Raw genomic sequence first — 56,423 nt, 5'->3', positions numbered from 1 at the left:
GCGTGCACCGGGTGATCTGCGAGGAGAAGCACATGGGCTCCCGCGCGGTGGTCCTGGTCTGCAAGGACGCGTCGGTGGCCGCCAAGCGCTTCGTCGACGACGGCAGCACCGGCGTGATCTACACGCGTACCGGTCGGGCGTTCTTCGACCCGGAGCGCACCGAGCTGCTGCTGGCCAAGGTGCGCGACGCGGCGACCGCGGCCGGGCTGTGGGCCGAGCTGGACACCGACTGGCTGCTGCTCGACTGCGAGCTGCTGCCCTGGTCCGCCAAGGCGCAGACGCTGATCCACCAGTACGCCGCCGTCGGCGCGTCCGGCCGGGCCGTGCTGCCCGCCGCCCTGGACGTGCTGTCCGCCGCCGCGGCGCGCGGACTCGACACGGCCGCCCAGCACGAGCGGCTGACCGGGTCGCTGCGCGACGTGCGGGCCTTCACCGACGCCTACCGCCGCTACGTCGCGCCCACCGACGGGATCACCGGCATCACGCTGGCCCCGTTCGCGGTGCTCGCCGCCGAGGGCGCGTCGTTCGCCGAGGCCGACCACGGCTGGCACCTGTCCATCGCGGACCGGCTGGTCGAGGCCGACCCGGCGACGTTCACCCCGACCCGCCGCCTGGTCCTGGACCTGCCGCCCCGGTCGGTGCCGACCGACCGGGCCGACGCCACCGACGCGACCGACGCGCTCGCCGCCGAGCCGGGCGGCGCGTCTGGGACGGCCGGCGCGGACGCGGTCTTCGCGGATGCGGTGGCGCGGGCGACGCAGTGGTGGCTGGAGCTGACCGGCTCCGGCGGCGAGGGCATGGTCGTCAAGCCGTACGCGGGCCTGTCGGTGCGCGGGGCCAAGGGCCTCGTCCAGCCCGGCGTGAAGTGCCGCGGCCGGGAGTACCTGCGGATCATCTACGGCCCGTCGTACACCGAGCCCGCGCAGCTGGCCAAGCTCCGGCAGCGCAAGCTCGGCCGCAAACGGGCCCTCGCCCTGCGCGAGCACGGCCTCGGCCTGGCCGCCCTGGACACGATCGGCCGCGACGGCCCGCTCTGGCGTGTGCACGAACTCGTCTTCGCCATCCTCGCCAGCGAGTCCGAACCCACCGACCCCCGCCTGTAAGAACAAAGGAAGGGCACCTTCTTAACGCTATTCGTAGAGGAAGGTGCCCTTCTTAACGGCGGCCCGGCGGTGACCGCCGTTTCCGGGAAAAGTCCGGTCAGCCCCCCACCCCGGCCGCAAACAGCGACCTCCGAGCCGCCGACCGCTGCCGCCCTCGCCGCCGCCGCCCTCGCGGGCCGCAGTTTCGGGGAAACTGCGGTCACCGCCCGGTGCGAAGGCGCAGTTTCCCCGAAACTGCGGCCGGTCGCGGCGGGGCGGCGCAGGGTCAGGTGGTGAGGGGGAGGCAGGCGGTGGTGGTTTCGCGGACGCCTGGGGCGAAGGCGGGGCCGAACAGGGCCGTGTGCAGGAGATACATGGAGAGCTGGTGCAGCGGGACGCGGTCGGTCCAGCCGTCGGTGGGGGGCCAGGTCTCGGCGTACGCGGCGAGGATCCGGTCCAGGAACGGCGCGCCGCCCCAGAGCCGCAGGTAGGCCAGGTCGGTCTCGCGGTGGCCGCCGTGTGCCGCGGGGTCGACCACCCGGCACCGGCCGTCCGCGCCCCACAGCAGGTTGCCCGTCCACAGGTCGCCGTGGACGCGGGCCGGGGGCTCGTCGCCGCCGACGCGGGACAGCCCGGCCAGCACCCGTTCGACGCGGGCGGTGTCGGCCGGCTCCAGCGCCCCGCGGTCCACCGACAGCCGCAGGTACGGGGCCAGCCGCCGCTCGCCGTACCACTCGTGCCAGGGGCCGGGGTGCGGGGAGTTGTCCATCGGCGCGGAGCCGTGGAACCCCGGCCAGGGTGCGCCGAACGCGACCGCCCCGGCGCGGTGCAGCCCGGCCAGTGCCCGGCCGAACTCCTCGGCCGCCGCCGCCGTCGGCTGCCCGTGCTCGATCCAGGCCATGCCGAGCAGGTCCGGGGTGTCGACCAGGACCTCGGGCACCGCGACCGTGCCGGTCTCGGCGAGCCAGCGCAGGCCGTTCGCCTCGGCGGCGAAGAAACCCTCCGGCGCCCGGCCGCCCGTCTCGGGCCACGACTTGGTGAAGATCGACTCGCCGTCGTCGAAGGTCAGCCGGCTGGTGTGGCAGATCGAGCCGCCATCGACGGGCGTCTCCCGGATCCGCTGATGGTGCAGGAACGTCGGGAGCAGGTGCGGATGCGCGCGCAGGTAGGCCAGGTCCACGGGTCCCATTCTGAGCCGTCGCTCGACGGGCGTCCCGCGGGTGTGCCTTCTGTCGCCCCGGCGCGTCGCGACGGCGACTATCGGCGCGTTTTCCGGGAATTCGCTGTCAAAGCGCGGGCCACGGCCCGAGGCTGCCCGGTGCCACGGCCTGGTCGAGCGCCTCGTTGAGCAGATGCGCCAAGGTGTACGCCGGGTCGGCCAGCAGTGCCCGGCGCACCGCCGCGCCGGCCAGCACGCCGTTGCCCGACCGCCACGCGGACCAGGCCAGCAGGCTGGCGACCGGTGCCAGCAGGTCGGGCTCGCCCCGCCGGGTGAGGTCCAGCCAGAGGGCCAGCTGCCAGGGCTCGGTGTCGGTTCGCTGCCAGGCGTGGTCGCGGCAGCGCAGGTCGAGCAGCAGCACAGTGAGCCAGGCGGCCTCGTCGTCGTCGAGCCGCCCGCCGGCCTCGGCGATCCGCAGCGCGTCCTCGACCGCGGCCGTCCCGGCCCGCACCAGCCGGTCGTCGGCAGTGTCCGCACCCGGACCGGGTTCTCCCGCTAGGGAGGGCTTGCCGGTGCCACCGTCACCCGGGCCGCCTCCGGTTCTGGCGGAACCGCCGCCGTCGTCGTCCATGCCGTCACCTGGGCTGGCTCCGTCCCCGTCCCCGTCCCCGTCCCCGTCCCCGTCCCCGGCTCCGTCCCCGTCCCCGGCTCCGTCTCCGGGTCCGGGTCCGGGTCGGGGTCCGGCGGAACCGCCGCCGTCGTTCGCGCCGTCGGCCAGGAGTGCGGCCAGCCGTAGCTCCGCGCGGTCCACGGCCTGCGTCATCGCGATCGCGGCGAGCCCGCCGACGGGGCGGACCAGCCGTTCCACCGCGGACCGGTCGGGCTGCGCGACCAGGCCCTCATAGGTGGCGATCGCGGCGGAGGCCGTCGTGCTCAGGTCGAACGGCGCGCCGCCGGGCGGGGTGCAGTCGTCGCACTGCAGGCAGCGGTATCGGTCGCCGGCGTGCAGCAGCACCTCGCGCACGTGGTAGCCCCGGGCGTCCAGGCCGTTCGCCACGTCCCGGGTCACGTCGGCGGCCGAGGCGTCCGGGCCGTACCCGATGAGCACCACCGACGTCACCGCGCCTCGCCCTCGGCCCGCAGCGGTGAGCAGCCGGCTGAGCCGCCGCACCGTCTCGGTGCGGGGTTGCCCGAGATCGGCGCGGGCGGCCACGCCGATCCGCCGGTCCGCCAGTCCCAGCACGACGACGCTGTCCGCCGGGTGGAAGCCGAGCAGGTAGGGCACGTAGCCGAGCAGGTCCGCGCGCTCGGTGAGGACGTAGGTCGGGGTGTCGGTCGTCATGTGCGGGAGCCTTCCCGCCGGGCCGCGACGGCGACAGCGATGATCGCTAGCCTGTGGATGACACGCCGGTTCGTCCACAGGGCGGGGAGCGCACAGATGATCTCGTACGCGGCGATGGTGCTGGCCGGGGGCGCTGCCCGCCGGATGGGCGGGCTCGCCAAACCGCTGCTGCCGGTCGGTGGGGTGCCGATGCTGCGGCGCGTCCTGTCGGCCGTCGCCGACGCGCGTCCGCTGGTGGTCGTCGGGGGGCCCGAGCTGGCGGCCGAGCTGCCGACGGGAGCCCTGCTGACCCGCGAGGACCCGCCCGGCGGCGGCCCGGTCGCGGCCATCGCCGCGGGGGCGGCGGCGCTGCCGGAGACCGGTGACTCCGGCCGGGTGCTGGTCGTCGCCGCGGACCTCCCCTTCCTGACCCGCGAGGCGGTGGCGGCGCTGCTCGCCGTGGACGCGGACGTGGTGATGTTCACCGACCCGGACGGCCGCCGGCAGCACCTGTGCGCCGCGTGGCGGCTCGGCGCGCTGCGCGCCGCGCTGCCCGCGTCCGCGCACGGCGCCCCGATGCGGGCGCTGCTGGCCGACGCCGACGTGGTGGAGTTGCCGTGGGCGGGCGCGGGCCCGGCGCCGTGGTATGACTGCGACACCCCCGACGAACTGAAGGCGGCACAAGCGGCGGATGCCGCGGCCGGCTCTTGACGACGAGCGCAGCGAGGAGCGGCCATGAGCGTCGACCTGCATGACTTCACCGAGGCGGCCTGTGCCGAGCTGGGCGTGCCCCGTGGGGACGTGGACGTGACGATGGTGCTGGACCTGGCCCGTGAGGTGGCGCACAACACGGTGCGACCGGGCGCGCCGGTCAGCGCGTACCTGCTCGGGCTGGCGGTGGGGCGCGGCGGCGACCCGCAGGAACTGGCTGCCCGCCTGACCGGCCTGGCCCACCGCCTCGCCGCGCCTGACCAGGACTGACGACTCTCCACAGGCGACGGCCCGCGACCGTCGCCGGCGGCGGCTGCCGGGTCGGCTGTCGCCGCGCAAGGGCGCGGAAGGTCGAAAGCCCGACTACGCGAATCTCCTTCCGATCGGTAGTGTCTCGGTGACAGAGAACCCAGGTTTGTCCGTCGGCGTGCCGGGACAAGCCAGGTTCGACGAGGAGGCGCACCTGATGTCGGAACTGTCGAACCCGGGCCTGGCGGAGGCCGGGCTGCTCGACGAACCCACCACCGATGACCTGCATGCCAAGGTCGCCGAGGCGTGGCGGGAGTTTGCCCGCGCACTGGCCGGGGCCCTGCCCACGCTGCCGGTCGGCGCGGAACTGGAACTGGCGCTGGACCCGACCGCGTCGGGCACCGGCTCCGCCGTGTACGGCGTGAGCGTGGAGTGCCAGGAGGGCGGGTCGCTGCTGGCGCGGGCGGTCAGCAACGCGAACCTGCCGGACGGGTTCCGGCTGGAGCGGCCCGCGATCGCGGCGATGGTCGCGCTGGGCTGGTCGCCGCCGGGCGTGCTGGCCGGCTCGCGGGAGAACTTCGGCATGACGGGCGTGCCCGACGTGCTGGCGAACGCGATCACGCGTGCGCTGCGCGACGTGTACGGCGCGCCGCACCCGGCCTTCCTCGTCTACGAGGCGCACGACGCCGAGGAGGAGCCGGTCGCCGTCGAGCCGCTGGGCACGGCGCGGCACGAGTCGACGGTGGACGCGTTCCTGCCCTCGATCGACTCGCTGGACGCCAGCGGCCTGGAGCTGGCCGACCGGGTGCGCATCGTGGTCGCCGCGATGCTCAAGTCCGACCCGGACGAGCTGCAGGTGGACGGCGACGGCGACATCGGCATCCGTGCCGGGTCGGCCATGGTGTTCGTACGCGTCCGCGAGAACCCGCCGCTGATCGACGTGTTCTCGCCGGTGCTGACCGACATCGAGCCCAGCGAGAAGCTGTTCGCGAAGTTGTCCGAGCTGACCAACCGCATGCCGATCGGCCGCCTGTACATCACCTCCGGCACGGTGTGGGCCTCGGTCCCCGTCTTCGGCCGCGACTTCCAGGCCAGCCATCTGGCGCTGGCGATCCAGGTGATGACCGGGCTGGCCGACGAGCTGGACGACCGCCTGCACGGCGAGTTCGGCGGCAAGCGCTTCTTCGGCGAGGGTGACAAGCCCGCGGGCAGTGCCGCGGAGGCTCGCATCGGCCAGTACCTCTGACCGGTCTTAAGTGACGATCCCGCCCGGACCGAGCAGGTCCGGGCGGGATCGTCTTTTGCGGCGTGTGCCAGGTCAGAGGTTGACCCGCGCGAGCACCACGGCACCCGACAGGCTGGTGGCCATGGCTTCGGCGTCCGCGACGACCCAGAGGGTGTCGCCGACGACCAGGCTGCGCCGGGGGTAGCCGACGGGGTGCACCTCGCCGGTCTTCTCCAGCGAGCCGGAGTTCACCCGGAACAGCAGCGCGCCGGTCCGGTTCTGCTTGTCGTAGGCCGCGTACGGCACCACCAGCAGCCCGGTCGCCGGCCAGTACAGGAACGCGTGCGGGTCGTACTCGGCCTCGCTGTAGCCGTTCGGGACCTTCTCCTGGTCGAGCCGCTTCGGGTCCGCGCTGCCGACGTCGAACAGCGACACCTGCAGCCCGGACACCCGACCCTGCTCGCTGGCGTCCTGGCCCACCCCGACCAGGCGGCCGTCCGCGACCGGGTGCAGGTAGCTGCTGTACCCGGGGATCTTCAGCTCACCGGCGAGCACCGGCCGGGCCGGGTCGCGCAGGTCGATCGCGTAGAGCGGGTCGGTCTGCCGGAAGGTGACCACGTAGCCGGTCGGGCCGAGGAAGCGCACCGCGTAGATCCGCTCCCCCTTGCCCAGCCCGCCGAGCTTGCCTAGCGGCTGGAGCTGCCCGCCGTGCAGGCGCAGCGTGTAGACGGTGGACTCGCTGCGCTCCTGGGTCGACCAGGGCTGGCCGCTGGTGGTGGCCACGCGCAGGACGCCGTCGTGCTCGCTGAGCGAGTACTGGTTGAGCAGCCAGCCGGGCACGCTGCCGGAGGCGGCGAAGAACGGCTGCGGACCGGAGACGTCGAACACGTACAGCTCGGTGCGGTCCTTGGCCTTCTCGCCCTTCCAGCCCTCGTCGTGGGCGAGGTAGAGGTGGTCGCCGGTCCCGTAGACGGTGCGGGCGTCGGCGAGCACCGCCGCCGGCCGGCCCTCGCCGAGCGTGGCGCGGGACAGGTCGAAACTGAGCACGGTCACCAGCGAGGTCCCGCTGAACTCGGCGGGCCGGCTGACCTGGCCGCAGTCGAGGCGGCCGCCGGTCCCGTCGGCGGTGTACGCGGGCAGCCACCGGTCCAGCGGCGCACCGTCGATGACCTTGCGGTTGGCGGCGACGCGGTCCGCGTCGGTCCCCTTCTCCAGCCAGGTGAAGTCGATCATCGGGTGGGAGGTGACCACCACCCGGGCTGTGCCGTCGGCCAGCCGGGCGTCGGTCAGCTCGGCGCCGATCTCGTAGTCGCCGGTGACCCGCGGAGCGCCGGTCAGGTCGACCAGGCGGAGCCGGGTGGCCGAGGGTCCGCCGTATCCCATCCTGGTGTCGGCGATGCCGCCGACCCCGGCCATCGCGGACACGGAGGTGAGCACCAGAGCGCGGTCGCCCTGCAGGAAGAGCTGGTGGGAGCCGTAGCCGACGTGCAGCGAGCCGGTCGCCTGCCGGGTCGTCGTGTCGATGACCCGTAGCGTCTCGCCGAGCACCGTCACGATGCGCCGTCCGTCGGTCTTGACGATGTCCGGCTCGTCGACGCCCGCCTCGTGGGTGTTGGTGCCGGAGTAGGGCTGCGTGGCGCTCTTGCCCGCGTCACTCGCCTGAGGGCCGCCCTCGGCCCGCGAGCTGAGCTGCCGGCGGAGATCCCAGCCGTTGCCGGGCAGGCCCCAGGGGGTCACCACGCGCTTGGCCGCCTCGCGCACCGACTCCAGCAGGTCGTCGCAGGAGTCGTACGACACCAGGCGCAGCTGCGGGGCCGGTCCGGAATAGGTGTTCGGCGCAGGACGGTCCGCGACCGCACCGCCGCCCGCCGTGCAGCCGGCCAGGGACAATGTGGTGAGCAGGCAGAGCACGCTTCGTCTCATGCCCGTGTTCGACGCGGGGACCGCGCCTCCGGCTCCCACCGGCCCCGTCCGGTCCGGCCGAGCGCGGTCAGTCGACCAGGCGGGACAGGACGATCATGCTCCGGGTGCTGGTGATGAAGGGCTCCGCCCGCAACCGCTCCAGCGCCTGCTCCAGGTGGGAGATGTCGGCCGCGCGCAGGTGCACGAGCGCGTCGGCCTCGCCGGAGACGGTGTACGCCCCGACCACCTCGGGGTGGCGGCGGGTGGCCTGCGTGATCTGCGCGGGCGTGGTGCGCCCGGTGCAGAACAGCTCGACGAAGGCCTCCGTGCCGCCACCCACCGCCGCGGGATCCACCACGGCGGTGAAGCCCTTGATCACCCCACCGGAGCGCAGCCGGTCCACCCGGCGTTTGACAGCCGGTGCCGACAGCGATACCACCATGCCGATCTCGGCGTAGGTGGTGCGCGCGTCGCTCAGGAGCGCGGCGATTATTCGCTGGTCAACGTCGTCCAACTGCACTACCCGAGGGTAGCGAGGTCGCTGATCAAGACGTTCGACAGGATGGGGCCGTCCTTCTCGACCTTGCGCAGGTACCACTTCTGCTGCGGCGAGCGCTGCTGGTTGAACTGCCAGTTGCCGCGCGGGCTGATCACCTGACCGACGGTCGACAGCAGCGTGTTGACCTTCTGCGCGCTGATCGTGCCGTCACCGGCCAGCGTCAGCGCCTGGTCGAGGATCGCCGCGGCGTCGTACGCGGCGACCGCGAACGCCGTGGGGGAGCGCTGGAACTTGGCCTGGAACAACGACGAGAACGTGTGGTTGGCCAGGTTGTTGAGGTCGGCCGAGTAGTGCATCGCGGTGAACAGGCCGCGGGCGTCGTCGCCCAGGTCGTCGAGTGCGGGGCCTTCGGCGATCGAGCCGGGTGCGTAGAGCTCGACGTCCCTGCCCGGCTTGAGCCCGGCGTTCTCGAGCGCCGCCATGAACTTGGTGATGTGCGTGCTGGGCAGGTTGCAGAAGATCGCCTTCGGGTTCCTGTCGGCGATCTGGGCGGCGTACTGCGCGTAGTCGGAGGTGGTCGGCTTGATGCCGGACTTCACCGTGATCGGGTCCTGGGCGCCGCTGCCGTAGACGCCGGTGAAGCCGAGCATCAGCTCGGCGCCCGCGGTGCCGGGGACGGTGATCAGGCTGACCCGGCCGTCGCCGTTGCTCAGACGCCGCCGCAGGTAGTGCGCGATGGCGAGGGCCGGCTCGTCGGTGAGGTACGAGGTGCGCCAGATGAAGGGCGCACTGGGCATCTCGGCGGGCGAGGCGTGCGCGGCCAGCAGCGGCACCTTCGCCTCCTCGACCCGGTCGCGCACGAAGGGCAGCAGATCCGGGTTGGCCACGCCGACGACGGCGAGCACCTGGGCCTTGTACAGGCTCTCCAGCGCCGCGGCGCCGGACTTGGTGGTCTCGCCCTCGTCCTCCACCTCGATGCGCACGGTGCGGCCGCCGAGCTTGCCGTCGTGCAGGTCGACGTAAAGCTTGAAACCCAGCTCGAGGTCGGCGCCGACCTCCTTGTTCGCTCCGGTGGCGGGGACGAGGAGACCGATGCTGACGCCGCTGCGCTCGCCGGGCGTGTCCGCGGTCGAGCAGCCCGCGAGGCCGCCGGTCACGCCCGCAACGCCGATGCCGGTCAGCAGACCGAGCAGCCTGCGACGGTCAAGGCCGTCCAATGTGTCCTCCAGAGTGACATTCGGCCGGACGCGCGTACCGGTGGCACGGCCGTGGGGGTGTCGCCAAACGTGTGGGCACCGGTCTTAATGACCCACTGTGGCTTCCTACCGTGTCCCGGCACTCCCGTCAATGATCAACATGGGCCTGTGTCTCGGGATCTAGGATGGGTGGGTTCGACGCTGAGGAGGTCGCGGTGAGTCAGCAGCATCCCGAGGAGAAGAGTGTCGTGGTCGTCGGTCCGGACGGACGACCCATCGGCACGGTCGAGGTCAACCCCGACGGCGCCGTCGGGCGGGAGGATGATCCGAGCCACCTGATCGAGCAACCGGCCAAGGTCATGCGCATCGGCAGCATGATCAAACAGTTGCTGGAGGAGGTGCGGGCGGCGCCTCTCGACGAGGCCGGCCGCCAGCGCCTGGTGGAGATCCACCGACGCTCGATCGTCGAGCTGGAGGACGGCCTCTCCCCCGAGCTGCGTGACGAGCTGGAGCGGATCTCCGTCGACTTCACCGAGGGCGCCACGCCGTCGGAGTCGGAGCTGCGCATCGCGCACGCGCAGCTGGTCGGCTGGCTGGAGGGCCTCTTCCACGGCATCCAGGCGGCGCTGGTGGCCCAGCAGATGGCCGCCCGCATGCAGCTGGAGCAGATGCGCAACATGCCCGCCCTGCCGCCCGGCACCCACGTCGAACCCGGCAAGTCCACCTCGACCGGCCAATACCTCTGACCCCACCCGCCACACCCCGCCCCGGCCCACCCCTCGCCGCAACTCTTAAAGAGTCGCGGCATCACGGGCCGACGAAGGGCGCGACTCTTTAAGAGTTGCGCCAGAGGCCGGGCCGGAGGCCGGGCCAGAGGCCGGGGCGGGGCGGTCGGGCGCGGGGTGGGTCAGGCGGTGCGTTTGAGGAGGTCGTCGAGGTAGACGGCTACGCCGTCGCGGTCGTTGGAGAGGGTGACCTCGTCGGCCAGGGCGAGGATCTCGGGGTGGGCGTTGGCGACGGCCACCCGGTGACCGGCCCACTCGAACATCGGGATGTCGTTGGGCATGTCGCCGAAGACCAGCACGTCGGCAGGGTCGATGCCGAGCTCGGCGGCGACCACGGCCAGCCCGGTGGCCTTGTCGACGCCGGGCGGGGTCACCTCCACCCAGCCCAAGCCCGAGTGCGTGAACGCGGCCACCTCGGGGGACACCAGACCCCGGGCGGTACGCAGCAGCGTGTCCGAATCCGTGTCGTCGGTCTTCACGAACGCCTTGATCACGTCGTAGCAGAGCGATTCCTCGCGGGGCCGGAACTTCAGGTCATCCGGGTACGGCCAGTCGTCGACGTCGTCGCCCCACAGCGGCGCCCGCTGCGCGTCGAGCACCTCGACCAGCAGCTTCACCCGGCCCAGCCGGTTCTCCAGGGCCTCGACCAGGCCGGCGACGACCGGGCCGGGCAGCCGCGCGTCGCGCAGCACCCGCGGCGCGGACGGGTCCCGCAGGTCCAGCACCCGCCCGCCGCCGCCGAGCACCAGCAGGTCGGCGTGCGGCAGGTCGATCCGGCTCAGCTCCTCCAGCCGGGGCCCGCGGCCGGTGGCGCCCACGATGGGCACCCCGGCCGCGCGCACCCGGTCGAAGACGGCATGGGTGAAGCCGCTGACGGTCTCGTCCGACCGGACGACGGTGCCGTCCAGGTCGGTGGCGACGAGCTTGGGCAGCCGGACGGGCCGCAGCCCGTCGCTGCGCGGTGCGGCCCGGTCGGCCGTGTCCCGTGCCGGCACCTCGACGTGCCCCGAACCCCCGTGGTCGGGCACGCCGTTCAGGACCCTGCCTTGACGGGCTCCAGCACGTCGCGGCCGCCCACGAACGGCTGCAGCGCCTTGGGCACCCGCACCGAGCCGTCGGGCTGCTGGTGCTGCTCCAGGAGCGCCACGAGCATGCGGGTGGTGGCCAGCGTGCCGTTCAGCGTCGCCGCGGTCTGGGTCCGGCCGTCGGCGTCGCGGAAGCGGGTGTTCAGCCGCCGGGCCTGGAACGTGGTGCAGTTCGAGGTCGAGGTGACCTCCATGTACCGGTTCTGGGTGGGCAGCCAGGCCTCGCAGTCGAACTTGCGGGCCGCCGACGAGCCGAGGTCGCCCGCGGCCACGTCGATCACCCGGTACGCCAGCTCCAGCTTGCCGAGCATCTCCTCCTCCCACGCCAGCAGGCGCAGGTGCTCCTCGGCCGCCTCGGCCGGGTCGCAGTACGAGAACATCTCGACCTTGTCGAACTGGTGCACCCGGATGATGCCGCGGGTGTCCTTGCCGTACGAGCCGGCCTCCCGGCGGAAGCAGCTCGACCAGCCCGCGTAGCGCTGCGGACCGGCGGCCAGGTTCAGGATCTCGTCCTTGTGGTACGCCGCCAGCGGCACCTCGCTCGTGCCGACCAGGTACAGGTCGTCGGCGGGCAGGTGGTAGACCTCGGCGGCGTGCGAGCCGAGGAAACCGGTGCCCTCCATCGACTCCGGCTTGACCAGCACCGGCGGGATCATCGGGGTGAACCCGGCCTCCACCGACTGCCACAGGCCCATCTGGAGCAGGCCGAGCTGCAGCAGCGCGCCCACCCCGGTCATGTAGTAGAAGCGCGCGCCCGACACCTTCGCGCCGCGCTCGGTGTCGATCGCGCCGAGCAGCTCGCCGATGGCCAGGTGGTCGCGCGGGTCGTCGAACACCGGGCGCTCGCCGACCTCGCGCAGCACGACGTAGTCGTCCTCGCCGCCGCCGGGCGCGCCGTCCTGCACCACGTTCGCGATCGCGAACTGGGCTGCCCGCAGCACGTGCTCAGCCTCGTTGACCGCGGCCTCGGCCGCCCTCACCTCGGCGGCGAGGTCCTTGGTCCGGGCCAGCAGCGAGGTCTTCTCGTCCCCGGTAGCCTTCGGCATCAGCTTGCCGAGCTGCTTCTGCTCGCCGCGCAGCGCCTCGAAGGACGCCACCGCGGACCGCCTCGCCTCGTCGGCGCGCAGCAGGTCGTCGACGCTGTCGACGGAGTCGCCGCGCAGGCGCTGGCTGGCTCGTACGGCTTCAGGGTCCTCGCGGAGCAGACGCAGATCAATCACGTCGAAAAGCGTACCGGCCCGCGTTCGGAGCTTCGCGTCAGTATTGCCGTAAGAACGGCGCGGCGGTGGTGACCGTCAATTCGATGTCTTCCGACTCGTAGTCGTCGGGCTCCTCGACGGCAGCGTGCCGGCCCGCCGACGGCTCGGGCTCACCGCGATGCGCGGACAGCATGGCCAGCCCCAGCAGGGTCACCGCCACCAGCGCCGCCCACATGCCGCGTCCGGGGCTGGAGCTGAAGCGCGCCAGCAGTTCGGAGTTCATGAACCCGCCGAACACGCGCGGCAGCTCGTCGGTCGAACTCAGCACACTCGCCGTGGCGGCGAGCACCACGACCAGCACGGCGGCGGTGCCGAGCGCCGCCATCCGAGCGACCGCCCGCGCCGCGACCGGGCCGAGCAGCGCCACCGCGGTCGCCGCGCCCAGCAGCATCAGCCCGCTGAGGTACGGCGTGCCGCCGGTCGTCGTCCACACCGAGCTGGTCACCTGCGGGATGCTGGCGAAGTACTCGTCGCCGGACCGGGTGGTGTCGATGATCTGCCACTCGCCCACCAGCGACGCGATCGCCGCCGCACCGCCGAGCACGACCAGGCCCGTCGTCAACCGGGAGTCCGTCGACATCGCACGCCAGCTGGGACGACGCCGTTCCGCCGGGGCCGTGGCCGGGCCGAACTCCATCACATCGAGTTCCTCGGACATGGGCGAATCATGCCACGCAGAGATGAAAAAGCAGGCCCCTCCACGAGGGAGGAGCCTGCTACTGACCCGAGACCGCCGGCCGGGTCACTGACCGAGCAGGCCGCCCAGCAGGCCGCCCTGCTGCTGCTGGCCGCCGCCGGTGCCGCCCGCGATGCCCGCCGGGGGCTCCTCGGAGGGCTGCACCACGACGAAGCCCTGGCCCTGGAAGCTCATCGTGAAGGCCTCGCCGGTGCTGCGGCCCAGCAGGGTGCCGATGCCCAGCTGCTCGGCGCGGTGGTAGCCGGTCTGCAGGTTCGCCGACCAGCAGATCGCCGCCTGGGGGTCGGCGTAGGTGGGCGCGTCCACGGTCAGCACGACCGGGGTGCCCTTGGTGGTGATGGCGATCCGGCCCTGGCCCGAGAAGACGCAGTTGAACAGGCCGGCCGCGGAGAACATGCCCATGCCCTGGACCATCTTGATGTCGTAGTTCAGCGTCGACTCGAAGGCCAGCACGTTGGTGCCGTTGACGCTGAGGGCGTCGCCGGGACCCAGGTCGATCAGGTGCACGTCCGCGGCCCGGTCGGCCAGGAACACGTCACCCCGGCCGGTCAGCTTCATCAGCGGCACACCCTCACCGGTGATCTTGCTCTTGAGCCACTTGGCGGCGCCACCGGAACCGAGCGCCTGGAACTGCACCTGGCCCTGGTAGGCAACCATCGCGCCGGTACGCGCCATGACCTCGCCGTTAAGCTCGATCTTCAGCATCTTCGAGTTCTGCAGCGTCAGACCAGGAGTCGTGGACTCCTTCTCCAGGTTCTCGGCAGCGAAGAGTGCGCTCTGCATGTCGTCATCCTCCATAGAACGGGGGCGGAGAAACGCACCGAGCGTAGTTGACCTGCACAAGAAAGAACGTCGTGTTAGTGACTCAGTGGCAAAGGTCAGGGTGAAGATCCGGGAAACCACGGGGGTATGCCGGCCGTCAGCCCCAACCCAGGTCGTGCAGGCGGTGGTCGTCGATGCCGAAGTGGTGCGCGATCTCGTGCACCACGGTGACCGCGACCTCCTCGACGACGTCGTCGTCGGTGTCGCAGATGCGCAGGATCGGGTTCCGGTAGATGGTGATCCGGTCGGGCAGCACCCCGGCGTAGTCCCAGCCGCGGTCGGTGAGCGCGTGGCCCTCGTACAGGCCGAGCAGCTCGGGCTCACCGGCCGGTGACTCGTCCTCCACCAGGATGACGACGTTGCGCATCAGGTTGAGCAGCTCCTGCGGGACCTCGTCGAGGGCGTCGGCGACCAGCTCCTCGAAGCGTTCCCGGCTCATCTCGACGGGCATGGGTCAGGACAGCTCGCCCCGGCGCAGCCGGCCCAGCCAGGCGGCGGCGTCGGTGTAGTCCGGGTCGGACAGCCCCGCCGGCGGTGGCACCGGTCGCTCCGGCGCACCGCCCGGCAGGCCCGCCCGGGGGTACGAGCCGAGGAAGCGCACCCCGGCGCAGATGCGCCGCAGGCCCTGCAGCGCCTCGCCGACCCGCGCCTCGGCGACGTGGCCGGTGCAGTCGAGGAAGAAGACGTACCGGCCGAGCCGCTCGCCGGTGGGGCGGGACTCGATCCGGGTCAGGTTCACCCCGCGTACGGCCAGCTCGGTGAGGACGGCGAGCAGCGCCCCGACCCGGTCGTGGGAGATCCAGACGGCCAGCGAGGTGAGGTCGTTGCCGGTCGGCTCCGGCGGCGTGCCCGGCCGCGACAGCAGCACGAAGCGCGTCGCGGCGTCCGGGTGATCGGCGATCTTGTCGGCGAGCCGGCGCAGGCCGAACCGCTGGATGGCGATCGGCGCGCAGATCGCGGCGTCGAAGTCACCCGCGGCCACCCCCGCCGCGGCGGCCCCGTTCGACAGCACGTCGACCACCGTCGCGTCCGGCGCGTACGTCCGCAGCCAGCCGCGGCACTGGGTGGACGCCTGCGGATGCGCCGCGATCGACCGCACGTCGGCCAGCGCGGTGGCGGATCGGGCGGCGAGCACGAACTCCACCGGGATGACCACCTCGCGAGTGATCACCAGCGGGTCGCCGTCGACCAGCTCGTCCAGGGTCACGCCGACGGCGCCGCCGATCGAGTTCTCCCACGGGACCAGCGCCGCGTCGGCGTCGCCGGCCCGCACGGCCTCCAGGGCCTCGGGCACGCTGCGGGCGGGCGTGCGGATGCCCCGCTCGGCCGCCGGGATGGTGAGCAGTGCCTGCTCGGCGAAGGTGCTTTCCGGGCCGAGATAGACGAAGCGGGTGGGCGGAACTCCAGGCATGCGCCCAGCCTACTGGTGGCCGCTCAACAGCCCGCCGCGATGCGGATGCCGGGTGGGGCGAAGTTGCGCACCTCGACGGTGCAGATGTCGGTGCCCGCGGTGACCATGTCCAGCGCGGCGGGCGCGCCCTTGGTGATGACCTGCAGCGGCTCGCGGCCGGGTGCGGTGAGCACGGTGTACTGCCACGTTCCGGCGCAGACCGGCGGCTTCGTGACGGTGACCGTGCCCGAACTCGGCAGGATCGAGGACTTGCGGCGCACGGCGGCGATGATCTGGTCGCCGGTGGGGCGGCCCTGGCAGTCGGTGACGGTCAGCTCGGGGAACGGGCCGGGGCTGCTCGGCGGGGCCGACGGCGGCAGGCTGAAGCTGGGCGGCAGCGTCACCGCACTGGGTGACACCGACGGCTGCGGCACGGTGCCGCCGGGCTTGGGCTGCAGCTCGGGTGGCACCCCGCAACCGCTGAGCAGAGCCGCGCCGACCAGGCACGCGGTGGCGAGCGGGAGGGCCGGGTTGGACGGACGGGTTGGACGCAGGGGCATGGGCAACGAGACTAGCGCGCGTGCGCCCTACCCGTGGTCATACCGCGGCGAAGAAGCTGAGCGACCCGACGACCTGACCGCCCTGCCACAGCGGCGTGGCGACGGCGTCGAGGGTGCGGCTGGGCGCGCCCTGGGGCGCGCGCACCCGCAGCAGGCCGCGCGCGGGCCGCTTGGAGGTGAGCGCGAGCAGTGGGGGGATCTGCTCGCGCTCTGCTTCACCCAGCTCGTTGCCGGCGGCGGTGAAGTCGATCAGGCACAGCACATCGAGCACGTCCTGCCCGGCCAGCTCGCTGGGGCGCTCCACGGACAGCAGCCGGACCCAGGGCGTCGAGGCGGCGACGATGGCACCACTCGCGTCGATGACCAAACAGGACTCCTCGGCCGAGGAGACCGGGACCGACCAGCTGCGCAGGGGGTCGACGGCGGTCGGCTCCAACGGGGAGAGGGAGAGCTCGATGTGGGTCATCGCTGCTCACGTTACCCGCGCGCAGTGCCCTTGTCACCGGGGGTCGCACCCTCCGGATGCCAGGTGTATCCGCTGCCCGCGCCGTATGGCTGATTGACCCAGATCGCGGGGTTGCGGGCCACCTGGGACAGCTTCTCGGCGGTGGTGCCGGTGATCCGCCGCCCGGTGGAGTCGAGCACCTTGTCCAGCTCGCGGTACGAGGTGACGATGCATTCCTTGGGCAGGCCGTTGACGCTGATCGGTCCACTGCCGACGAATGCGAGCACCGCGAACACCTTGATGTCCTGGCCGATCGCGGCGGAGATGGCCTTGGAGGCGCGCTTGGCGTCGCGCCGGGCCTGCGAGATGTACGGCGGCCGGCGGCCGCTGATCTGCACCACGTCGCCGGCGATGAGCACCCGGCTGCGCCCGTGCTGCGCGAGGGAGACGCTGAAGATGCCGCCCGGCCCGATCGCGAGGAAACCGGCGTTGGACGGCTGCTGAGGCTTGGCCGTGCCGGCCTGCTGTGCCTGGCTGCTGGTGAGCAGCGCGTGCGGCCACTCGATGACGTGCCAGTCGCGGCCGAGGCGGTGCACAGCCCGGTCCTCGGCGGCGGACATGCGCCGGACTGCGCGGTCGGCGCGGCGGCGGCGGGCCCAGTCCACCGGGGAGGCGGGCGGCGGGGCGGTGTCTGGTCCTGACGGCACCGGCAGGCTCGGGGAGCGTCCGAAGGTCGGGCGCATGAAGGGCGCACGATCGGGGTAGACGGTCATGGTGTGCCTCCGGGTGGAACGACACGCATTGAGTTAGGTGTCCCTTACCGTACGTGTTCGTTCATCGATGTGTCAGGGGGCAAATCGGGCACTCAGCAAGAATGAATGGGTGAATGTCCGATTCAGCTTCATTCCCTGGGGCTCATCCGGCAGGTCTGCCATCACGCGAAAACGAGATTCTCACGTGCCCGGCGACCGTGCGGTGAGCACATCATGGGACACGGCGGCGCCCGTGCCGCCGGAGCAGCACGGGCGTCCCAAAACGTACGTGAAAGAGCAGGTCAGCGCAGGGTGAGCTGCCGACCGAGCAGCCCCTGCTTGGCGCGGCGCTGGTCCGGCGTCAGCGGTTCGTCGGCAGCCTTCGCCGCTTCGTAACGCGCCGCGACCGCGGCCAGCGACTCCTCCCACGAGCCGGCCTCCGGGGCCGACGGCAGGTCCCACACCGGCACGAGCAGGCCGTGCGCCCGGAACATGCCGGCGAACTTGGTCTCCTCCGTGAGCTTCAGCTCGCCCGCCGCGCTCAGCCGGGCCAGCGCGTTCAGCGCCACGTCCTCGCTGTCGGGCAGCACCCAGCGCACGTGCGACTTCTCCGGCACCCGGCACCAGTACGCGGCCGGCGCGGCCGCCATCCGCACGGTCGGGTAGACCGAGGCGTTGGCGGCGTCCAGCGACGCCGACACCTCGGCGTCACGCTCCTGGTCCGCGTCGAGCCAGAAGTCGAAGCCGTCGTGCACCGTGATCTCCAGCGGTGCGTCGACCAGCACGTCGCCCAGGCGCGGACCCTCGCCGGGCAGCGGGGGCACGTTCACCGGCGCGCCGGGCTCGCCCTCGAGCGCGCACAGCAGCGCCACGGCCAGGTCGCGGTTCACGTCGCCGGAGCGCTCGTGCCGCTGCAGCCCGAGCAGGATCCGGCCGTCCGTCTTGGTCAGCGCCGGCCAGGCCATCGGCAGGATGGTGGCCAGGGTGACCTGGCGGTCGCCGTACTTCTCGGCGTACTCCGGGGCCAGCGTGAGCGGCGCGGTCGCCGCGGGCACCAGCTCGCGCAGCGCCACCAGCTCGGTCTCGGCGGCCAGCCCGGCGAACGGGCGGGCCACGAAGACGTCGCGCACCTTCGGCGGCTTCGCCTGCTTCTTGTCCAGGCGGTTCTTCTTACTCACAACTGCTCCTCGCTGCGCTCGTCACAGCCGTGTCCGAGGCCCATGGCCTGCTCGCGGCTGTTTCTCAGCTCCGCTCGTCGCAGCCCCGCCGAGGCGCGGGAGACGCTCCTCGACAGTGGCCGGCGCGGGTCACCGGGTCAGCTTAGTTCCGCCCAGACGCTCTGCCCGAGACCGTCCCGCTCGACACCCCACCGGTCGGCGAGCGCATCGACGATGGTGAGGCCGCGGCCGTCCGGGTCCTCGGCGCCCGCGGTGCGCGGGCGGGGCAGCTGCTGCGCGCCGCCGTCGGTGACGCGGACCTCGATGACCTGCCGGGATTCGACGGTACGCAGCCGCCAGGCGAGCCGGACCACCCCGCCCGGGAGCGGCTCGGCGTGGCGCACCGCGTTGCCGACCAGCTCGGCGGCGACGGAGACGACATCGGCGAGCAGGTTCGGCGTGACCGCTCCGGCGAGCGCGGCGGCGAGGCGGTGTCGCGCCTGCTGTGCGCCGCGGGCGTGATGGGGCACCACCACGCACCAGGCTCGCTCAGCGACAGCCATCGACACGATCATGCCTCCCCGGATGCGTGCGCATCCCTCTTCACGTCACCTCGCGGCAGCCGTACCTCTGCGACCGTACCTCCCCCATCCCGGGGACGTAAGGACACCCATCCGTTTTGTCGTTCAATAGTCTTTCGGACGAGATAAAGACCCAGACCGGCACCACCGTACCGCCGTCCGTCGCCGCTGTCCGCCTGCCAGAACCGCTCGAACACCTGGTGGACCTGTTCGTGGGCGATTCCTATCCCCCGATCGAGTACCTGGAAGTACACCGTGCGCCGGTCGTTGCCGGCGGTCAGCACCACGGTCTGCTCCCGGGCCGAGTACTTGTCGGCGTTGGTGGCCAGCTCGGTGAGCACGTTCGGGATGGTGGCCCGGTCCCCGTAGGCCAGCGGGAGCCGCTCCGGCAGCTCCAGCCGGAACCGGCGGCGCAGATCGGCGGGCAGGTTCGCCGCCGCGTGGCGAAGCGCTTCGACGAGATCGAAGGGGCCCGGTGACAGCGTGCCGACCGCCGTGTCGGTGCTCGCCGCCAGCAGCCGGTCGACCAGCCGGGCCAGCTCGTCGCTGCGCTGGCCGATCACCCGGGCCGCCTCCCGGCGCGCCTTGTCGTCGAGCTGGCTCCAGTGGTCGCGCAGCGTGTCCGCGTACCCCTTGATGACGGTGACCGGGGTGCGCAGCTCGTGGCTGGTGACGGCGATGAACAGCTCACGGTCGGCCAGATCGTCACCGGCGCTCTGCACGGGCAGCCCGGCCCGCTCGGTGTAGAGCCGGCCCACGGTCGCCCCGAGCAGGGCCATCACCGCGAGCTGGTCGGGATCGGCCGGGCGGTCGTCGGGCATGAACGCGCCCAGCATCGCGGGCGTACGCCCGTCGAGGTCGATCCGGTGCAGCAGAATCCAGCGGCTGCCCAGCGATGTCATCTGATCGGAGGCCTCGTCGTCGACGGCGCCCAGCTCCACCCGGTAGGTCGTCGGCCCGGGACGCAGCACCGCGGTCACCACCTCGGGCTGGACCGGCCGGCCCAGCGCCCAGTCGGCGGTGCCGGTCGCGGCGATGACCCGACCGGCCCCGCCGGAGTTGTGCAGTTCGGACAGGGCCATGCCCGGCACGCCCAGCGCGTACTGGCCGAGGTGCAGCAGGCGGTCGAGGGCCGGCAGGCCGCCGCGGGCGGTGACCGGGTCGTTGAAGAGCGCGGCGATGCCCAGCGTCAGCTCGCGGTAGGCCACCTCCACATGCAGGATCCTGCCTGCCCGAGCAGCGCCGCGCCAGGGCTGTGACCTATCGGTGATGATTCAACGACCGAGGTGGGCCAGCACCTCAGCCGGACGGTCCGTGATGATGCCGTCGACACCCAGCTTGAGCAGCAGATCCACGTCATCCGTGGCGTTCACGGTCCACACGTAGACCTGCTGGCCGCCGGCCTTCAGCCGCCGCACCAGATCCGGCCGACGGCGCACCAGCTCCAGACCCGGCCCGGCGATGCGGGTGCCGAACGGCAGCCGGCGCATGCGCAGCCCCGGCGGCAGCAGGTCCATCAGCTGCACGGTGGGCAGCGACGGCAGCAGCTCCCGCGAGCGGCGCACCGCCAGCGGCGAGAACGACATGACCGTCACCCGCACCGGCGTGGACGAGGACGCGCTGGTCAGGCCGTGCCGGTTCAGCACCGCCCGCAGCCGGTACTCCACCGCCTTGCCGTACCGGTTGGGGTGCTTGGTCTCGATCAGCATGCGGACCGGCCGACCGGCCTGGCGTGCAGTGTCGAGCAGCTCCTCCAGCGTCAGCACCCCGGCCGACTGCCCGCTCGGGTGCCACGACCCGAAGTCGAAGGCCCGCAGCTGCGCCAGCGTGTACGCGGCGACCGGCCCGCGCCCGTCACTGACCCGGTCCAGGCGCCGGTCGTGCACGCACACCAGGTGGCCGTCACGGGTCAGCCGCACGTCGCACTCGATGCCGTCGGCGCCCTCGCGCAGCGCACGCGCGTACGCCCCGAGTGTGTGCTCGGGCAGCGCGGCCGACGACCCGCGATGGGCGAAGACCAGCGGGGACGGGTCGGGGGTGTGGCTCATGCCTCCTCCTCGCTTCGCTCGTCGTCCCTATGAGCAGAACCGAGGCACATGATTCGCGCGCTGCGCTCCCTCATCCGGGGGACTCGCTCGCTCACGACTAGATGATCTGCGGCGGCAGGCCCTCGTCGGCGACGACCGGGCGGCCGGCGGCGGCCCAGCCCATCATGCCGCCGTCGACGTTGGTGACGTTGTCCCAGCCCTGCTGGCGCAGGTACGACACGACCTGGCCGGAGCGGCCGCCGACCCGGCAGAGCACGAAGACCTCGCGGTCGGTCGGCACCTCGGCCATCCGGGCCGGGATCTGCATCATGGGCAGGTGGACAGCCGCGGGGGCGTGGCCGGCGGCCCACTCGTCGTCCTCGCGGACGTCGAGCAGGAAGGCGTCGGCGGGCACCTCGGCGACGGTGGCGGTGGGGATCTGCGCAGCGAACACGCCTGCAAGTGTAGAGGTCAGATCGAGTTGACCCATTCCGGATGCTGCTGCACCCAGGTGGCCAGGTCGGCGTCGCGCATGGCCCGGAACAGTTCCTCCGCCCCGTCCTGCAGCAGCACGTAGGACACCCCGTTGATGCTCTGCGGGTAGGACGGCACCCTGATGCCGGTCAGCGAGTCCGGCCGGATGTTGCGCAGTGCCACGATCAGGTCGGTCAGCGTGGCCTCGCCGGTGTCGAGGGTGAGCGAGTGCCCCATGCCGCGGATGAACTGGTCCAGCTTGAGCGGGTTGCGGGTGACCCCGCTGTCCAGCGCCTTGCTCAGGATCGCCTTCACCAGCTGCTGCTGGTGGCGCTGCCGGTCGAAGTCGCCGCCCGGCAGGCCGTATCGCTGCCGGGAGTAGTCCAGCGCCTCGGCCCCGTTCATCTGGCGGCAGCCGACGGTGAACAGCCGCTTGGTGTGGATGGAGCGCACCTCGGTGTCCACGCACATGTTCACGCCGCCGAGGCTGTCGATGACCTGGGTGAACCCGCCGAAGTCGACGACCGCGGCGCCGTCGAAGCGCATCCCGGTGAGCGCGGTCAGCGTGGCCGACAGCAACTGCACGCCGCCGCTGCCGCCCCCGCCGAACTCGAACGCCGCGTTGATGCGCTGCCGTGCCCCGCCGAACGAGGTGCCGCCGAACTCGGGGATCTCCACCCGCAGGTCGCGCGGGATCGAGATGACGTACGCGTGGTTCAGCTCGCGGTCCACCTGGACGACCAGGATGGTGTCCGAGCGCTGTCCCGCGCCGGGGTTGGCCGCGCGCAGGTCGGAACCGATGAGCAGGTAGTTGAGCGGGCCGGTGAGGCGGCGCCAGCCCACGTTCGAGTCGCCGATGTCGCGGGCGCTCGGGTCGAGCAGCACATCCCGGCTCACGCTCGACTCGTAGCGGTGCACCAGCGCCTGCCCGGCCACCAGGCCGCCTCCGGCGAGCAGCACCAGGCCGACCAGGATCGCGGCCAGCGCCTGCGGCCAGCGCCGGGAGCGGCGGCGCGGCTGGTCGGGCGGGGCCGCGCGGAGCATACGGGTGGCGCGATGGGTGTGCCTGCGCGTGCGCGCGACATCGGGCCAGCCGAGGCCGGACCTGGGTGAGGCGTGTCCGGGTGGTGCCGCCGCCGGGGAGGGCCAGCCGAGGCCGGTCGCCCGGACCCCGTCCCGCCCCTCGCCGCCGGTACGCCACGCGGAGCTGGCCATGCTGCCGCCTCCCCGGAGTGAGACATCCTCAGTCTCAGCGTATGGACCGCTCACTCGGGGAGGCGTTGAATCAGAAATTACTTCTCGTTGTTGACGACCTCTGGGTGGATAAGGGAGAAGTTGCCCAGCTTGTCATTCTTTGCGGCGCGGAACATGGCCTTGGTCGTCTCGTCGAGGCCCTCACCCTGGTACTGGCCGCCGACGATGACGCTCTTGTAGGTGCCGGAGTTGGTCTTGAGCAGCACGAGGTCGGCGCCGGCCATGTCCTTCATGGTGAACAGGAAGTCCGTGACGCCCATCCCCTTGGGCAGGCTGAGCAGCATGGACTTGCCGACCGCGGAGATCAGCTGGTTGACCTTGCCGAAGTCGGTGAGCACGCCGGCGGAGCCGGCCTTCTTCGCCATCGCCTTGATCAGCTGCTGCTGGTGGCGCTGACGGCCGTAGTCGCCCGACCCGTCGGGCAGGTAGCGCTGGCGCGCGTAGTCGAGGGCCTCCCAGCCCTCCATCTCCCGGCAGCCCTTCTTGTGCAGGTAGCGCGGGTTGCCGCTGCGCCGGGCGTAGTTGTCCGCCTCGTGCTCGTCGGCGATGCCGCCGATGTACTTCGCCTTGCCCTTGACCAGGAAGTGGTGGATCGACTTGGTCGGCGCCTCCACGCACATGGGGATCGTGCCGAGCGCGTCGATGAACGTCTTGAAGCCGCCGAAGTCGATGACCGCCGCCGCCTGGAACTTCATGCCGCCGGTCAGCTTGCTGATCGCGGAGGCCGCGGACTTCAGCCCGCCCCGCCAGTCGCCCTTGCTGCCCAGGCCGTTCGTGAACGCGCCGTTGATGCGCTGCTGGGAACCGGGGATGTTCACGTCGCGCGGCACCGACATCAGGTATGCCTGGTCGTGGTTCGCCGAGACGTGCAGGATCAGGATCGTGTCCGAGCGGGCGTTCGTCGCGTCCTGGCCGGCGCGTGTGTCGATGCCCAGCAGCAGGATGTTGAACGCGCCCTCGAACTCCTTGCCCGCCGGCCCGGCGGGTTCGGCCGAGGCCTCCGGGTCGACCAGCTCGTCGCTGCCGGTCACCTGGATGTTGCCTTCGATGTTGCCGACGACCGTCTTGACCCCGAGCAGCGCCGCTCCGGAGATCATCATCAGCAGTGCGCCGAAGGTGATCGCGAGCTTCGCCGACAGCGGGGCGCCGCGTTTCTTCTTGCGCTTCTTCGTCTTGGTCGCGGGCGGGCCCGCGCCGTCGCCCCGGCGGGGGCGCTGACGCGGGACCTGGCCCCGCTGCTCGTCTCTGTCCAGCGTCGATGTCGCCACGTGACTCCCCAGGTCCGGTGCGTTGCGGTGGTCGCCGTTACGTGGCGCGGTCACTTCTCCCTGTTCACGAACTCCGGGTTGAGCAGGGTGAACTGCCCGAGGGTGTCGTTCTTGGCGGCCCGGAACATCTGCATCGTGCTGGAGCTGATCGCCTCGCCGCCGCTGCCCGAGCTGTTGTACCAGCCCGCGTTCGTCTTCAGCAGCACGAGATCGGCGCCGGCCAGATCCTTGAGGGAGAACATGAAGTCGATCAGCGGCACGCCGTGCGTGTCCAGGATCATGGACTCGCCGACGGCCTTCATCAGGGAGTTAATCTTGCCGAGGTCGGTGAGCACGCCGCTGGAGCCGGCCTTCTTCGCCATCGCCTTGATCAGCTGCTGCTGGTGGCGCTGGCGGCCGTAGTCGCCGTCGTCGAGCGACTTGCGGATGCGCGAGTAGTCCAGGGCCTCCCAGCCCGGCTTCTCCCGGCAGCCCTTCTTGTGCACGTACGCCTTGAGCCCGCGGTTGGCCGCGGTGTGCTCGTTGACGTACGTGACCTTGCCGTTGACGTAGTAGTAGTGCAGCGACTGAGAGTCCTCCTCGACGCAGACGTTCACCGTGCCCAGGGCGTCGATGATCTTTCTGAAGCCGCCGAAGTCGATGACGGCCGCGCCGTCGAAGGTGATGCCGGTCAGCTTGGTGACCGTCTTCGCGGTCAGGCCCAGGCCGCCGGCCCAGCCGCCGCCGTTCTGCGCGCCGAAGTAGAAGGCTGCATTGATCTTGTCGTTGCCGCCGTTGTACTTGGTCTTGGGGTTGGCCGGGATGTCGACCTGGGTGTCCCGCGGGATCGACATCAGGTACGCCTGGTCGTGCGTGGCCGGGATGTGCAGCAGCAGGACGGTGTCGGCGCGGGCGTTGTTCTTCTCCTGGGTAGCGCGCACGTCGATGCCGAGCAGCAGCATGTCGATCGGGCCCTTGAGGTCGTTGCCCTCCGGGCCGGTGTCGGTCTTGCCGGCGTCGCCCAGCACGTCGACCACCGCGACGTTGTCCTTGAGATTGCCCTCGAACGACTTGACGCCGACGATCGCGCCGCCGGCCACCATCATCAGCAGGGCGCCGAAGGTCAGCGTCAGCTTCGCCCACAGGGGGGCGGCGCGCTTGGACTTCTTCTTGCCCTTGTTCAGGGAGTGCCCGGTCTTGCGGCCGGAAGGTTCGTCGTAGGCGTCGGCAGGCTGTCGGCGGCTCCGCTGGCTGGGCACGGTGTTCTTCGCGCCGCCTCGCCGCTGCTTGTTCGCCACGCGCTGCTCCCGGGGGTCTGGTTAGCCGTAGACCGAGCCACTGTAATAGCTCGGTCTACGGCACCGCGAGAACGCATGGACCAAATCGGATGGGTTTAGACCGATTTGCGATAAATTTTCATTGCTAATTATTGACAGACGGCGACGGCGGCGGGCTGACGTTGGTCTCGTACCACTGCTTCATGGCGTCCTTGCCGACCGCCTCGTAAAGCGCGACCGCCTTCTCCTTGTCCGAGACGACCACGCTCTCCCCGCCGACCATCTGGCTGCCCTTGTGCGGGTTGGTCAGGAAGATCAGGTCGTCGCTGCGGATGCCGCGGAACTGGATCGCCATGTCGATCAGCCCGAAGTCCTGGTCGACCGTGACCGCGCTGGTCACCGCGCCCAGGAAGTCGTTCAGCTTGCCGGGGCTGGTCAGGATGCCGGCGCTGACGGCCTTGTCCAGCAGAGCCTTGAGCAGCTGCTGCTGGTGGCGCATGCGGGCGAAGTCGCCGTCCGGGAACTGCTTGCGCTGGCGGGCGTAGTCCAGCGCCTCCGCGCCGTTGAGGTGCATGGTGCCCTTGGTGAAGGTGCGCTTGGGCGAGTGGATCGAGGTGATGGTCTTCTCGATCTTCATGTCGACCCCGCCGATCGCGTCGACCACCTCGGTGAAGCCGCCGAAGTCGATCAGCATCACGTGGTCCATGCGCACCGAGGTGTAGCACTCGACCGTCTTCACCAGCAGCGGCATGCCGCCGAAGGCGTACGCGGCGTTCAGCTTCGCCTTGCGGGTGCCGCAGTCGGTCGCGGCGGCGTCCTTCGGGATGTAGACGTGCAGGTCCCGGGGGAGCGAGATGAGGTAGGCGCGGTCCTGGGAGGACGGGATGTGCATGATGATCATGGTGTCGGTGCGCCACTGCCCGCCTTGGTCGGTGGGCGCGTCCGGATCCCGCGAGTCGCTGCCCACCAGCAGGATGTTCTGGCTGCCGTTGACCGTCTTGGGCGGCCGGCCGCCGGTGAGCGCGCTGAACGGGTTGGTACGGGCCAGGTCGCCCTCGATGTTCTTGGCGTAGAGCCACGCACCGCCCAGGCCGAGACCGCCGCACAAGGCCAGCGCGATGACCGCCACCAGCGCGATCCGGCCCCACTTGGGCTGGACCTTCTTCTTCGAGGAGCCGTAGGTGCTCCCGGCGCCGGACACCGGCACCCGCGCCGAGCCGCCGTTGCCGCGCCCGCGCGACGAGGACGACGACAGCCGGGCCGAGCCCGAAGTCACGGACGGCACCGAAGCCCGCCCGCTCGTGGCGCGTGCGGCCGACCCGCGGTCGGCCGGCTTGTCGCCCGAGGCAGAACTGCCGGACGCCGGACTGCCCGACGCCGAGCCGCTGGACGCCGAACCGCCGGAGGCGGTGCTGCGGTAGGTGCCCGCGGACGGCGTGCCCTTGTCGGATTTGCCGACCGACGGGTACGGGCCGGTGGGGAGGTCGGCGAAGCCGCCCGGAGGTGGCGTCACCGAGGCACGGCCGACCGATGCCCGGCCGGTCGGGCGCTGCGTCGGCTTGGCAGGAGGAGTCGAGGACGCATCCTCGGCACCGGCGTCCCCAGCCTGGGGGGTGGCCTCGGGTTCGTCAGGCGTCTGCTGGGACATGAGAACCAGCCTACGAGGCGTCTGCGACAACCCCCGGGTACGCGATGATCGTGGCGCGGCAGGTCACAGCGCGGTTGCACCACAATCCGCCTTGATCACGACAGTGTCGTGTACCTGCCACGGTGGTGCAGCAGCGGCGGCGCGGCCTCACCGAGCGTGATCTCGACCAGGCTCGCCTCGACCAGCAGCCCCCAGCCGAACGGCCGCGAACCGTCGAGGCGGCAGCCCGCCCAGGTCGTCGTGCCCGCCGGGATCGGCCCGAACGGCGTCTGCGTCCAGGACTCCTGCTTGAACAGCCCGCCCGGGGCGGGCATCAACCCCGCGAACCGGTCGGCGAGCTGCCGGTGCGGCTCGCCGAGCGGCGTCACCGCGAACACGCCCGCCCGCTCGATCGCCGGCCACAGCTCCGACTCGTCGTCGACGATGCCCAGCAGCCGTCCCGGGTCGCCGTCGGCCACCAGCGTCGACGACACCGTCAGCCCGGCCGGTCCCGGCGCGGTCCACAGGCACACCGTCATGCCGAAACGACCCCGCAGCCGGCGCACGTTGCTGCGCGCCGACTCCGGGGTCGCGAACGGATCAGTGTCATGGATCATGACGCAGGATCAGGTCCAGGCAAGGAGCATGGCCTCGGGATCGGTGAGGAAGGCGCCGATGTCCCGGAGGAACTTCGAGCCCAGCTCGCCGTCGATGATGCGGTGGTCGAACGACAGCCCCAGCGTGGTGACCTGGCGCAGCTTGACCTTGCCCTTGTGCGCCCACGGGGTCTCCCGCACCGCGCCGAAGGCCAGGATCGCGGCCTCGCCCGGGGGCAGGATCGGGGTGCCGGTGTCCACGCCGAACACGCCCACGTTGGTGATCGTGAACGTGCCGCCGGACATCGCCGACGGCGGCGTCTTGCCCGACTTCGCCGTCGCCACCAGGTCGGTCATCGCGTCGGCCAGCTCCCGCAGGGACAGGCGCCCCGCGTCGGCGATGTTCGGCACGATGAGGCCGCGCTCGGTGGCCGCGGCGATGCCCAGGTTCACGTAGTCCTTGACCACGATCTCCTGCGCCGCCTCGTCCCACGACGAGTTGACCATCGGGTGGCGCTTCGCCGCCAGCAGCACGGCCTTGGCGACCAGCAGCAGCGGCGAGACGCGCACGTCACGCCATTCCCGGTCGGCCCGCAGCCGGTCCAGCGCCTTCATCGACCGCGTCATGTCGACCGTCAGGAACTCGGTGACGTGCGGAGCCGTGAAGGCCGAGGCGACCATATTGGCCGCGGTGAGCTTGCGTACCCCCTTGATGGGGACACGGGTCTCGCGCTCGCCCGGGACCATGACCACCTGCGCACGCGGCGCGGCGGCGGCCGGGGCCGCCAGCGCGGCCTGGACGTCGTCCCGGGTGATCGAGCCCTGCGGGCCGGTGCCCGCCAGCGTGGACAGGTCCACGCCCAGGGTCCGGGCCAGCATCCGGACCGGCGGCTTGGCGAGCACGCCGTGCCCGTTCGCCCCCGCCGCGGGAGCGGCGGTGGCCGGAGCCGCCGGGGCGATTACCTTGGCCGCCGGAGCGGGTGCGGCCGGCGCAGCCGCCACCGGAGCCGCGGCCACGGGGGCCGGGGCGGCCGGAGCCGCGGGCGCGTCCTTGCGGGCGCGGCGCTTGGCGGCGGTGACCCGCGGGCCGTAGCCGACCAGCACCGCGGTGCGGCCGGACGCCGTGGTCTCGCCGATCAGTCCGCCGGTGGGCTCCGCGGCGGCCTTCTCGGCCTGGGCTGCGGCGCCCTGGGACATGTCGTCGGCGACCGCGGCCGACGGGCCGCCGGTGTCGATCGAGATGATCGGGGAGCCGACCTCGACCACGGTGCCCTCGGGCACGTAGATCTTGACGACGGTGCCGGCCCACTTCGCCGGGATCTCGACCGCCGCCTTGGCGGTCTCCACCTCGACGATGGGCTGGTTCAGCTCGATGACGTCGCCCTCGGCGACCAGCCACTTGAGGATCTCGCCCTCGGTGAGACCCTCACCGAGGTCGGGCAGGGGGAACTGATTGATAGCCATAGGTCAGCCCCCTCAGAACCCGAAGGAACGGTCGACGGCCTCGAGCACACGGTCCAGGTCGGGCAGGAACTCCTCCTCCACCCGGGAGGCCGGGTAGGGGATGTCGTAGCCGGTCACCCGCAGCACCGGGGCCTCCAGGGAGTAGAAGCACTCCTCGGTGATCCGGGCCGCGACCTCGGCGCCCAGGCCGATGTTGCCCGGAGCCTCGTGCACGACCACGGCGCGGCCGGTCTTGCGGACCGACTCGAACACCGGGGCCATGTCCAGCGGGGACAGCGAGCGCAGGTCGATGACCTCCAGGTTGCGGCCGTCCTCGGCCGCCGCGGTCGCGGCGTCCAGGCAGGTGCGCACCATCGGGCCGTACGCCAGCAGCGTCGCGTCGCCGCCGGAGCGCAGCACCCGCGAGCTGTGCAGCGGGTACGCCGAGGACAGCGGCGCGGCCGTGTCGACCTCGCCCTTCTCCCAGTAGCGCCGCTTGGGCTCGAAGAAGATGATCGGGTCGTCGCTGGCGATGGCCTGCTGGATCATCCAGTACGCGTCGGACGGGTTGCTGCACGCCACGACCTTGAGACCGGCCGTGTGCGAGAAGTACGCCTCGGGCGACTCCGAGTGGTGCTCGACCGCGCCGATGCCGCCGCCGAACGGGATCCGGATGACCATGGGCAGGCTGACCTTGCCCCGGGACCGGTAGTGGAACTTGGCCACCTGGCACACGATCTGGTCGTACGCCGGGTACACGAAGCCGTCGAACTGGATCTCGACGACCGGGCGGTAGCCGCGCAGCGCCAGGCCGATCGCGGTGCCGACGATGCCGGCCTCCGCCAGTGGGGTGTCGATGACACGCTCGTCGCCGAAGTCCTTCTGCAGGCCGTCGGTGATGCGGAAGACACCGCCGAGCTTGCCGACGTCCTCGCCCATGATGAGGACCTTGCTGTCGTCCTCCATCGCGCGGCGCAGGCCCAGGTTGAGCGACTTGCCGAGGGTAAGCGTCTCCATGATCAGTGGCTCCCCTCGAACGAGGCGTGGTAGGTCTCGAACTCGGCGCGCTGCTTGTCGATCAGCGGCGAGCCGTTGGGGTAGACGTGGTCGAACATCGTCACCGGGTCCGGGTCGGGCATCGACAGCACCCGCTCGCGCAGCGCCACCGCCTCGACCTTCGCCTGCTCGTCGACCGCGGCGAAGAACGCCTCGTCGGCGATGCCCTGCTTCTCCAGCAGCTTGCGCATCCGCACGATCGGGTCCTTGGCCTGCCACGCCTCGACCTCGCTGGCCACGCGGTAGCGGGTCGGGTCGTCGGAGGTGGTGTGCGCGCCCATGCGGTACGTGTACGCCTCGACCAGGGTCGGGCCCTGGCCGTGGCGGGCGTTGTCCAGCGCGGCGCGGGTCACCGCGTACGTGGCCAGCACGTCGTTGCCGTCGACCCGGATGCCGGGGAAGCCGAAGCCGGCCGCGCGCTGGTACAGCGGGATGCGGGTCTGGCGCTCCAGCGGCTCGGAGATCGCGTACTGGTTGTTCTGGCAGAAGAACACGATCGGCGCGTTGTACACGCTGCCGAAGATGAACGCCTCGTTGACGTCGCCCTGGCTGGTCGCGCCGTCGCCGAAGTAGGCGATGACGGCCTCGCTGGTCTCGTCGTCGTCGCCGACCTTGCCGTCCTTGACGATGCCCATGGCGTAGCCGGTCGCGTGCAGCGTCTGCGCGCCGATGACGATCGTGTACATGTTGAACCGGTGCGCCACCGGGTCCCAGCCGCCCTGGTCCACGCCCCGGAACAGGCCCAGCGGCATGATCGGGTCGATGTTGCGGCAGTACAGGACGCCGTGCTCCCGGTACGTCGGGAAGGCCATGTCCTGCTTGCGCAGCGCCCGGCCGGAGCCGACCTGCGCCGCCTCCTGGCCCAGCAGGCTGGCCCAGATGCCGAGCTCGCCCTGACGCTGCAGCGCGGTCGCCTCGGCGTCGAGCTTGCGTACCGTGACCAGGTCGCGGTAAAGACCGCGCAGCTCGTCATCGGTGAAGTCGACGGAGTAGTCGGGGTGTGAGACTCGCTCGCCCTCAGGGGTGAGTAGCTGTACGAACTCCGGCTCGGGGGGTCCCGAGCGCTTGCCGCCGCGGCGGGAGGCCGCGCGCTCGACTTTGGTCATCCGTGTTCTCCCTGTCAGTGGTGCGTCGGCGACGGGGTGTGTCTGCCGCGCATCGGTGGCGCCACGTCGTGTCCCTCGTGGGGCGAAGACGCCTGGCTGCGGCAGTAGTGAGTCCGGAGTACGCGGTGACCACGGCCACTCTGCCGCCTGGCCCCCATACTGCCGTATCCGTGGCGGCAGTCACAGGCCGGGCAGGTGATATTGGCAACGGACAGCGGAAAAACCTGGGCCTACGAATACCCCAAATCCCCGGATCATGGAAGTGCTTGGGGCATTCTGGGCGAATTCCCCCCGTGCCCTAGGAGCACTCCGATGCCCGACGACAATTTCCTGGAAGATCTCTTCGGCTCGCCGCCTCCGCTGCCACCGCCCCCCGCGGTGCCGGAGGCGTTCCGCGCCCCGTCGCGTACGTCCCCGCGCCGCGCCCCGGCCCGCAGGCACGGCCTGCTGGTCGCGCTGCTGGTCGGGATCACCGCCGTACCGAGCTGGATCGTGCTGCGGGCCGGCGTCGAAGGGGTCGACCCCGACTTCGGCGCCCGCCTGGCCGGGCCGGTGCAGCCGTTCGTGGTCCCCGGCGACCACCTCGCCCACGGCTCGTTCCGGCTGCCCGACCGCCCGCTCCGCCCAGCCCCGCAGCACGACCCGGGGCTGGCCCAGCCCGGCGTCCCGGGTAGCCCGGACGGCGATGACGACGACGACCGACCCGACGACGTCGCCGTCCCCGTCCTCGAACGCCGCCGGCAGCCCGTGACCCTGCCCATCCGCCCGATCTGGCGTCCCGGCACCGGCACGCCGGCCCCGTCTCGCCCGGCCCCGCCCGCGAGCGGCCCGTCCACACCCGGCGAGCCGTCCGCCCCGGGCAGCCCGCCCTTTCCCGGCGAACCGTCCTTCCCGGGCGGGCCCTCTTTCCCGGGCGGGCCGTCCTTCCCGGGCGGGCCGTCCTTCCCGGGCGGGCCGTCCTTCCCGGGCAGGCCGTGGGATCCGGACGGGCCGGGACGGCCGGGTGGACACGGCTGGCCTGGCTGGCCGGGGCGTCCCGGCGGCCATCACGGGCCTCGTCCAGGCGACGACCCGTGCGAGCGGCCCGGGACCGGCGGGCGTCCGGGTTCGGTACACGCCTTTCCCGCGCGCCCGGCACGGCCGGTAGTCCGTCGTCCTGCCACCCCCGACCTCGGGCCGACGGCCCGGCAGGCTCGGCCGAACTGGCGGCCCGACCCGGATCCGGGCCTGTCCCCCCGGCGAGGTCCGCTCAGGTCGCGGGCTTCGGCGGACACGGGCTCGGCGGTCCGCCGGAACCCACTGACGTCGAGGGCTGCCGCCGACTCGGCGTCGACGGCTCGGCGGGTGCTGGGTAACACGGCCAAGCCGAACGAGCACACGGTGAAAGCCCAGGCCGACCGAGGGCTCGGCCCGAAGGCGAATCCCCACGGCCCGAAGGCGAATCCCCACGGCCCGAAGGCGAAGCCGCGCGGTGCGAAGTCGCACGGCGCGAAGTCGCACCGTGGGGATTCGCGCGGTGCGAAGTCGAAGGCGCACCGGGTGAAGTCGAAGGTGCACCGCACCAAGGGCGCGGCTCGTAAGCACGACACCCGTCGCCACGATCGGTGACCACGCCGCCCGGACTGCGGCCACGCTAGCTGCGAAGATCCGTTTTTGTGGACGCTGACAGTTGCCCTGGCAGCATGAGGCGTCCACAAACAGATCTTGCCCCCTCCGGAACTGCCCTATCCACCATTTACCCGATTCGCGCCATCACCAAGCGCCACCCAGGGTCCTCAGCACCGCATCGCGGGCCATGATCGCTGTTTCGTGTCGATTTGTGAGGTCAGACCTCAGGTTTCGACATTAAACAGCGATCATGGCCCGTCAGATCAGCTCAGGGTGGTCCGGGAGCGTTCGTAGGCGGCGAGGGCGCGGCGGACCGGCTCGACGACGTAGCGCAGGGCGACCTTGTCGATCTCGGCGCGCAGCACGATCTCGGTTTTCGCGTCGGCTCGCTTCTTGCCGCCGGGCAGCCACATCCGGCGCGGGCGTTGGGCGTCGGCGAACGCTACGGCCTGGCCCAGCGCGGCGGGCAGCTCGTGCAGGCGGGACCGGGCGGCCTGCGCGACGGCCTTGCCCCAGGGGCCGGGCAGTCCGACGGACGCGCTCGCGGCGTACGCCTGGACGGTCTGCTCGATGCGGGCGGCGTCGGTGCCGGCCGAGGACAGCCCGCGGACCAGCGGGTTGATCGACGGCGGGCTGGCCGGACCGCCGACGAACTTGGACAGGTCGGCGATGCTCGCGGTGAGGTCGCGGTCGACGGACTCCTCGGCCAGCGTGCCGCGCAGGATGATCGGTTCGAGCAGGGCCCGCAGCGCGGAGACGCCGGCGTGGCCGCGGGTGGAGCGCTCGGCCGTGAACGGGCCCGGCTTCGGCTTGATCGGGCCGCGCTTGGCCGGCGGCAGCGCCGGGACCTCGCCGGTCGCCGACGTCGGCACCAGCGGGACCTTAGACAGGCCGCCCTCGTCCAGCAGCTGGCGCAGGTCGGCGCCGACCTTGGGCAGCTGCGCGGGCTGCAGCCGGTCGGTCTGGTTGAGCGCCACGATGAGGCCGTCGCGCGAGCTGGCGAGCTGGCGCAGGTAACCCTCGTGGACGAGCTGGTCGCCGTACTTCTGCGGGTCGCAGATCCAGATCACCACGTCGACGAGGTGCAGCAGGCGGTCGACCTCGGCGCGGTGGCGCGGCTCGACGGAGTCGACGTCGGGCAGGTCGAGCAGGATCATGCCGCGCAGGCCGACCTCGTCGTTGGCGTCCAGCGCCGACTCCCGGGTGAACCGGCGGCGCGAGGAGACGCCGAGCCAGTCCAGCAGCTCGTCGGCGAAGGTGAGGCTGCCCCAGACACAGGCGTACGGCTCGGAGGTGGTGGGGCGCAGGATGCCCGCGGGCGACCGGTCGATCGTGGTGAACGCGTTGAACATGCTGGACTTGCCGCTGCCGGTGGTGCCGGCCAGCGCGATGGTGGTGAAGCCGCGGGCCAGCCGCAGCCGGTCGGCGGAGCGCTCCGCGACCATCCGCGCGTTCTCCATCGCCGGCTCGCCGGCGAGGTGCTCGCCCGCCAGGTCGACGAACTGCTGGACCATGTCGAGCTTGGTGGTGACGGACTCACTGCCGGGGGTGGAGTGGGTCACTGGTCCCTCCTCACGCTCTCCTCAGCCGACGCGGTGCCGACCTGAACCCTCGTCGCCCGCGGGAGCGGCCGTCCGGTGTCATCTTGACTCGGCAAGTTTCGCACTCGCGGTCTTGTCGAGGAACTCCCAGATCGGGGTGACCACTCGCTCCGAGAGCATGCCCTGCCGGTCGAGCGCCGATTCGGCGACCACGAACAGTGGCACCGGTTCGCCGAGCAGCTGGGTCAGGTGCGGCAGGATCTCGTCCGCCGCCTCGGTGGGCAGCCGGTTGAGGACCACCGCCAGGTCGACCCGGCGTTGCTGCGCAGCCCTCAGGTGCCGCCACGCCTCGGCGTCAGCGTAGCGGCTCGCCGTCGTCACGAAGATCCAGAGGTCGGCCTGTTCGAACACGGCATCGGTGACCGCGCGGTTCTTCTGGTCGATCGCGTTGAGGTCCGGCGCGTCGACGATCGCGACGTCGGAGGGCAGCGCGGGGGCGGCGATCGGGTGCAGCCCGGCCACGTGGGTCGCGGCCACGCTGCGCGGGTGGCAGGCCAGGGTCGGCTTGCGGGTGGTGGGGCGCAGGATGCCGGTGGCGCTCACGGGTGACCGGACCAGGCTGTTGACCAGCGTGGACTTGCCCGCGCCGGTCGGCCCGCCGACGACTGCGAGCAGGGGGCCGGTCCGCGCCGCGCCCTCCTCGGTTACTCGTTGGTCATACACAGGGGAAGCGTATGCGGAAATGGGACAACTCACTAGGACACCGTTAAACTTGAGTGTGACCGACTCAACCTTCCGCTTGACACTTCCCGGTCTCATGTCAGTATTGAGCCGTCCGGACTCAACTTGAATCTGCGGCAACCTTGATCTTGGAGGAACACGAAAATGGCACGTGCGGTCGGCATCGACCTGGGTACGACCAACTCCTGTATGGCCGTGCTCGAGGGTGGCGAACCCACCGTCATCGCGAACGCCGAGGGCTCCCGCACGACGCCCTCGATCGTGGCGTTCGCCAAGAACGGTGAGGTGCTCGTCGGCGAGGTGGCCAAGCGCCAGGCCGTCACGAACCCGGACCGCACCATCCGGTCCGTGAAGCGTGAGGTCGGCACCAACTGGACCGTCGACATCGACGGCAAGAAGTACACGCCGCAGGAGATCTCGGCCCGTGTGCTGCAGAAGCTCAAGCGCGACGCCGAGGCCTACCTCGGCGAGACCGTGACCGACGTAGTGATCACCGTCCCGGCGTACTTCAACGACGCGCAGCGCACCGCCACGAAGGAGGCCGGGGAGATCGCCGGCTTCAACGTGCTGCGCATCGTCAACGAGCCCACCGCCGCCGCGCTGGCGTACGGGCTGGACAAGGGCAGCAAGGAGCAGACCGTCCTGGTCTTCGACCTGGGCGGCGGCACGTTCGACGTGTCGCTGCTGGAGCTGGCCGAGGGCGTCGTCGAGGTCAAGTCGACCTCCGGTGACAACCACCTCGGCGGCGACGACTGGGACGAGCGCATCATCGAGCACCTGGTGAAGACGTTCCGCGGCCAGTACGGCGTGGACCTGGGCGCCGACAAGATGGCCATGCAGCGCCTCAAGGAGGCCGCGGAGAAGGCCAAGATCGAGCTGTCCGCCGCGAACACCACCGGCATCAACCTGCCGTACATCACGGCCGGCGCCGAGGGCCCGCTGCACCTGGACGTCACGCTCACCCGGGCCGAGTTCCAGCGGATGACCCAGGACCTGCTGGACCGCTGCAAGGCGCCGTTCGAGCAGGCGATCAAGGACGCGGGCGTGAAGCTGTCCGACGTCGAGCACGTCATCCTGGTCGGCGGCTCCACCCGCATGCCCGCGGTGACCGACCTGGTCAAGCAGCTCACCGGCAAGGAGCCCAACAAGGGCGTCAACCCGGACGAGGTCGTCGCCGTCGGCGCGGCCCTGCAGGCCGGTGTGCTCAAGGGTGAGGTCAAGGACGTCCTCCTGCTGGACGTGACCCCGCTGAGCCTGGGCATCGAGACCAAGGGCGGCATCATGCACCGCCTGGTGGAGCGCAACACCACCATCCCGACCAAGCGCTCCGAGGTCTACACCACCGCGGACGACAACCAGCCCTCCGTGCTCATCCAGGTCTTCCAGGGCGAGCGCGAGATGGCGGCGTACAACAAGAAGCTCGGCACCTTCGAGCTGACCGGCATCGCGCCGGCCCCGCGGGGCGTGCCGAAGATCGAGGTCACCTTCGACATCGACGCCAACGGCATCGTGCACGTCTCGGCGAAGGACCTCGGCACCGGCAAGGAGCAGTCGATGACGATCACCGGCGGCTCGTCGCTGCCGAAGGACGACATCGAGCGCATGCGCCGCGACGCCGAGGAGCACGCGGACGAGGACCGCCGCCGCCGCGAGGAGGCCGAGACCCGCAACGTGGCCGAGGCGCTGCAGTGGCAGACCGAGAAGTTCCTGGCCGAGAGCGGCGACAAGCTGCCCGCCGACGCCAAGGAGAGCATCAACGAGGCGCTGAGCGAGCTGCGCAGCGCGCTCGCGGGCACCGACCTGGAGAAGATCAAGTCGGCGCACGAGAAGCTCGCCCAGGTCTCGCAGGCGGCCGGTTCCGCGCTGTACAACCAGGGTGACAACCCGGCCGCGGCCGGTGCGGGCCAGCAGCACGACGCGGCCGGCGGCCGTGCCGATGACGACGTCGTGGATGCGGAGATCATCGACGACGAGGGCAAGAAGTGACCGGAGCAGCACAGGGTGCCTCGCCGGCGGAGGAGCAGCCTCCCGCCGGCGAGCGCATCGTGATCAAGAACAAGCGGAAGATCACCCCGAGCGGAGCGACCATGTCCGAGCAGCCGGCGACGCCGGCCGCCCCGGCGGCCGACACCGAGCAGCCCGCAACGGCGCAGGAGACCCCTGCCCCGCAGAGCAACACCGAGCAGAACCTCGCCGAGGACGTCACCGCCCAGGCCGTCGGGGAGCAGGTCACCGTCGAGGTGCCGGTCGTCCCGCAGCCGGACGCGACCGCCGAGGCCGGGTCGAACGCCGAGGAGGCGGTGGAGGGCGAGGTCGTCGAGGCCGAACCCGTCGTCACTGCACCCGCGGCAGAGGCCGAGAAGGTTCCCGCGACGCTGGGCGCCGAACTCGCGCAGCTGCGGTCCGCGCTCGAGGAGCGCACCGCGGACCTGCAGCGGGTGACCGCCGAGTACGCCAACTACCGCAAGCGGGTGGAGCGCGACCGCACGGTCTCCGCCGAGCTCGCCACCGGCCAGGTGCTGTCGGCGCTGCTGCCGGTGCTGGACGACCTGGACCGGGCGCGCGAGCACGGCGACCTGAGCGGGCCGTTCGGTGCGGTGGCCGACCAGATCGCGGCGGTGGTGGCGAAGTTCGGCCTGACCGCGTTCGGCGAGAAGGGCGACGCCTTCGACCCGAACCGGCACGAGGCGGTGGCGCACCTGCCGTCCGCCGACGTGACCGAGCCGACCTGCATCGACGTGATGCGCCGGGGCTACCTGCTGGGCGAGCGCCTGCTGCGCCCCGCGATGGTGGCCGTAGCCGCACCAGAGTGACACCATGACCGGGGCTCTCTCCCCGCCCCGATTCCGGGCGCGGGGAGGGAGCTTCGATCACGACAGGGGGAGGGGGACGGATGAGCTCGAAAGACTGGCTGGAGAAGGACTTCTACGCCGTGCTCGGAGTGGCCAAGGACGCCACCTCAAGCGAGATCAAGAAGGCGTACCGCAGACTCGCGCGCGAGCTGCATCCTGACCACAACCCCGGCAACAGCGCCGCGGAGGAACGGTTCAAGTCGGTCTCCGAGGCGTACGACGTGCTGTCGGACGAGAACCGGCGGCGCGAGTACGACGAGATGCGCTCGCTGTTCGAGGCCGGCGCGTTCCGGCGCGGCGCCCGCGGCGGGGGCGGCCAGCACTTCGACGTGAACGACCTGTTCGGCCAGGGCGGTGGACGGCAGGGCCCGGACCAGCGGTTCGGTGGCGCGAGCTTCTCCGACCTGTTCGGCTCGATCTTCTCCGGCGGGGCAGGCGCGGGGACTCCGGCCCGCCCGGCCCGCGGCCGCGACGTGGAGGCCGAGATCTTCCTGGACTTCGCCGACGCGGTGCAGGGCACGACCCAGCCGCTGACGCTGCGCACGCTGGGCGTGTGCGACACCTGCCACGGCGACGGGGCCAAGCCGGGCACCCGCCCGCGTGCCTGCCCGCACTGCCAGGGCACCGGTGTGGTCAACCGCAACCAGGGCGCGTTCGGCTTCTCCGAGGCCTGCCGCGACTGCCAGGGTGTGGGCACGGTCGTGGACCAGAAGTGCCCGGAGTGCCACGGCACCGGCGGGGTGACCAAGACCCGCACGCTGACCGTACGCATCCCGGCGGGCGTCTCCGACGGGCAGCGCATCCGGCTGGCCGGGCGCGGTGAGCCGGGCGAGCGCGGTGGCGCCCCCGGTGACCTCTACATCCGCGCGATCGTGCGCCCGGACGCGATGTTCGGCCGCAACGGCGACGATCTGACCGTGACGGTTCCGGTGACCTTCGCCGAGTCGGTGCTCGGCTCCGAGGTCCGAGTGCCCACTTTGGACGGCATGATGAAGGTCAAGGTGCCGGCGGGCACGCCCAGCGGTCGGCTGCTGCGGGTACGCGGCAAGGGTGTGCCCAAACGTGATGGCCACAGCGGAGATCTGCTGGTTACCGTGGAGATCGTGGTGCCGCAGCAGCTCTCCGACGAAGCCCGGGAGGCGTTGGTGCGCTTCACCGAGCTGGCCCCGCCGGTCCGGCGGGACCACCTGGAACGGAGGTGATCCACAGTGGATGAACAAGCGAAGGTGCTGCTCATCTCGGTGGCCGCGCAGCTGGCCGGCATGCACCCGCAGACGTTGCGGCAGTACGACCGGATGGGTCTGGTCGAGCCGGGTCGCTCCGCGGGCGGCGGGCGCCGCTACAGCCTGCGCGACGTCGAGCTGCTGCGCGAGATCCAGCGGCTGAGCCAGGAGGAGGGCGTCAGCCTGGCCGGCGTCAAGCGGATCATCGACCTGGAGCGGCTGGTGCTGGAGTTGCGCGAGCGGCTGGAGCAGGCTCACCAGCAGCTGGCGTATGCCGAGCGGCGGCTGGCGCAGCTGGAGACCATCTCCGCGTTCCCGCGTACCGATCTGCTGCCGAGCACGCGCACGTCGACGGCGCTGGTGGTCTGGCGGCCGCGTTCGGCCGAAGGCTGAGTCCGGCCGGTCGCCCGCCGGTATCCTCGATAAGGGACCAGTCCGAATTGTCGGACTGGCCCGGAGGGGGATGAAATGGGCATGTTGGACAAGGCCAAGGACGCCCTGGGCATCGACGACAAGGCGGACCAGGCCTCGGACAAGGCCAAGCAGATGCAGGACAAGGCCAAGAAGGCCGTCGACCAGGCCGGCGACGCCGTCGACGCCAAGACCGGCGGCAAGTACACCGGTCACGTCGACAAGGCCCAGGACATGGCTAAAGACGCGATCGACAAGATGGACAAGAAATAGTCGTATCGCGCCACGGCTCCCCGCGGTCAGGTGCCGCGGGGAGCCGTGTGTGCGAGATCAGGTGCTTTTACTGCAGGCGGCGCGAGTGCCGGACCAGGCCGCCCTCGCACCAGTCGTGGTAGTCGAACAGTTGCGGGCGGGCCAGCAGCACGCGGGTGTTGTGGGCCCAGATCGCCATCTGCTCGTCGCCCTCCTCCTCGGCCTCTTCGACCAGCTTGCGCAGCTTGCGCCGCGGGTGGGCCTTGAAGCCGGTGCGGATGGCGTCGGCGGCGTAGATGTACAGGCAGTGCATGGCGAAGCGGCGGGCCGGGCAGCTGGTGTCCATCGCCAGGTCGAACAGGGTCGCGATGAGCCTGTCCCCCGAGACGAGCAGGTCCCAGTCCGGCGGCATGGCGGTGAGCGGCACGGAGTCCGGCGCGTACGCCCAGGTGCGCAACTCGTTGGGGGTGGGGTCGACCGGGTTGGCGAATCCTCGGAACACCGCCGGGGGAGCGCTCATCGTTATCTCCTCCGCTGTGACGACGCGGGATTGTGGAAGACGCGGCCAAAGTCAGCGGCGCTGCTGCCGCGACACGCTAGCGTGCCTTCCCAGCTCAAGGGAAGGTCAAGACAAGTAGTTTCATCAACCTGTTACGCATTGCGACCAACCCCGCACGGTCGCCCGGCGTCGGGACGGGGTCGGCGCGCCATGTCCGGGAACCGCCCCGCCCGCTCGTGGCTCGACCCGGTATGACTTCCACCAGCGTGAATCGATTCGCGGTCCGCGTACGCCCGCTGCTCGTCCTGACGCTCGGGCTCGCGATGGCCACGGCGTGCACGCCCCGCGGCGAGACGCCCGCCTCGCCCACGGGCGCCGCTCCGGGCGCGACCCACCCGGCCCCGCCCGCGCGGGCCGTGGTCACCGAACGCACGACCGACGTCGGCGTGCCGTCCGATTACCACCCTTTCGTCGAGTTCGCCGACGCCCGCAACGGCTACGCCGTCTTCACCGACTGCGAGGGCACGGGGTCGTGCCGGGGCCGCCTGTTCGCGACCGCGGACGCCGGGGTCACCTGGCAGGCGCGGCCGATGCCGCTGACCGAGGACGACAGCAGCATCCAGCTCTACGCGGTGGGACCGCAGCAGATCATGATCTGGGGCGAGAAGGCCGACGCGTACCACCTGTCCCGGGACGGCGGCCGGACCTTCACCCCCAGCCGCACCGTCCCGGCCGAGTACCACGCGGCCACCGGCGTCCGCTACGGCGTGGACTTCACCGCGAACGAGCCGGTGCTGCGCGATTGGCAGACCGGTGAGCCGGTCCCGCTGCCCGACGGCTACCAGGGTGCGGGCGCGGTCGCCACGCCCGACGGCGCGATCTGGCTGACCGCCCTGGAGCCGAAGAAGGAGACCGCCCGCAGCGTCGACGGCGGGCGCACCTGGCAGCGGCTGCCCGTGCCGGACCAGCCCGGCCGCAAGCTGTGGATGCTGTCGGTACGGGTCTCCCCCACCGGCGACGTGTGGCTCGTCGGGGAGCAGGACATGATGTCCGCGAGCGGCGGCGGCACGTCACTGCTACGCGGCTCGGTGCTCAAGGCGACCGGCCTGCCGCTGATCTGGCAGCTGGTGGACGGCGCCTGGCGGGCCCGCCCGATCGAGGGCCTGCGCGAGCAGCCGAATCGGATGTACACGGTGGCCCCGGTCGGCGACGGACTGCTGGCCATCGCGGGTCCGGACACCGTCGGCTACCTCGCCGACCGCTACGTCGAGATCCCCGGCTCACCGCGGCTGGACTGGGTCACCGAACTGCCCGACGGCACGCTGTTCGCCCGGCAGGATCAGTACGGCGAGTTCTATCTGGGCACCGGCCGCGGCTGGCAGCGCGAGTGGACGAAAGTCACATTGAAGTAGCTCGCTCACCGGGCGCTCCCGACTGGCCCGGATAAGTTGAGTGCAGTAGGCTCAACTTTGGTTCGGAGACCATAGTCGAGGGAGCGTATGGACACTCAGCGTCTGACCACGAAGAGCCGCGAGGTCATCACCGAAGCGGCGGCGACGGCGCAGCAGCGGGGCCACGCCACGGTCGAGACGTGGCACCTGCTGCTGACCCTGCTCGACACCGGCGGCTCCACAGCCGCGGGCCTGCTGCGGGCGGTCGGGGCCAACCCCGCCGACGTACGCCGGGCCGCCGCCCGCGCGGTCGAGCAGCTGCCCACGGCCCGCGGGTCGAGCGTGGCCGAGCCGAGCCTGTCCCGGGAACTGGTCAACGCGATCAACGCGGCCGAGCAGATCGCCCGCCCGATCGGTGACGAGTACGTCTCGACCGAGCACCTGCTGGCCGGGCTGGCCCGGGTCGGCGGCGCGGTCGGCAAGGCGCTCAAGCAGGCCGGCGCGACCGAGGAGGCCCTGGTCGCGGCGTTCCCGCAGATCCGCGGCGGCGACCGCCGGGTCACCAGCCCCGACCCCGAGCAGCAGTACCAGGCGCTGGAGAAGTACGGCGTCGACCTCACCGCGCGGGCGCGCGACGGCAAGGTCGACCCGGTGATCGGCCGCGACGCCGAGATCCGCCGCGTGATCCAGGTGCTCTCCCGGCGTACCAAGAACAATCCGGTCCTGATCGGAGAGCCCGGCGTCGGCAAGACCGCCATCGTCGAGGGCCTGGCCCAGCGCATCGTGGCCGGCGACGTGCCGGAGTCGTTGCGGGACAAGAAGCTGGTCAGCCTCGACCTGGGCGCGATGGTCGCCGGCGCGCAGTACCGCGGCCAGTTCGAGGAGCGGCTCAAGAGCGTGCTGGAGGAGATCAAGGGCAGCGACGGCCAGGTGATCACCTTTCTGGACGAGCTGCACACGGTCGTCGGCGCGGGCAAGGGCGAGGGCTCGATGGACGCGGGCAACATGCTCAAACCCATGCTTGCCCGCGGCGAGCTGCGCATGGTCGGCGCGACCACACTGGACGAGTACCGCGACAACATCGAGAAGGACCCGGCGCTGGAGCGGCGCTTCCAGCCGGTGGTGGTCGGCGAGCCCACCGTCGAGGACACCATCGGCATCCTGCGCGGCCTCAAGGAGCGCTACGAGGTGCACCACGGCGTGCGCATCACCGACGGGGCGCTGGTCGCCGCGGCCGGGCTGTCCGACCGCTACATCGCCGACCGCTTCCTGCCTGACAAGGCGATCGACCTGGTGGACGAGGCCGCCTCCCGGCTGCGCATGGAGATCGACTCCCGGCCCACCGAGGTCGACGAGATCGAGCGCCAGGTGCGCCGCCTGGAGATCGAGGAGATGGCGCTGGCCAAGGAGCCCGACCCGGCGTCGGCGGAGCGGCTCAGCAAGCTGCGCGCCGAGCTGGCCGACAAGCGCGAGCACATGGCCGCGCTGTCCGACCGCTGGCGCAACGAGAAGCAGCACATCCAGGCCATCTCGGTGGCCAAGGAGGAGCTGGAGGAGCTGCGCAACCAGGCCGACCGGGCCGAGCGCGACCTCGACCTGGGCCGCGCCTCGGAGCTGCGCTACGGGCGCATCCCGGCCCTGGAGCGCGAGCAGGCCCGCGCCGAGGCGGAGCTGGCGGCGCTGCAGACCAACGGCGCGATGCTCAAGGAGGAGGTCGGCGCGAACGACATCGCCGAGGTCGTCGCCGCCTGGACCGGCATCCCGGCAGGCCGGCTGATGGAGGGCGAGACCGAGAAGCTGCTGCGCATGGAGGAGTCGCTCGGCTCCCGCGTGATCGGCCAGGTGGAAGCCGTCGGCGCGGTCTCCGACGCGGTGCGCCGGGCGCGCACCGGGGTCGCCGACCCGGACCGGCCGACCGGCTCGTTCCTGTTCCTCGGCCCGACCGGCGTCGGCAAGACCGAGCTGGGCAAGGCGCTGGCCGAGTTCCTGTTCGACGACGAGCGCGCCATGGTCCGCATCGACATGAGCGAGTACGCCGAGAAGCACTCGGTGGCCCGGCTCGTCGGCGCCCCGCCCGGCTACGTCGGGTACGAGGAGGGCGGCCAGCTCACCGAGGCGGTGCGCCGCCGCCCCTACTCGGTGGTGCTGCTCGACGAGGTGGAGAAGGCCCACCCGGACGTGTTCGACGTGCTGCTCCAGGTCCTCGACGACGGCCGGCTCACCGACGGCCAGGGCCGCACCGTCGACTTCCGCAACGCGATCCTGATCCTCACCTCGAACCTGGGCTCGCACGCGCTCACCGATCCGACACTGAACGAGCAGCAGCGCTCCGACGCGGTGATGGCGATGGTGCGCAGCCACTTCAAACCGGAGTTCCTCAACCGGCTCGACGACATCGTGGTCTTCCACGCGCTCACCCAGGACGAGCTGACCCATATCGTCGACATCCAGCTGGGCAGGCTGCGGCGGCGCCTGGCCGACCGCCGGCTCACCCTGGAGGTCTCCGAGGTGGCCCGCAAGTGGCTGGCCAGCCACGGCTACGACCCGGTGTACGGAGCCCGCCCGCTGCGGCGGCTGGTGCAGTCGGCCATCGGCGACAAGCTGGCCAAGGCGCTGCTCGCCGGAGAGATCCGCGACGGCGACACGGTCCTCATCGACCGCGACGGGGACGCACTGAAGCTGGCCTGACCAGGCACTCCACGGGGCGGCGGGACGGCGCGCAGCCGTTTCCGCCGCCCCGTGGGCTTGGTGCGCCTCCTCCTGAGGGGTGAGCTGCGCTCGATCTGAGGTCGCAGGCGCGCGTGGCGGTCGGCGATTACGGTGTGCTGCATGTCGTACACGCCACCCCCGAGCGGTTACCTCGTTCCCGCCGCACCGGGCTCCGTCCCGCGGCCGAGCACGGTCTCCCTGTCCGCCCTGCTGCTCTACGTCATCTCGGCCGTCCTGGTGATCAGTTCGGCGATCTCCGTGTACACGTTCGCGTCGATGCCCGAGGGTCTCTTCGAGGACATCTACCGGGATGCCGGTATGGACGCCAACCTCGCGGAGACCACTGCCGCCGCCGCGACGATCGGCTCTTACATCGGGGCCGGCCTGTACGTGCTGCTCGCCGTGCTTTTCGTCGTGCTCGGCCTGTTCGTGGGCCGCGGCAAGCAGTGGGCCCGGATCACCACCTGGGTAATGGCCGGCCTCGGCTTCTGCTGCATCGGCTTCAGCCTGGCGTTCGCCTCGGTCGGCAGCAGCTTCGGCTCGTCCGGCAGCACCCCCGGCCTCGACCAGGAGGAGGTGACCCGGCGCCTCACCGAGGCCATGCCGTCCTGGTCCACCGCGGTGAGCACGGTGATGAGCGTGGTGCTCCTGCTGTCGTTGCTGGCCGTGATCATCATGCTGGCCCTGCCTCCGTCGAACGCGTTCTTCCGCAAGCCGACGCCGGAATGGACGCCGCCGGGCTACCCGGCCGTCTGACCTGCCAGCCAGAGGGGCCGGTGCTGATCGCACCGGTCCCTCTGCTGTCGGCGATATCCCCAATCAGACACATATTCCCTGGTAGTGCGGGTAACTTCCGATCTGGAGCAATCTTCGGGCCGCATCGGGGGTACGCCAATGACGCAATCCGCCTCGTCTCCGGTGGAGCCGGTGTCCCCGGCCGCTCCCAGAGCACTCTCGGCCCGGCCCATGGTGGTCACCGTCGCGGCCGCCGTGCTCGCCCTGCTCGCCCTGCTCAACCTGATTAACGCGATCCTGCACCTCGCCGCGATCAGCAGCGTGCTCAACCGGTTCCGGGTCCGGGCCGTGCTGGTGGGAGTGAACCCGGCCGACCTGGGCAACATCGAGACCAGCCTCAAGGCCGCCCTCCTCACCAGCGCCCTGGTCTCGGTGCTAGCCGCGATCGTGCTGCTGGCCCTGGCCTGGGGCGTGTGGCAGGGCAACCGGGTCGCCCGGATCCTCACCTGGATCGTCTGCGGCCTGGGCGTCATGCTCGCCTGCTGCGGCATCTCCGGCGCGGCGAGCCTGGGCTCCGGCAACGTGACGGTGCAGGGCGGCGGCGACCCCTCGATCACCCGCGGGGTGCAGGCCCTCGTCGACTCCTTCCCCGGCTGGTGGGCGGCCCTGTCCGGACTCTCCTCGGTGGGCCAGGTTCTCGGCTACATTGCCACTGCGGTGCTGCTCGCCCTGCCGGCTGCGAACGCCTTCTTCAGCCGGACGCGAGCGCTGCCGCCGGGCCCCGACACCCCCGCGGTGCCCCCCTCGACTACCGCCTGAGGTGAGCCGATGTCGTCCTCTTCCTCCTCCACCACAGCCTCCTCCGCCGGCACCGCCGTGCCCGACGCCGCGGCGGCGCCCGAGACCACCCCCGAACCGGCGGGCGAGCGCCGCACCGCCCTGGTCACCGGCGCGACCGCCGGCATCGGGCGCGCCTTCGCGGTCCGGCTCGCCACCGACGGCTGGGACGTGGTGCTCGTGGCCCGCGACGCCGGTCGGCTTGCCGAGTTCTCCGAGGCACTGCGCAGCGCGTACAGCGTGCAGGCGAGTGTCATCTCGGCGGATCTGGCCACCACGGAGGGTTGCGAGCTGGTGGAGGCGCGGCTGCGCGACACCGCCCGCCCGGTGGATCTGCTGGTGAACAACGCGGGACTGTCGCTGAACACGCCGTTCCTGAAATCCACAGTGGAACAGGAGCTGCATCTGCTGGCGGTGAACGTGCAAGCGGTGATGCGGCTGACGCACGCGGCACTGCCCGCCATGACGGCGCGTGGCCGCGGAGATGTCATCAATGTCTCATCGGTGGCCGGGTTCGGCGCGGCGATGCCTGGTAGTACCTATCCGGCGAGTAAGGCATGGGTCACCAACTTCAGCGAATCGGTGGCGCTTTCGGTGGCGCACCGCGGCGTTCGGGTGATGGCGCTGTGCCCGGGATTCACCCGTACGGAGTTCCACGACCGGGCCGGAATCAACATGACGAAGACGCCGGAGTGGCTGTGGCTGCAGGCCCCCCAGGTGGTCTCCGACAGCCTGCGTGACCTGCGGCGGGGCCGCACGGTGAGCGTGCCGAGCTGGAAATACAAAGTGCTGGTCGGGTTCATGCGGCACACCCCGACGCGGCTGCTGCGGCGGCTCGCGCGGGGGGCCCGGGTGCGCACCGGGCGGGACACCGAAACCGACAGCTGACGCGTGTGGGGAGGTCAACGCACCCCCCTAGATCGAGCTCTCAGGATCGGCGGGTAGTGTCCGTCCCATGTCCGACCGCGACGACCTGCGTAAATTCATCACTGACCTCGCGGTGGTTCGGGGAAAGGTGGTCCTGTCCTCGGGACAGGAGGCCGACTACTACGTCGACCTCCGCCGGATCACCCTGCACCACGCTGCTGCGCCCCTGGTCGGGCGCGTGTTGAACGACCTGACCGCGGACTGGGAATTCGACGCCGTGGGCGGTCTCACGCTCGGCGCCGATCCGGTCGCCGCCGCCATGCTGCACACCGCCTCGCGTCCGCTGGACGCGTTCGTGGTGCGCAAGGCGGGTAAGGCGCACGGGCTCCAGCGCCGCATCGAAGGACCCGAGGTGGCCGGCCGCCGCGTGCTCGCTGTCGAGGACACCTCGACTACTGGCGGTAGTGTTCTTGCCGCTATTGATGCACTGCGGGAGGCGGGTGCCGAGGTCATCGGTGTTGCGGTTATTGTCGATCGAGGCGCGGGCGATACGGTGCGTGCTGCCGGTCTGTCGTACCGAGCCGCCTATACGTTGGCGGACCTTGGCCTGTCGGCCTAACGGAACTCCGATCCGTACCTGCTAATATGTAGGTGGATCGATGCTGTTGTTGGAAGGAAGAAATCACGTGGGAACAGCTCTGGTGGAAACCCCGCTGCCTCAAATCTCGCCCCTCGCTGGTGAGCCGATCGAGCGTGCCGACGCGGAGCGTCTGGCCGGCGTCCTCAAGGCGCTCGCCGACCCGGCCCGCCTGCGGCTGCTCAGCCTTATCCAGTCTGCCCCCGAGGGCGAGGCGTGTGTTTGTGACCTGACCGCTCCGCTGGGCCTGTCCCAGCCGACTGTCAGCCACCACCTGCGCATCCTCACCGAGGCGGGCCTGCTCAACCGCGACAAGCGCGGTGTGTGGGCGTACTACAGCCTGGTGCCGTCCGCCATCGCCACCGTCGCCGAGCTGCTGACGCCGCCGCGCAAGCGCGCGACCAAGAAGGCTCGCTGACCCTGGCAAGGCCCTCAAGCGCCGCGGGGCGCACTCTCCGGCACGGAGAGTGCGCCCCGCGGCGCTTTTGGTGATATTGAAGGTCCGGAATCGTCACGGAGCGCGAGCTTCGGCAACCGTGAGTGAATTCTGTCATCACCCGGTTGCGCCTGGCTGCGGGACATCTAAGCTGACGCGAAGTTCGGCGTGCTGCCGCCCCGGTAACCCCCGCCGTAGGGCTCGGCGCCGCCGCCTCCTCACTGGGAGTCACCCATGTCTGGACGCCACATCCGTCGCGGCTGGGATGCCCCCGAGGCACCCGCCCCGCGGACCGGTCTGTTCGGCCGCCGGGCCGTACGGATTCCCGTCATCATCATCAGTGCCCTGTCCGTATGCGGCCTGGCCACCGTCGTGCTGCGTTCCGTCAGCGCGGACGCCGACGGCTGCGGCAGCGCCGGCATCACCCTGACCGTCGCCGCCGACCCGGCCATCGCGCCCGCCCTCACCGAGATCGGCTCCCGCTGGAGCGCCACCAGCCCGACGGTCGGCGAGGACTGCGTCCGCGTCGAGGTCGTCGAGAAGGCGTCCTACCAGATGGCCAACGGCCTGGGCACCTGGGCGGGCGGCACGGTGGACGTGGCCGGCAAGCCCGAGCCCACCCCCGCCGACGCCGACCTGCCCGTGGTCTGGGTGCCGGACTCGAGCTACTGGCTGGGCCGGGTCCGCGGGGTCGACCGCGACATCTTCGACGCCACCGCCCCGTCCCTGGCGGCCAGCCCGGTGGTGCTCGCCGTGCCGGAGACCGTCGCCCGCGACCTCACCGACTCCCTCGGCGCGGGCGTCGACGCCACGATGCTCAAGAGCCTGCTGTTCGCCAAGACGCCCGTGCTCAAGCTCGGCGTGGTCGAGCCGCGCCGGGACACCGCGGGCATGGTCGGCGCGATGATGCTGTCCGACGCGGTCGTCGCCTCCGAGGCCGACCTGCCCGCGCTGGTCGCGGTGTACCGCGGCATCGGCGGGCCGGTCGCCGACACCGGGGCGCTGTGGAAGGCGTACGCCGCCGGGATGACCGGCGCACCGGTCAGCGAGCAGGCCGTGATCGCCTACAACGCGGCTACGCCGAAGGCCCCGATGGCCGCGATCACCCTGGCGCAGGCCCCGACGCTGGACTTCCCCTACGCCGTGCGGGCCCGCCAGCCGCGCCCGCTGGCCGCCGCGGCCGCCCTGTTCTCGCAGGCCCTGCGCAGCGGGGAGTACAAGTCGGTCTTCGCCGCGAAGGGCCTGCGCTCGCCGGAGGGCGAGGCCTCCACCGGCTTCCCGACCGGCCACGGCGTCACCTCGAACACGGTCTTCGTGCAGCCGCTCAACGACATGAACAAGGTCGGCGGCGCGCTGACGGTCTGGGTCGCGGCGAAGACGCCGTCCCGGGTGATCGCGCTGGTCGACGCCACCTCGTCGATGGGCCGCACGATGACCGGCGGCGGCAACACGGCCGTGCGCATGCAGGTGCTGCGCAGCGCGGCGGAGAAGGGCCTGAAGCTCTTCACCGACGAGAGCGAGGTCGGCCTGTGGGCGTTCGCCGGTCCGGGCCACCAGCCGCTGGTGCCGCTGGCCGAGCTGACCAAGTCGCAGCGCAACAAGCTGAACACCGCCGTCCAGCACGCCGCGCCCGTGCCGACCGACATCTGCCCGCTCTACAAGTCGATCATCGACGGGTACCGCGAGCTGCTCCAGGGGTACGACCCGAGCCGCAGCAACACGCTGGTGGTCTTCACCGACGGCCGGGACAACTCCGGCATGGCGCTGCGTGCCGTGCAGCGCGAGCTGGAGAAGCTGGCCGACGTGACCAAGCCGATCCGGGTCGTGCTGCTGGGCCTCGGCCCGGACGTGAAGCTGACCGACCTGCAGGCCATCGCCGACACCGCCGGCGGCGCCGCGTTCCAGGTCACCGACCCCAGCCAGATGGAAGCCATCTTCCTGAAGGCCCTGCTCGCCTGACACATGCGGAGGGGGTACGGCCGATGGCCGTACCCCCTCCGCATGTGCCGTGATCATCGAACTTGCCAGGCACCTGTGCGTATCTTGGACCGTCTTTCGCCCACCTGCCGGGCAGGTCGGGCGATCATGGTCAGCCGATGTCGACCTTGCTCATGACGACGGTCTCGTCGCCGCCGTGGTGGCCGCGCTTCTTGGCCTGGCGCTCGCGGATGACCTCGATGAAGACCGGGATCAGCGAGATCGCGACGATGAGGAACACCATCGGCAGGATGTACTTGTCGATGTGCTCGGGGCCGCCGATGGCCTTGATGATCTGCTCGGCGAGCAGGTAGCCGGCCAGCAGGAAGCCGTCGACCCAGAGGATCGCGCCGACCACGTTCCAGATGAAGAACTGCCTGGCCGGCATGCCCAGCACGCCCGCGACCGGGTTCATGAAGGTGCGCACGATCGGGATGAACCGGGCCAGCACGATGGCGCGGCGCGGGCCGAACTTCTCGAAGTAGTGCTCGGCCTTGCGCACGTACTCCTGCTTGAACAGGCGGGAGTCGGGCTTGTTGAACATCCGGGGGCCGTACTTCGCACCCAGCCAGTGCCCCAGCTGCGCGCCGATGATGGCGCAGATCGGGCCGAGCACCAGCAGCCAGCCGATCGGCAGCTGCACTCCCTTCGACTCCAGGAAGCCGGAGGCGAAGACACCCGCGATGAACAGCAGCGAGTCACCGGGCAGGAAGAAACCGACCATCAGGCCGGTTTCGGCGAAAAGAATGAAGCAGACGCCGAACAGCGCGGCCGGGCCGAACAGGTTCAACCAGTCCGTCGGATTCAGGGGATTGAAGTCGGCGGCGGCCAGCGGGGGCGCGGCCAGGGCCTGGAGAGTGTCGACTACGGTCACGCCGCACAACAGTACCGGGCAATGTTCTGAACACCCGGACACGTCCTGTGAGTCGAGGAGGTGGCTGTGACGTACGAGGAATTCGTCAACACGCGACTCGGCGCGCTCGCGCGGTATGCGGTGATGCTCACGGGTGACCAGCACACGGCCCAGGACCTCGTCCAGGAGACGATGGTCCGCGTCCAGCTCAACTGGCGCAGGGTGGCCCGCGCCGACGCGCCCGAGCGCTACGTCAAGCGCATGATGATCAACCAGTATGTCGACTGGCGGCGCGGATCCTGGCTGCGCCGCGTGTTCCTGCGGCCCGACGCCGACGAGGCGGTCGCCGTACCCGTCGACCACGCCCAGCGCACCGCGGACCGCGACCACATCTGGTCCCTGCTGGCCACGCTGCCGCGGCAGCAGCGGGCGGCGCTGGTGCTGCGCTACTACGAGGACCTGCCGGACGGGGAGATCGCCGAGATGCTCGGCTGCACCGTAGGCACGGCCCGCGGTTACATCTCGAAAGCGCTGACCCGGTTGCGGGAGTCGGCGGAGCGGCTGAGCCTGGGAGGAGTCCGATGATCGAAGAAGAGCTGCGGGAGGCGTTCGCCCGCCACGAGGAGCAGGCTCCTCCGCTCGACCCGCTGCGCCGGGCCATCGACGCCCTGGCCGCCCGCCGTCGCCGCCGCCGCACGGCGACCCGCTCCGGGGCCGCTGCGGTGGCCATGGCGCTCGCGCTGGCGGTTCCGGTGCAGCTCTGGCGCGGCGATCTCCTCCCGTCGATCCCGCTGGTGGGCAGCGACTCCGTGGCGGCGGCCCCCACCGGCCCGCTGAACCTGCTGCTGCTGGGGCTGGACCAGCGTGGCGACATGGGCGACGCCCGAGCCGACACGATCATGCTGGTGCACCTGCCGGCCGACGGAAGCGCGGCGTACCTGGTCTCCATCGAGCGCGACGTCGCCGTGGAGATCCCCGGCGAAGGCCGACGCAAGATCAACGGGGCGTACACCGTCGGCGGTGCGCAGGGTGCCCGGCAGGTGGTGGAGCGCCTCACCGGGGTGCGAGTGGACGCCGTGGCCGAGGTCGGGTTCGCCGCGCTGCGGCCGGTGATCGACGCCTTGGGCCCCCTGCCGTTCTGCCTGCCACAGCGGGTGACGTCACAGCACACCGGGCGGTTCTATCCGGCCGGCTGCCGCGAGCACACCGGGGCCGAGGTGGAGGATCTGGTGCGCCAGCGCCAAGGCATGCCCCATGGCGGTTACGACCGTGACCGCATCGGTCAGCGGGTGCTGCTGGGGCTCGTGAAGAAGGCCGGTGACCGGGCGCTGTTGAGCGACTTCGGCATGGTCAGCCGGCTGGCGAGCACGCCGGGGATCACCCTGCACACCGGTGACCTCAGCCTGCTCGGTCTGGCGATGCGGCTGGACCGGGTCGAGGCGGCAGACGTCGTCGGAGTCAGTCAGCCGACGTTCCGGCCGGTCACCTACGACGGGTGGCCGTACGAGCAGCTTGATCCGCAGGTCGCGCCGGAGCTGTTCGCGGCGTTGCGGGGCGACACCATGAACGAGTTCGTCCTGCTGCACCCGGCCTGGGTGATTCAGAAGTAGTCCTCCTCGGCGGGCACGACCACCACGTTCTGCTCGATCTTGTCCCACTCGGAGGCCGGCGGCACCGGCTCGTCCGGCCCTCCGAGCGGCTCCTCAGGGAGGGCGTTGTTGAGGTCCTCGGCGTCCGCCACGGGATCCACCGGCGTCGACTGCTCGAGCGCGTCGGCTTCGGGCACGTCGTCGGCGTACGCGTTCCCTGCCACGTTCTCGGTCATCGTTTCACGGTATGACTCGCCTGCGATATTCGCCAGCAGATGTGGGTTTCAGCGTAGAAGATGACCATATGGGCTTTCTGATCCGTTGGGTGATCAACGCAGTCGCGCTGTGGGTCACCACCCTGGTCGTCTCGGGCATCGAGGTCACCGCCGCGACCACCACGCGCAGCATCCTCACCCTCATCGTGGTCTCGCTGATCTTCGGCCTGGTCAACGCGATCCTGAAACCCGTCATCCACCTGCTCGGATGCGTCTTCTACGTGATCACGCTGGGTCTGTTCGCGCTGTTCGTCAACGCGGGGCTGTTCCTGCTGGTGGACTGGCTGGCGACCGTGTTCAAGCTGCCGTTCGAGATCGACGGGTTCTGGCCGGCGTTCTGGGGAGCCATCGTGATGGGCATCGTGAGCTGGGCACTCAGCCTGCTGGTGCCGGACGGCGACGAGGGCTGACGAGGCGGGTGGGGCCGATTCGCCAGGTCAAGTGACGTAGGCAATACTCCTGTAACGAGGACATCGCGGTCTTCCCGCAGCCATCGGGCGCGGCGACGCGCACCGCCGCGGCCATCCGCGTCACTGCACGCACGCTAGGAGCGTTCACAGATGCCTATCGCATCCCCTGAGGTCTACGCCGAGATGCTCGACCGCGCCAAGGCCGGCGCGTTCGCCTACCCCGCGATCAACGTCTCCTCCTCGCAGACGCTGCACGCTGCGCTGCAGGGCTTCGCGGAGGCCGAGAGCGACGGGATCATCCAGGTCTCGACCGGCGGCGCCGAGTACCTGTCGGGTCCGACCATCAAGGACATGGTCTCCGGTTCGGTCGCCTTCGCCGCGTTCGCGCACGAGGTCGCCAAGAAGTACTCGGTCAACGTCGCGCTGCACACCGACCACTGCCCGAAGAACAAGCTGGACGGTTTCGTCCGCCCGCTGCTCGCGATCTCCGCCGAGCGTGTTGCCCGGGGCGAGAACCCGCTGTTCCAGTCGCACATGTGGGACGGCTCGGCCGTGCCGCTGGACGAGAACCTGCAGATCGCCGAGGAGCTGCTGGCCCTCACCCACGCCGCGAAGATCGTCCTTGAGATCGAGGTCGGCGTCGTGGGCGGCGAGGAGGACGGCGTCGTCGGCGCGATCGACGAGAAGCTGTACTCGACCGTCGAGGACGCGCTGGCCACCGCCGCCGCGCTGGGCCTGGGTGAGAAGGGCCGCTACATGACCGCCCTCACCTTCGGTAACGTGCACGGCGTCTACAAGCCGGGCAACGTCAAGCTCCGCCCGGAGATCCTCAAGGAGATCCAGGAGCAGGTCGGCGCCAAGTACGGCAAGGACAAGCCGTTCGACCTGGTCTTCCACGGCGGCTCGGGCTCGCTGCTGTCGGAGATCCGCGACTCGCTCGACTACGGCGTGGTCAAGATGAACGTCGACACCGACACCCAGTACGCCTTCACCCGCCCGGTCGCCGACCACATGCTGCGCAACTACGAGGGCGTGCTGAAGGTCGACGGCGAGGTCGGCAACAAGAAGCAGTACGACCCGCGCGCGTGGGGCAAGGCCGCCGAGGCCGGCATGGCCGCCCGTGTCGCTCAGGCCTGCCAGGACCTGCGCTCCACCGGCACCCGCCTCAAGTAAATCCGCCACGCGGGCCGACGCGGTCCGCGGATTGGCACAAGATCGCTGAATGCGGTCATGATCTGCGGTTCCACCTCAGATCATGACCGCATTTCGCGATCACGGCGTGTTTCGCCGCGCGGTTTCGTTCCGCGTCCCCGCCTTCGCTGATGGGAATCGGTACGATCGTCCGAATCCGCGTCTCAGGGCAGGAGGTCCGCACGTGCTGGGCATCGACGGGTACGACCCGGTCTGGCACCACGATGCCGGTGCCCTGGCGGCGGCGCACCGCAACCGCTTCGCCCGGATCATCGGACAGCCGCTGGTCGGCTCCTGGCTGGTGTGGGACCTGGACTCCGAGGCCTGGTTCACCGGCGGCCCCGTGGTGTTCGGCTTCCCCGACGCCAACCTCGAAATCACGCACCGCAAGTTCGACGAGTGCGCGATCAGCTGGGACACCATCGACCTGCAGGCCCAGCTCGACTGGCCCGGCCTGCGGCTGGACTGGTGGGCCGACACCCACCCCGCCATCCTCTCGGCCCGGGGCCGCGCGCTGACCCGGGTCAACGCCATCGAACGGATCAGCCCCACCGCATGGCGCCCGCACGTGCTGCACGCGCTGGAGTTCTTCTTCGGCGACCTGCGCATCGCCCTGTTCAACGCGATGGACGAGAACGGCCTCACCGGCGAACCCGAGGTCAACCTGCCGGTCGGCTTCTGGCGCCGCATCCCGGTCGCGTAGCGGCCGGGATCGGCTGGCTCTGTCCGGTCGCGTAGCGGCCGGGATCAGCCGGCTCTGTCCGGTCGCGCAGCGGCGTTCCAAGATCGGTCGACTTGCCCGGCAGGTGGGCGTACGGCGGTTCAAGATACGCACGTCTGCCAGGCAAGTCGGACGATCAGGGGGCGCAGAGGATGGACAGGGCCTCGTCGACGTCGTCGGTGATGTGGACCAGGTCCGCCAGGGCCGCGCCGTGGAGCAGGGTGCGCAGCAGGCCGGTCACCGGTAGGACCTCGGTCCAGAACTCGACCCCCAGGAAGACGAACGGGCCGCTCTCCCCGTCCGTGGCGTAGTACGTCTTCGTCGCCGCCTGGAACACCTCCTGCACGGTGCCGGCCCGGCCCGGGGCGAACACGATGCCGCCGCGCGCCGCCTTCAGGATCACGTCCTCCCGGATCGCGTTCGAGAAGTACTTCGCGATCTGGCCCGCGAACACGTTCGCCGGTTCGTGCCCGTACAGCCACGTCGGCACGGACAGGCCGCCCGCCCACGGGTCCGCGGCCGGGAACTCGGCCAGCACGTGCAGCGCGGTCTTCGTGTACGGGTCGTGGGCGTGGAAGTCCGGCTCCGCGGCCAGCCGGCCGATCGCCTCGTCCAGCGCCGCCACCGGGTGCGCGGCCAGATAGGACCCCAGGTTCGCGGCCTCCATGACACCCGGGCCGCCGCCGGTGATCACCAGCCGGCCGTGGCCGCCCAGCTCGCGGCCGATCGCAGCGGCCATCCGGTACGCGTCGCTGCCGCGCACCTCCGCGTGGCCGCCCATGATGCCGATGCGCCGCCGGGGCTCGATCTCGGCCAGCGCGTCATGCAGCGCGTTGTCGATGCCGTGGTCGTGCAGCCGCTGGGCCAGCGCTTCGCGGACACCCGCGTTCGGGCCGCCCTCGGCGACGAAGTGGTGATACACCCGGGAGTCGTACATGCCGGCGAAGCCGCTCTCGGCGAAGCCCGCGGTCAGGTCGGCGGCGGTGTAGAGGCGCGACGGGTGCGTCGGGTACGGCACCCAGTCGGCCACCGGCACCACGTGCGCGCCCCGGCGCACCAGCGCGGCCTCCGCGGCCAGGCTCGGGAACGTGCAGCCGATGAAGACCGCGTCCTTCACCTTGATCCGGGACAGGTCGGCGGTGATCGTCAGCCCCTGCACCGTGAGCCCGGCCAGGCTCTTCTCGGCCAGCCGTTCGGCCAGCTCCTCCAGGGACTCGATCTCCAGCGGGGTAGCAGCAGACATCAGGCGAGTATGCCCGTGACGAAACCCTCAGCGCAGCGCGGGGACATCCGCACCACTACCAGGTTGAATGTCCGTATGCAGAACCTGATGCCCGAACCTCCCGCCACGCTGCTGCCCGCCGACGAGGCCGCCGACGCAGCGCTGGCCGCCGCCGACGACCCGACCTCGGTCGCCGCGGCGCACCCGACGTACAGCGCCGCGTGGGCAGCCCTGGCCCAACTCGCGCTGACCGCGGGGCAGCCCGTTCCGGCGTACGCGTTCGCCCGCACCGGCTACCACCGCGGCCTGGACCAGCTGCGCCGCGCGGGCTGGAAGGGCCACGGCCCGGTGCCCTGGTCGCACGAGCCCAACCAGGGTTTCCTGCGCTGCCTGCATGCGCTCTCGGTGGCCGCCGCGGAGATCGGTGAGGCCGACGAGGCGGCGCGCTGCGCCCAGTTCCTG

Annotated in this window: 57 protein-coding genes and 1 pseudogene (2 of these 58 cut by a window edge); 25 read left to right on the top strand and 33 right to left on the bottom strand. The window is 71.2% G+C overall.

Annotation, left to right across the window (positions count from 1 at the left end; genetic code table 11):
- Positions 1–1,103: the final stretch of a polynucleotide kinase-phosphatase gene (locus F6W97_RS06395; protein ID WP_155369187.1), read on the top strand. Its footprint begins 1,522 nt before the window's first position; the window shows 1,103 of its 2,625 coding nt (coding positions 1,523–2,625); its start codon lies beyond the left edge, outside the window; it ends in the stop codon at positions 1,101–1,103.
- A gap of 265 nt (positions 1,104–1,368) precedes the next feature.
- Here the strand turns inward: F6W97_RS06395 and F6W97_RS06390 are convergent, their stop codons facing one another.
- Both F6W97_RS06390 and F6W97_RS06385 read right to left on the bottom strand, forming a co-directional pair.
- Positions 1,369–2,262 (bottom strand): fructosamine kinase family protein, encoded by an 894-nt coding sequence (locus F6W97_RS06390; RefSeq protein ID WP_155369186.1) that lies wholly within the window; start codon positions 2,260–2,262, stop codon positions 1,369–1,371.
- A gap of 106 nt (positions 2,263–2,368) precedes the next feature.
- The gene (locus F6W97_RS06385) at positions 2,369–3,583 is read right to left on the bottom strand and encodes a DUF4192 domain-containing protein (RefSeq protein WP_155369185.1); all 1,215 of its coding nucleotides are present in this window, start codon (positions 3,581–3,583) and stop codon (positions 2,369–2,371) included.
- Positions 3,584–3,697: 114 nt separating this feature from the next.
- Here F6W97_RS06385 and mobA point away from each other — a divergent pair, with 114 nt between their 5' ends.
- The 3 genes from mobA (at position 3,698) to F6W97_RS06370 (ending at position 5,768) form a co-directional block, all read left to right on the top strand.
- The gene (mobA, locus tag F6W97_RS06380) at positions 3,698–4,273 is read left to right on the top strand and encodes a molybdenum cofactor guanylyltransferase (RefSeq protein WP_155369566.1); all 576 of its coding nucleotides are present in this window, start codon (positions 3,698–3,700) and stop codon (positions 4,271–4,273) included.
- Positions 4,274–4,297: 24 nt separating this feature from the next.
- The gene (locus F6W97_RS06375; RefSeq protein WP_155369184.1) at positions 4,298–4,543 is read left to right on the top strand and encodes a DUF6457 domain-containing protein; all 246 of its coding nucleotides are present in this window, start codon (positions 4,298–4,300) and stop codon (positions 4,541–4,543) included.
- Positions 4,544–4,739: 196 nt separating this feature from the next.
- A complete protein-coding gene (locus tag F6W97_RS06370; protein WP_155369183.1) occupies positions 4,740–5,768 on the top strand; it encodes a T3SS (YopN, CesT) and YbjN peptide-binding chaperone 1 in 1,029 nt (342 codons plus the stop codon).
- Between the two features lie 72 nt (positions 5,769–5,840).
- Here the strand turns inward: F6W97_RS06370 and F6W97_RS06365 are convergent, their stop codons facing one another.
- The 3 genes from F6W97_RS06365 to F6W97_RS06355 form a co-directional block, all read right to left on the bottom strand.
- Positions 5,841–7,670 (bottom strand): beta-propeller domain-containing protein, encoded by a 1,830-nt coding sequence (locus F6W97_RS06365; RefSeq protein ID WP_230686455.1) that lies wholly within the window; start codon positions 7,668–7,670, stop codon positions 5,841–5,843.
- Between the two features lie 67 nt (positions 7,671–7,737).
- Positions 7,738–8,169, bottom strand: a complete 432-nt coding sequence (locus F6W97_RS06360) for an Lrp/AsnC family transcriptional regulator (protein WP_155369182.1) — start codon at positions 8,167–8,169, stop codon at positions 7,738–7,740.
- Complete coding sequence (locus F6W97_RS06355) at positions 8,169–9,365, bottom strand: ABC transporter substrate-binding protein (RefSeq protein ID WP_196278999.1); 1,197 nt, start codon at positions 9,363–9,365, stop codon at positions 8,169–8,171. Before F6W97_RS06355 ends, F6W97_RS06360 begins: the two co-directional genes overlap by 1 nt.
- Positions 9,366–9,559: 194 nt before the next feature.
- Here F6W97_RS06355 and F6W97_RS06350 point away from each other — a divergent pair, with 194 nt between their 5' ends.
- Positions 9,560–10,090: a bacterial proteasome activator family protein gene (locus tag F6W97_RS06350; protein ID WP_407924547.1), complete on the top strand. Its 531-nt coding sequence runs from the start codon at positions 9,560–9,562 to the stop codon at positions 10,088–10,090.
- A gap of 161 nt (positions 10,091–10,251) precedes the next feature.
- Here the strand turns inward: F6W97_RS06350 and F6W97_RS06345 are convergent, their stop codons facing one another.
- The 22 genes and pseudogenes from F6W97_RS06345 to pdhA form a co-directional block, all read right to left on the bottom strand.
- Positions 10,252–11,076 carry an HAD family hydrolase gene (locus tag F6W97_RS06345; RefSeq protein ID WP_155369564.1) on the bottom strand — a complete coding sequence of 275 codons (825 nt, stop codon included), beginning with the start codon at positions 11,074–11,076 and terminating at the stop codon, positions 10,252–10,254.
- Between the two features lie 86 nt (positions 11,077–11,162).
- Positions 11,163–12,434 carry a serine--tRNA ligase gene (gene serS, locus F6W97_RS06340; protein WP_155369179.1) on the bottom strand — a complete coding sequence of 424 codons (1,272 nt, stop codon included), beginning with the start codon at positions 12,432–12,434 and terminating at the stop codon, positions 11,163–11,165.
- A 37-nt stretch (positions 12,435–12,471) separates the two neighbouring features.
- Entirely contained in the window at positions 12,472–13,131 is a 660-nt protein-coding gene (locus F6W97_RS06335; RefSeq protein WP_155369178.1) for a hypothetical protein, read from the bottom strand.
- Between the two features lie 84 nt (positions 13,132–13,215).
- Entirely contained in the window at positions 13,216–13,953 is a 738-nt protein-coding gene (locus tag F6W97_RS06330; RefSeq protein ID WP_155369177.1) for an AIM24 family protein, read from the bottom strand.
- A gap of 136 nt (positions 13,954–14,089) precedes the next feature.
- The gene (locus F6W97_RS06325) at positions 14,090–14,443 is read right to left on the bottom strand and encodes a metallopeptidase family protein (protein WP_155369176.1); all 354 of its coding nucleotides are present in this window, start codon (positions 14,441–14,443) and stop codon (positions 14,090–14,092) included.
- Between the two features lie 3 nt (positions 14,444–14,446).
- Positions 14,447–15,403, bottom strand: coding sequence for a prephenate dehydratase (pheA, locus tag F6W97_RS06320; protein ID WP_155369175.1), 957 nt, complete (start codon positions 15,401–15,403; stop codon positions 14,447–14,449).
- 23 nt (positions 15,404–15,426) lie between these two features.
- Positions 15,427–15,942, bottom strand: a complete 516-nt coding sequence (locus F6W97_RS06315; RefSeq protein ID WP_155369174.1) for a hypothetical protein — start codon at positions 15,940–15,942, stop codon at positions 15,427–15,429.
- Positions 15,943–15,979: 37 nt separating this feature from the next.
- Entirely contained in the window at positions 15,980–16,408 is a 429-nt protein-coding gene (locus F6W97_RS06310; protein WP_155369173.1) for a transcriptional regulator, read from the bottom strand.
- Between the two features lie 11 nt (positions 16,409–16,419).
- Complete coding sequence (locus F6W97_RS06305) at positions 16,420–17,160, bottom strand: NERD domain-containing protein (RefSeq protein WP_230686454.1); 741 nt, start codon at positions 17,158–17,160, stop codon at positions 16,420–16,422.
- Between the two features lie 281 nt (positions 17,161–17,441).
- Positions 17,442–18,317: a DUF5926 family protein gene (locus tag F6W97_RS06300; RefSeq protein ID WP_155369172.1), complete on the bottom strand. Its 876-nt coding sequence runs from the start codon at positions 18,315–18,317 to the stop codon at positions 17,442–17,444.
- 137 nt (positions 18,318–18,454) lie between these two features.
- Positions 18,455–18,859 (bottom strand): ATP-binding protein, encoded by a 405-nt coding sequence (locus F6W97_RS06295; RefSeq protein ID WP_230686453.1) that lies wholly within the window; start codon positions 18,857–18,859, stop codon positions 18,455–18,457.
- 8 nt (positions 18,860–18,867) lie between these two features.
- Positions 18,868–20,091: a sensor histidine kinase gene (locus F6W97_RS06290; RefSeq protein ID WP_230686452.1), complete on the bottom strand. Its 1,224-nt coding sequence runs from the start codon at positions 20,089–20,091 to the stop codon at positions 18,868–18,870.
- A gap of 60 nt (positions 20,092–20,151) precedes the next feature.
- Entirely contained in the window at positions 20,152–20,925 is a 774-nt protein-coding gene (locus F6W97_RS06285) for a glycerophosphodiester phosphodiesterase (protein WP_155369170.1), read from the bottom strand.
- A gap of 97 nt (positions 20,926–21,022) precedes the next feature.
- Positions 21,023–21,358, bottom strand: a complete 336-nt coding sequence (locus F6W97_RS06280; protein WP_155369169.1) for a rhodanese-like domain-containing protein — start codon at positions 21,356–21,358, stop codon at positions 21,023–21,025.
- Between the two features lie 17 nt (positions 21,359–21,375).
- A complete protein-coding gene (locus F6W97_RS06275; RefSeq protein ID WP_456236806.1) occupies positions 21,376–22,593 on the bottom strand; it encodes an LCP family protein in 1,218 nt (405 codons plus the stop codon).
- 77 nt (positions 22,594–22,670) lie between these two features.
- Positions 22,671–23,900: an LCP family protein gene (locus F6W97_RS06270; RefSeq protein WP_155369168.1), complete on the bottom strand. Its 1,230-nt coding sequence runs from the start codon at positions 23,898–23,900 to the stop codon at positions 22,671–22,673.
- A gap of 50 nt (positions 23,901–23,950) precedes the next feature.
- Entirely contained in the window at positions 23,951–25,177 is a 1,227-nt protein-coding gene (locus tag F6W97_RS06265; protein ID WP_230686451.1) for an LCP family protein, read from the bottom strand.
- Positions 25,178–25,301: 124 nt separating this feature from the next.
- Positions 25,302–26,441, bottom strand: a complete 1,140-nt coding sequence (locus F6W97_RS06260; RefSeq protein ID WP_155369560.1) for an LCP family protein — start codon at positions 26,439–26,441, stop codon at positions 25,302–25,304.
- Between the two features lie 458 nt (positions 26,442–26,899).
- Positions 26,900–27,397 (bottom strand): annotated as a pseudogene (locus F6W97_RS06255) (flavin reductase family protein); the annotation flags it as partial.
- 12 nt (positions 27,398–27,409) lie between these two features.
- The gene (locus F6W97_RS06250) at positions 27,410–28,843 is read right to left on the bottom strand and encodes a dihydrolipoamide acetyltransferase family protein (protein ID WP_155369166.1); all 1,434 of its coding nucleotides are present in this window, start codon (positions 28,841–28,843) and stop codon (positions 27,410–27,412) included.
- Between the two features lie 12 nt (positions 28,844–28,855).
- Positions 28,856–29,845: an alpha-ketoacid dehydrogenase subunit beta gene (locus F6W97_RS06245; protein WP_155369559.1), complete on the bottom strand. Its 990-nt coding sequence runs from the start codon at positions 29,843–29,845 to the stop codon at positions 28,856–28,858.
- Positions 29,842–30,984: a pyruvate dehydrogenase (acetyl-transferring) E1 component subunit alpha gene (gene pdhA, locus F6W97_RS06240; RefSeq protein ID WP_155369165.1), complete on the bottom strand. Its 1,143-nt coding sequence runs from the start codon at positions 30,982–30,984 to the stop codon at positions 29,842–29,844. Before pdhA ends, F6W97_RS06245 begins: the two co-directional genes overlap by 4 nt.
- A 312-nt stretch (positions 30,985–31,296) precedes the next feature.
- Here pdhA and F6W97_RS40490 point away from each other — a divergent pair, with 312 nt between their 5' ends.
- Positions 31,297–32,592: a hypothetical protein gene (locus F6W97_RS40490; RefSeq protein WP_155369164.1), complete on the top strand. Its 1,296-nt coding sequence runs from the start codon at positions 31,297–31,299 to the stop codon at positions 32,590–32,592.
- 263 nt (positions 32,593–32,855) lie between these two features.
- Here F6W97_RS40490 and F6W97_RS06230 read toward each other — a convergent pair whose 3' ends face one another.
- Positions 32,856–34,154 carry a P-loop NTPase family protein gene (locus F6W97_RS06230; protein WP_155369163.1) on the bottom strand — a complete coding sequence of 433 codons (1,299 nt, stop codon included), beginning with the start codon at positions 34,152–34,154 and terminating at the stop codon, positions 32,856–32,858.
- Between the two features lie 78 nt (positions 34,155–34,232).
- Complete coding sequence (locus F6W97_RS06225) at positions 34,233–34,856, bottom strand: GTPase domain-containing protein (RefSeq protein ID WP_196278996.1); 624 nt, start codon at positions 34,854–34,856, stop codon at positions 34,233–34,235.
- Between the two features lie 162 nt (positions 34,857–35,018).
- Here F6W97_RS06225 and dnaK point away from each other — a divergent pair, with 162 nt between their 5' ends.
- The 5 genes from dnaK to F6W97_RS06200 all read left to right on the top strand — a co-directional run bounded on the left by dnaK (position 35,019) and on the right by F6W97_RS06200 (position 39,633).
- On the top strand, positions 35,019–36,860 hold the full coding sequence (gene dnaK / locus F6W97_RS06220) for a molecular chaperone DnaK (protein ID WP_155369161.1): 1,842 nt from the start codon (positions 35,019–35,021) through the stop codon (positions 36,858–36,860).
- On the top strand, positions 36,857–37,687 hold the full coding sequence (gene grpE / locus F6W97_RS06215; protein WP_230686450.1) for a nucleotide exchange factor GrpE: 831 nt from the start codon (positions 36,857–36,859) through the stop codon (positions 37,685–37,687). The genes dnaK and grpE overlap by 4 nt, the downstream gene beginning before the upstream one ends.
- A gap of 80 nt (positions 37,688–37,767) precedes the next feature.
- Entirely contained in the window at positions 37,768–38,928 is a 1,161-nt protein-coding gene (gene dnaJ / locus F6W97_RS06210; RefSeq protein WP_155369160.1) for a molecular chaperone DnaJ, read from the top strand.
- A 6-nt stretch (positions 38,929–38,934) separates the two neighbouring features.
- Entirely contained in the window at positions 38,935–39,342 is a 408-nt protein-coding gene (locus F6W97_RS06205) for a heat shock protein transcriptional repressor HspR (protein ID WP_155369159.1), read from the top strand.
- A gap of 75 nt (positions 39,343–39,417) precedes the next feature.
- Positions 39,418–39,633 carry an antitoxin gene (locus F6W97_RS06200; protein WP_155369158.1) on the top strand — a complete coding sequence of 72 codons (216 nt, stop codon included), beginning with the start codon at positions 39,418–39,420 and terminating at the stop codon, positions 39,631–39,633.
- A gap of 67 nt (positions 39,634–39,700) precedes the next feature.
- Here F6W97_RS06200 and F6W97_RS06195 read toward each other — a convergent pair whose 3' ends face one another.
- A complete protein-coding gene (locus F6W97_RS06195; RefSeq protein WP_155369157.1) occupies positions 39,701–40,132 on the bottom strand; it encodes a hypothetical protein in 432 nt (143 codons plus the stop codon).
- 245 nt (positions 40,133–40,377) lie between these two features.
- Here F6W97_RS06195 and F6W97_RS06190 point away from each other — a divergent pair, with 245 nt between their 5' ends.
- From F6W97_RS06190 to F6W97_RS06155, 8 genes are all read left to right on the top strand, one after another.
- Complete coding sequence (locus F6W97_RS06190) at positions 40,378–41,523, top strand: hypothetical protein (protein ID WP_155369156.1); 1,146 nt, start codon at positions 40,378–40,380, stop codon at positions 41,521–41,523.
- A gap of 87 nt (positions 41,524–41,610) precedes the next feature.
- A complete protein-coding gene (gene clpB / locus F6W97_RS06185; RefSeq protein WP_155369155.1) occupies positions 41,611–44,190 on the top strand; it encodes an ATP-dependent chaperone ClpB in 2,580 nt (859 codons plus the stop codon).
- 141 nt (positions 44,191–44,331) lie between these two features.
- Positions 44,332–44,967, top strand: a complete 636-nt coding sequence (locus F6W97_RS06180) for a hypothetical protein (RefSeq protein ID WP_155369154.1) — start codon at positions 44,332–44,334, stop codon at positions 44,965–44,967.
- A gap of 138 nt (positions 44,968–45,105) precedes the next feature.
- Complete coding sequence (locus F6W97_RS06175; RefSeq protein WP_155369153.1) at positions 45,106–45,765, top strand: hypothetical protein; 660 nt, start codon at positions 45,106–45,108, stop codon at positions 45,763–45,765.
- A gap of 57 nt (positions 45,766–45,822) precedes the next feature.
- Entirely contained in the window at positions 45,823–46,671 is an 849-nt protein-coding gene (locus F6W97_RS06170) for an SDR family NAD(P)-dependent oxidoreductase (protein WP_230686449.1), read from the top strand.
- A gap of 67 nt (positions 46,672–46,738) precedes the next feature.
- A complete protein-coding gene (gene pyrE / locus F6W97_RS06165) occupies positions 46,739–47,269 on the top strand; it encodes an orotate phosphoribosyltransferase (RefSeq protein WP_155369151.1) in 531 nt (176 codons plus the stop codon).
- 40 nt (positions 47,270–47,309) lie between these two features.
- A complete protein-coding gene (locus F6W97_RS06160) occupies positions 47,310–47,705 on the top strand; it encodes an ArsR/SmtB family transcription factor (protein WP_120317708.1) in 396 nt (131 codons plus the stop codon).
- A gap of 252 nt (positions 47,706–47,957) precedes the next feature.
- Positions 47,958–49,682: a VWA domain-containing protein gene (locus F6W97_RS06155; protein ID WP_155369150.1), complete on the top strand. Its 1,725-nt coding sequence runs from the start codon at positions 47,958–47,960 to the stop codon at positions 49,680–49,682.
- 130 nt (positions 49,683–49,812) lie between these two features.
- Here the strand turns inward: F6W97_RS06155 and F6W97_RS06150 are convergent, their stop codons facing one another.
- A complete protein-coding gene (locus tag F6W97_RS06150; protein WP_230686448.1) occupies positions 49,813–50,574 on the bottom strand; it encodes a DedA family protein in 762 nt (253 codons plus the stop codon).
- 66 nt (positions 50,575–50,640) lie between these two features.
- Between F6W97_RS06150 and F6W97_RS06145 the strand changes: the two genes are divergently transcribed.
- Together F6W97_RS06145 and F6W97_RS06140 are read left to right on the top strand one after the other, a co-directional pair.
- Positions 50,641–51,138, top strand: a complete 498-nt coding sequence (locus F6W97_RS06145) for a SigE family RNA polymerase sigma factor (RefSeq protein ID WP_155369149.1) — start codon at positions 50,641–50,643, stop codon at positions 51,136–51,138.
- A complete protein-coding gene (locus F6W97_RS06140) occupies positions 51,135–52,163 on the top strand; it encodes an LCP family protein (protein WP_155369148.1) in 1,029 nt (342 codons plus the stop codon). The genes F6W97_RS06145 and F6W97_RS06140 overlap by 4 nt, the downstream gene beginning before the upstream one ends.
- On the opposite strand, the gene F6W97_RS06135 is transcribed toward F6W97_RS06140, so the two are convergent.
- The gene (locus F6W97_RS06135) at positions 52,154–52,378 is read right to left on the bottom strand and encodes a hypothetical protein (RefSeq protein WP_155369147.1); all 225 of its coding nucleotides are present in this window, start codon (positions 52,376–52,378) and stop codon (positions 52,154–52,156) included. The genes F6W97_RS06140 and F6W97_RS06135 overlap by 10 nt on opposite strands.
- 68 nt (positions 52,379–52,446) lie before the next feature.
- Between F6W97_RS06135 and F6W97_RS06130 the strand changes: the two genes are divergently transcribed.
- From F6W97_RS06130 to F6W97_RS06120, 3 genes are all read left to right on the top strand, one after another.
- Complete coding sequence (locus tag F6W97_RS06130; RefSeq protein WP_155369146.1) at positions 52,447–52,827, top strand: phage holin family protein; 381 nt, start codon at positions 52,447–52,449, stop codon at positions 52,825–52,827.
- Between the two features lie 150 nt (positions 52,828–52,977).
- Positions 52,978–54,000, top strand: coding sequence for a class II fructose-bisphosphate aldolase (fbaA, locus tag F6W97_RS06125; protein ID WP_155369145.1), 1,023 nt, complete (start codon positions 52,978–52,980; stop codon positions 53,998–54,000).
- Positions 54,001–54,202: 202 nt separating this feature from the next.
- Positions 54,203–54,721, top strand: a complete 519-nt coding sequence (locus tag F6W97_RS06120) for a hypothetical protein (RefSeq protein ID WP_155369144.1) — start codon at positions 54,203–54,205, stop codon at positions 54,719–54,721.
- 154 nt (positions 54,722–54,875) lie between these two features.
- Here the strand turns inward: F6W97_RS06120 and F6W97_RS06115 are convergent, their stop codons facing one another.
- Positions 54,876–55,982, bottom strand: coding sequence for an LOG family protein (locus F6W97_RS06115; RefSeq protein ID WP_155369143.1), 1,107 nt, complete (start codon positions 55,980–55,982; stop codon positions 54,876–54,878).
- Positions 55,983–56,057: 75 nt separating this feature from the next.
- Here F6W97_RS06115 and F6W97_RS06110 point away from each other — a divergent pair, with 75 nt between their 5' ends.
- Positions 56,058–56,423: the 5' portion of a DUF3151 domain-containing protein gene (locus tag F6W97_RS06110; RefSeq protein ID WP_155369142.1), read on the top strand. Its footprint extends 42 nt past the window's final position; only the first 366 of its 408 coding nucleotides appear in the window; the start codon lies at positions 56,058–56,060; its stop codon lies off the right edge, out of view.

The sequence above is a fragment of the Catellatospora vulcania genome, assembly GCF_009720385.1.
Lineage (GTDB): Bacteria > Actinomycetota > Actinomycetes > Mycobacteriales > Micromonosporaceae > Catellatospora > Catellatospora vulcania.
This window is presented reverse-complemented; position numbering and strand designations above follow the sequence as displayed.

Coding starts and splice junctions, on each gene's coding strand:
- F6W97_RS06385 (WP_155369185.1), bottom strand. CDS start 3,583: ATGACGACCGACACCCCGACCTACGTCCTCACCGAGCGCGCGGACCTG.
- mobA (WP_155369566.1), top strand. CDS start 3,698: ATGGTGCTGGCCGGGGGCGCTGCCCGCCGGATGGGCGGGCTCGCCAAA.
- F6W97_RS06375 (WP_155369184.1), top strand. CDS start 4,298: ATGAGCGTCGACCTGCATGACTTCACCGAGGCGGCCTGTGCCGAGCTG.
- F6W97_RS06370 (WP_155369183.1), top strand. CDS start 4,740: ATGTCGGAACTGTCGAACCCGGGCCTGGCGGAGGCCGGGCTGCTCGAC.
- F6W97_RS06365 (WP_230686455.1), bottom strand. CDS start 7,670: ATGAGACGAAGCGTGCTCTGCCTGCTCACCACATTGTCCCTGGCCGGC.
- F6W97_RS06335 (WP_155369178.1), bottom strand. CDS start 13,131: ATGTCCGAGGAACTCGATGTGATGGAGTTCGGCCCGGCCACGGCCCCG.
- F6W97_RS06330 (WP_155369177.1), bottom strand. CDS start 13,953: ATGCAGAGCGCACTCTTCGCTGCCGAGAACCTGGAGAAGGAGTCCACG.
- F6W97_RS06325 (WP_155369176.1), bottom strand. CDS start 14,443: ATGCCCGTCGAGATGAGCCGGGAACGCTTCGAGGAGCTGGTCGCCGAC.
- pheA (WP_155369175.1), bottom strand. CDS start 15,403: ATGCCTGGAGTTCCGCCCACCCGCTTCGTCTATCTCGGCCCGGAAAGC.
- F6W97_RS06315 (WP_155369174.1), bottom strand. CDS start 15,942: ATGCCCCTGCGTCCAACCCGTCCGTCCAACCCGGCCCTCCCGCTCGCC.
- F6W97_RS06310 (WP_155369173.1), bottom strand. CDS start 16,408: ATGACCCACATCGAGCTCTCCCTCTCCCCGTTGGAGCCGACCGCCGTC.
- F6W97_RS06305 (WP_230686454.1), bottom strand. CDS start 17,160: ATGACCGTCTACCCCGATCGTGCGCCCTTCATGCGCCCGACCTTCGGA.
- F6W97_RS06295 (WP_230686453.1), bottom strand. CDS start 18,859: ATGGCTGTCGCTGAGCGAGCCTGGTGCGTGGTGGTGCCCCATCACGCC.
- F6W97_RS06285 (WP_155369170.1), bottom strand. CDS start 20,925: ATGAGCCACACCCCCGACCCGTCCCCGCTGGTCTTCGCCCATCGCGGG.
- F6W97_RS06275 (WP_456236806.1), bottom strand. CDS start 22,593: ATGGCCAGCTCCGCGTGGCGTACCGGCGGCGAGGGGCGGGACGGGGTC.
- F6W97_RS06250 (WP_155369166.1), bottom strand. CDS start 28,843: ATGGCTATCAATCAGTTCCCCCTGCCCGACCTCGGTGAGGGTCTCACC.
- pdhA (WP_155369165.1), bottom strand. CDS start 30,984: ATGACCAAAGTCGAGCGCGCGGCCTCCCGCCGCGGCGGCAAGCGCTCG.
- F6W97_RS40490 (WP_155369164.1), top strand. CDS start 31,297: ATGCCCGACGACAATTTCCTGGAAGATCTCTTCGGCTCGCCGCCTCCG.
- dnaK (WP_155369161.1), top strand. CDS start 35,019: ATGGCACGTGCGGTCGGCATCGACCTGGGTACGACCAACTCCTGTATG.
- dnaJ (WP_155369160.1), top strand. CDS start 37,768: ATGAGCTCGAAAGACTGGCTGGAGAAGGACTTCTACGCCGTGCTCGGA.
- F6W97_RS06200 (WP_155369158.1), top strand. CDS start 39,418: ATGGGCATGTTGGACAAGGCCAAGGACGCCCTGGGCATCGACGACAAG.
- F6W97_RS06195 (WP_155369157.1), bottom strand. CDS start 40,132: ATGAGCGCTCCCCCGGCGGTGTTCCGAGGATTCGCCAACCCGGTCGAC.
- clpB (WP_155369155.1), top strand. CDS start 41,611: ATGGACACTCAGCGTCTGACCACGAAGAGCCGCGAGGTCATCACCGAA.
- F6W97_RS06180 (WP_155369154.1), top strand. CDS start 44,332: ATGTCGTACACGCCACCCCCGAGCGGTTACCTCGTTCCCGCCGCACCG.
- F6W97_RS06175 (WP_155369153.1), top strand. CDS start 45,106: ATGACGCAATCCGCCTCGTCTCCGGTGGAGCCGGTGTCCCCGGCCGCT.
- pyrE (WP_155369151.1), top strand. CDS start 46,739: ATGTCCGACCGCGACGACCTGCGTAAATTCATCACTGACCTCGCGGTG.
- F6W97_RS06160 (WP_120317708.1), top strand. CDS start 47,310: ATGCTGTTGTTGGAAGGAAGAAATCACGTGGGAACAGCTCTGGTGGAA.
- F6W97_RS06155 (WP_155369150.1), top strand. CDS start 47,958: ATGTCTGGACGCCACATCCGTCGCGGCTGGGATGCCCCCGAGGCACCC.
- F6W97_RS06140 (WP_155369148.1), top strand. CDS start 51,135: ATGATCGAAGAAGAGCTGCGGGAGGCGTTCGCCCGCCACGAGGAGCAG.
- F6W97_RS06135 (WP_155369147.1), bottom strand. CDS start 52,378: ATGACCGAGAACGTGGCAGGGAACGCGTACGCCGACGACGTGCCCGAA.
- F6W97_RS06130 (WP_155369146.1), top strand. CDS start 52,447: ATGGGCTTTCTGATCCGTTGGGTGATCAACGCAGTCGCGCTGTGGGTC.
- fbaA (WP_155369145.1), top strand. CDS start 52,978: ATGCCTATCGCATCCCCTGAGGTCTACGCCGAGATGCTCGACCGCGCC.
- F6W97_RS06115 (WP_155369143.1), bottom strand. CDS start 55,982: ATGTCTGCTGCTACCCCGCTGGAGATCGAGTCCCTGGAGGAGCTGGCC.